The organism is Mucilaginibacter lappiensis (assembly GCF_900155965.1).
GTDB lineage: Bacteria > Bacteroidota > Bacteroidia > Sphingobacteriales > Sphingobacteriaceae > Mucilaginibacter > Mucilaginibacter lappiensis.
Genome location: NZ_FTMG01000013.1, coordinates 115344 through 173014 on the forward strand (window position 1 = coordinate 115344; position 57671 = coordinate 173014).

General features: G+C 41.4%; 45 protein-coding genes (1 of these 45 only partly in view). 24 read left to right on the top strand and 21 right to left on the bottom strand.

Features of this window, described 5'->3' with window-relative positions; translation table 11 throughout:
- Positions 1-151 precede the first annotated feature (151 nt).
- Positions 152-337, top strand: a complete 186-nt coding sequence (locus BW976_RS29115; protein WP_139332375.1) for a hypothetical protein — start codon at positions 152-154, stop codon at positions 335-337.
- 493 nt (positions 338-830) lie between these two features.
- Positions 831-1625 (top strand): LytR/AlgR family response regulator transcription factor, encoded by a 795-nt coding sequence (locus BW976_RS21305; protein WP_076376272.1) that lies wholly within the window; start codon positions 831-833, stop codon positions 1623-1625.
- Positions 1626-1858: 233 nt separating this feature from the next.
- Here the strand turns inward: BW976_RS21305 and BW976_RS21310 are convergent, their stop codons facing one another.
- Both BW976_RS21310 and BW976_RS21315 read right to left on the bottom strand, forming a co-directional pair.
- Positions 1859-4303, bottom strand: coding sequence for a TonB-dependent receptor (locus tag BW976_RS21310; RefSeq protein ID WP_076376274.1), 2445 nt, complete (start codon positions 4301-4303; stop codon positions 1859-1861).
- Between the two features lie 480 nt (positions 4304-4783).
- The gene (locus BW976_RS21315) at positions 4784-5395 is read right to left on the bottom strand and encodes an FMN-dependent NADH-azoreductase (RefSeq protein WP_076376276.1); all 612 of its coding nucleotides are present in this window, start codon (positions 5393-5395) and stop codon (positions 4784-4786) included.
- A 213-nt stretch (positions 5396-5608) separates the two neighbouring features.
- Here BW976_RS21315 and BW976_RS21320 point away from each other — a divergent pair, with 213 nt between their 5' ends.
- From BW976_RS21320 to BW976_RS28920, 12 genes are all read left to right on the top strand, one after another.
- Positions 5609-6154 (top strand): GNAT family N-acetyltransferase, encoded by a 546-nt coding sequence (locus BW976_RS21320; protein ID WP_076376278.1) that lies wholly within the window; start codon positions 5609-5611, stop codon positions 6152-6154.
- Between the two features lie 704 nt (positions 6155-6858).
- On the top strand, positions 6859-7293 hold the full coding sequence (locus tag BW976_RS21325) for a hypothetical protein (RefSeq protein ID WP_076376280.1): 435 nt from the start codon (positions 6859-6861) through the stop codon (positions 7291-7293).
- Between the two features lie 49 nt (positions 7294-7342).
- Positions 7343-7936, top strand: a complete 594-nt coding sequence (locus tag BW976_RS21330; RefSeq protein ID WP_076376282.1) for a penicillin-binding protein activator LpoB — start codon at positions 7343-7345, stop codon at positions 7934-7936.
- Between the two features lie 106 nt (positions 7937-8042).
- The gene (locus tag BW976_RS21335) at positions 8043-9473 is read left to right on the top strand and encodes a COG3014 family protein (protein WP_076376284.1); all 1431 of its coding nucleotides are present in this window, start codon (positions 8043-8045) and stop codon (positions 9471-9473) included.
- A 551-nt stretch (positions 9474-10024) separates the two neighbouring features.
- Positions 10025-10453 carry a DUF1801 domain-containing protein gene (locus BW976_RS21340; RefSeq protein ID WP_076376286.1) on the top strand — a complete coding sequence of 143 codons (429 nt, stop codon included), beginning with the start codon at positions 10025-10027 and terminating at the stop codon, positions 10451-10453.
- 291 nt (positions 10454-10744) lie between these two features.
- Positions 10745-11284 carry an RNA polymerase sigma factor gene (locus BW976_RS21345; RefSeq protein ID WP_076376288.1) on the top strand — a complete coding sequence of 180 codons (540 nt, stop codon included), beginning with the start codon at positions 10745-10747 and terminating at the stop codon, positions 11282-11284.
- An 86-nt stretch (positions 11285-11370) separates the two neighbouring features.
- Positions 11371-12411, top strand: coding sequence for a FecR family protein (locus tag BW976_RS21350; RefSeq protein WP_076376290.1), 1041 nt, complete (start codon positions 11371-11373; stop codon positions 12409-12411).
- A 136-nt stretch (positions 12412-12547) separates the two neighbouring features.
- Complete coding sequence (locus BW976_RS21355) at positions 12548-15745, top strand: TonB-dependent receptor (RefSeq protein ID WP_084192296.1); 3198 nt, start codon at positions 12548-12550, stop codon at positions 15743-15745.
- Between the two features lie 22 nt (positions 15746-15767).
- Complete coding sequence (locus tag BW976_RS21360; protein WP_076376292.1) at positions 15768-17348, top strand: RagB/SusD family nutrient uptake outer membrane protein; 1581 nt, start codon at positions 15768-15770, stop codon at positions 17346-17348.
- 130 nt (positions 17349-17478) lie between these two features.
- Positions 17479-17883, top strand: coding sequence for an HYC_CC_PP family protein (locus BW976_RS21365; RefSeq protein WP_076376294.1), 405 nt, complete (start codon positions 17479-17481; stop codon positions 17881-17883).
- Between the two features lie 131 nt (positions 17884-18014).
- Complete coding sequence (locus BW976_RS21370) at positions 18015-18530, top strand: DUF3347 domain-containing protein (protein WP_076376296.1); 516 nt, start codon at positions 18015-18017, stop codon at positions 18528-18530.
- A 15-nt stretch (positions 18531-18545) separates the two neighbouring features.
- Positions 18546-20876, top strand: a complete 2331-nt coding sequence (locus BW976_RS28920; RefSeq protein ID WP_217696289.1) for a multicopper oxidase domain-containing protein — start codon at positions 18546-18548, stop codon at positions 20874-20876.
- 298 nt (positions 20877-21174) lie between these two features.
- Here BW976_RS28920 and BW976_RS21390 read toward each other — a convergent pair whose 3' ends face one another.
- The 5 genes from BW976_RS21390 to BW976_RS21410 all read right to left on the bottom strand — a co-directional run bounded on the left by BW976_RS21390 (position 21175) and on the right by BW976_RS21410 (position 29446).
- Positions 21175-22404: a multiheme c-type cytochrome gene (locus BW976_RS21390; protein ID WP_076376298.1), complete on the bottom strand. Its 1230-nt coding sequence runs from the start codon at positions 22402-22404 to the stop codon at positions 21175-21177.
- Positions 22405-22566: 162 nt separating this feature from the next.
- Entirely contained in the window at positions 22567-24066 is a 1500-nt protein-coding gene (locus BW976_RS21395) for a RagB/SusD family nutrient uptake outer membrane protein (protein WP_076376300.1), read from the bottom strand.
- A 21-nt stretch (positions 24067-24087) separates the two neighbouring features.
- Positions 24088-27543 (bottom strand): TonB-dependent receptor, encoded by a 3456-nt coding sequence (locus BW976_RS21400; RefSeq protein ID WP_217696290.1) that lies wholly within the window; start codon positions 27541-27543, stop codon positions 24088-24090.
- A 210-nt stretch (positions 27544-27753) separates the two neighbouring features.
- Positions 27754-28776 carry a FecR family protein gene (locus BW976_RS21405; protein ID WP_076376304.1) on the bottom strand — a complete coding sequence of 341 codons (1023 nt, stop codon included), beginning with the start codon at positions 28774-28776 and terminating at the stop codon, positions 27754-27756.
- An 85-nt stretch (positions 28777-28861) separates the two neighbouring features.
- Complete coding sequence (locus BW976_RS21410) at positions 28862-29446, bottom strand: RNA polymerase sigma factor (protein ID WP_076376306.1); 585 nt, start codon at positions 29444-29446, stop codon at positions 28862-28864.
- A 285-nt stretch (positions 29447-29731) separates the two neighbouring features.
- Here BW976_RS21410 and BW976_RS21415 point away from each other — a divergent pair, with 285 nt between their 5' ends.
- On the top strand, positions 29732-30709 hold the full coding sequence (locus BW976_RS21415; protein WP_076376308.1) for a CobW family GTP-binding protein: 978 nt from the start codon (positions 29732-29734) through the stop codon (positions 30707-30709).
- Positions 30688-31551, top strand: a complete 864-nt coding sequence (gene lgt / locus BW976_RS21420) for a prolipoprotein diacylglyceryl transferase (RefSeq protein ID WP_076376310.1) — start codon at positions 30688-30690, stop codon at positions 31549-31551. The genes BW976_RS21415 and lgt overlap by 22 nt, the downstream gene beginning before the upstream one ends.
- Positions 31552-31610: 59 nt before the next feature.
- On the opposite strand, the gene BW976_RS21425 is transcribed toward lgt, so the two are convergent.
- From BW976_RS21425 to BW976_RS21445, 5 genes are all read right to left on the bottom strand, one after another.
- Positions 31611-33779, bottom strand: coding sequence for a S46 family peptidase (locus BW976_RS21425; RefSeq protein ID WP_076376312.1), 2169 nt, complete (start codon positions 33777-33779; stop codon positions 31611-31613).
- Positions 33780-33797: 18 nt separating this feature from the next.
- Positions 33798-34727, bottom strand: a complete 930-nt coding sequence (locus BW976_RS21430; protein ID WP_245834762.1) for an NAD(P)/FAD-dependent oxidoreductase — start codon at positions 34725-34727, stop codon at positions 33798-33800.
- 135 nt (positions 34728-34862) lie between these two features.
- Positions 34863-37457, bottom strand: coding sequence for a TonB-dependent receptor (locus tag BW976_RS21435; protein WP_076376314.1), 2595 nt, complete (start codon positions 37455-37457; stop codon positions 34863-34865).
- Positions 37458-37768: 311 nt separating this feature from the next.
- Positions 37769-39217 (bottom strand): sugar porter family MFS transporter, encoded by a 1449-nt coding sequence (locus BW976_RS21440; protein WP_076376316.1) that lies wholly within the window; start codon positions 39215-39217, stop codon positions 37769-37771.
- Entirely contained in the window at positions 39214-41019 is a 1806-nt protein-coding gene (locus BW976_RS21445; RefSeq protein WP_076376318.1) for a class I mannose-6-phosphate isomerase, read from the bottom strand. Before BW976_RS21445 ends, BW976_RS21440 begins: the two co-directional genes overlap by 4 nt.
- A gap of 269 nt (positions 41020-41288) precedes the next feature.
- Here BW976_RS21445 and BW976_RS21450 point away from each other — a divergent pair, with 269 nt between their 5' ends.
- Entirely contained in the window at positions 41289-42017 is a 729-nt protein-coding gene (locus BW976_RS21450) for a GntR family transcriptional regulator (protein ID WP_076376320.1), read from the top strand.
- Positions 42018-42122: 105 nt separating this feature from the next.
- On the opposite strand, the gene BW976_RS21455 is transcribed toward BW976_RS21450, so the two are convergent.
- Positions 42123-42452 carry a hypothetical protein gene (locus tag BW976_RS21455; RefSeq protein WP_076376322.1) on the bottom strand — a complete coding sequence of 110 codons (330 nt, stop codon included), beginning with the start codon at positions 42450-42452 and terminating at the stop codon, positions 42123-42125.
- Positions 42453-43089: 637 nt separating this feature from the next.
- Between BW976_RS21455 and BW976_RS21460 the strand changes: the two genes are divergently transcribed.
- Positions 43090-44574: an aldehyde dehydrogenase (NADP(+)) gene (locus tag BW976_RS21460; protein WP_076376324.1), complete on the top strand. Its 1485-nt coding sequence runs from the start codon at positions 43090-43092 to the stop codon at positions 44572-44574.
- Between the two features lie 1030 nt (positions 44575-45604).
- Here BW976_RS21460 and BW976_RS21470 read toward each other — a convergent pair.
- Entirely contained in the window at positions 45605-46501 is an 897-nt protein-coding gene (locus BW976_RS21470) for a LysR family transcriptional regulator (protein WP_076376328.1), read from the bottom strand.
- A 101-nt stretch (positions 46502-46602) separates the two neighbouring features.
- On the opposite strand from BW976_RS21470, the gene BW976_RS21475 reads away from it, so the two are divergent.
- The 3 genes from BW976_RS21475 to BW976_RS21485 are packed head-to-tail and all read left to right on the top strand — an operon-like array spanning position 46603 to position 48510.
- Positions 46603-47241 carry an NAD(P)H-dependent oxidoreductase gene (locus tag BW976_RS21475; RefSeq protein WP_076376330.1) on the top strand — a complete coding sequence of 213 codons (639 nt, stop codon included), beginning with the start codon at positions 46603-46605 and terminating at the stop codon, positions 47239-47241.
- Positions 47213-47500, top strand: coding sequence for a putative quinol monooxygenase (locus BW976_RS21480; RefSeq protein WP_076376332.1), 288 nt, complete (start codon positions 47213-47215; stop codon positions 47498-47500). The genes BW976_RS21475 and BW976_RS21480 overlap by 29 nt, the downstream gene beginning before the upstream one ends.
- A gap of 17 nt (positions 47501-47517) precedes the next feature.
- Positions 47518-48510: an aldo/keto reductase gene (locus BW976_RS21485; RefSeq protein WP_076376334.1), complete on the top strand. Its 993-nt coding sequence runs from the start codon at positions 47518-47520 to the stop codon at positions 48508-48510.
- Positions 48511-48605: 95 nt separating this feature from the next.
- Here the strand turns inward: BW976_RS21485 and BW976_RS21490 are convergent, their stop codons facing one another.
- Entirely contained in the window at positions 48606-48980 is a 375-nt protein-coding gene (locus tag BW976_RS21490) for a winged helix-turn-helix transcriptional regulator (protein ID WP_076376336.1), read from the bottom strand.
- A 96-nt stretch (positions 48981-49076) separates the two neighbouring features.
- Here BW976_RS21490 and BW976_RS21495 point away from each other — a divergent pair, with 96 nt between their 5' ends.
- On the top strand, positions 49077-49835 hold the full coding sequence (locus tag BW976_RS21495; RefSeq protein WP_076376338.1) for an MBL fold metallo-hydrolase: 759 nt from the start codon (positions 49077-49079) through the stop codon (positions 49833-49835).
- A 9-nt stretch (positions 49836-49844) separates the two neighbouring features.
- Here BW976_RS21495 and BW976_RS21500 read toward each other — a convergent pair whose 3' ends face one another.
- Positions 49845-50660, bottom strand: a complete 816-nt coding sequence (locus BW976_RS21500) for a DUF3108 domain-containing protein (protein WP_076376340.1) — start codon at positions 50658-50660, stop codon at positions 49845-49847.
- A gap of 221 nt (positions 50661-50881) precedes the next feature.
- On the opposite strand from BW976_RS21500, the gene BW976_RS21505 reads away from it, so the two are divergent.
- Positions 50882-51910: a sensor histidine kinase gene (locus tag BW976_RS21505; RefSeq protein WP_084192297.1), complete on the top strand. Its 1029-nt coding sequence runs from the start codon at positions 50882-50884 to the stop codon at positions 51908-51910.
- Positions 51907-52626: a LytR/AlgR family response regulator transcription factor gene (locus BW976_RS21510; RefSeq protein WP_076376344.1), complete on the top strand. Its 720-nt coding sequence runs from the start codon at positions 51907-51909 to the stop codon at positions 52624-52626. Before BW976_RS21505 ends, BW976_RS21510 begins: the two co-directional genes overlap by 4 nt.
- A gap of 187 nt (positions 52627-52813) precedes the next feature.
- Here BW976_RS21510 and BW976_RS21515 read toward each other — a convergent pair whose 3' ends face one another.
- The 5 genes in view from BW976_RS21515 to BW976_RS21535 are tightly spaced (at most 59 nt apart) and all read right to left on the bottom strand, a layout consistent with a single transcriptional unit that may run on beyond the window.
- A complete protein-coding gene (locus BW976_RS21515; RefSeq protein WP_076376346.1) occupies positions 52814-53836 on the bottom strand; it encodes an asparaginase in 1023 nt (340 codons plus the stop codon).
- Between the two features lie 42 nt (positions 53837-53878).
- Positions 53879-54646 carry a TatD family hydrolase gene (locus BW976_RS21520; RefSeq protein ID WP_076376348.1) on the bottom strand — a complete coding sequence of 256 codons (768 nt, stop codon included), beginning with the start codon at positions 54644-54646 and terminating at the stop codon, positions 53879-53881.
- A 48-nt stretch (positions 54647-54694) separates the two neighbouring features.
- Positions 54695-55681 (bottom strand): FKBP-type peptidyl-prolyl cis-trans isomerase, encoded by a 987-nt coding sequence (locus tag BW976_RS21525; RefSeq protein ID WP_076376350.1) that lies wholly within the window; start codon positions 55679-55681, stop codon positions 54695-54697.
- A 59-nt stretch (positions 55682-55740) separates the two neighbouring features.
- Positions 55741-56706 (bottom strand): FKBP-type peptidyl-prolyl cis-trans isomerase, encoded by a 966-nt coding sequence (locus BW976_RS21530; RefSeq protein WP_076376352.1) that lies wholly within the window; start codon positions 56704-56706, stop codon positions 55741-55743.
- 10 nt (positions 56707-56716) lie between these two features.
- Positions 56717-57671, bottom strand: the 3' portion of a protein-coding gene (locus tag BW976_RS21535; protein ID WP_076376354.1) for a DHH family phosphoesterase. 56 nt of this gene lie beyond the right edge of the window; only the last 955 of its 1011 coding nucleotides appear in the window; its start codon lies beyond the right edge, outside the window; it ends in the stop codon at positions 56717-56719.

The following is a 57671-nucleotide window of genomic DNA, read 5'->3' on the forward strand; positions in this document are numbered from 1 at the left end:
TGAGCTCCAAAAAACCAAGTGCCAAAAAACGTGAATACCATGGGTGTTATTCACCATGCGTTTAAAGTTGTTTACCATCCATTTAAATCTGTTTGCACAATAAATTTCATATTATTTACACTTTACTCTAAATTAAATAAAAAAAGCACCTATGAAAAAGTCCCAGACCTTAAAAGCAATCTTTGAAATTGAAACAGTTTTCAAATTTCAATCAGATTCCAAGACCCTACATCTAAACGTAACCCAAACCGAAACAACAACAACGTCGTCAACAGCCACGATAACATCTTTTCAAACTATTGGTTTCCATAAGGTACCCAATGGTTTAAGAATATAAGTTACTACCGATCAATGATTTATTAAACCGCTTAGAATAAAAGGAAAAGAACGATATATGGTTAATTCATACTAACTAATAATACAGCAATTAATGTTAATGAAGATCTGAACAGATTGATGGTTGTTAAAACTATCTGTCTGGTATCGGTTATTCATTGCTTGGGCTTATACAATATATTATTAAGTTAATTAAAGGGGTATTTAAATAATGGACCGCTTTTAATGCGTTGATATAAATATATATTTTTTATCACTAAATGCTAGCAGAAATTATTAAAAAAAGCTTACAGCTAACCTGCATTATTTAATGGGGCCAAAACAAATATATCAATCATAAATTGAAATTATAATTTACAGATTAATATCTCCATAAATTATAAGAAATTATTGTATCTAAGAAAAAATAAGATAGAGCTAAAAGTTTTATTTAAATAAATATCAGCCGTTAATTTTAGCAATTATTAATTATTTGATATCATAATACTTGGATTATGAATAATTCTTGTCAACTATCTGTTATTATTGTTGAAAATGACCAGACAGATGCGTCTACGTTAAAACAGTATATTTCCCGTATCCCGTTCCTTCATCTGTTGACGATTTGCCGAACAGCTATTGAGGCATTGGATATGATTTATATCAAAAAACCGGATATTATTATAGTTGATGTAAACCTTCCGATGATGTCAGGCCTGGAACTGATCAGCGGGTTAACATCGCAAAAGCCCCAGATTATCCTTACCTCTGCTCACCAGCAATATGCCTTTAACGGTTTTGAACTCGATGTAACCGACTTTTTGCTAAAGCCGTTTGATTTTCAACGTTTCATTAAAGCCATATGTAAAGTTAAACAAAGGCACTATAATTTAAACAGCGAAATAAATGTGAAGGAACTGATGCCTAAACGTGATAATCTGCTCGAGGACCTCAATACCAGAGCAACAGCAACTACAACGAAGAGTTTATCAAAGGAAGAACGCTTTATATGGGTTAAGGTTGACAAGAAAATGATGAACCTGAATACCTCCGAAATTGTATACGTTGAAGGGTTGAGGGATTATGTAAAAATACATCTGGCTAAAATTAACTACGTAGTTAACTTAACCATGACCAAAACCCAAGAGCTCCTGGGTAACAGTAGCTTTATAAGGGTAAACAGATCTTTTATCATTAATAAATCTTTTATCATTTGTGTTAAAGGCAATACCATCGAAACCAGCCTGAATAATTCTTTACCTATAGGGGTAAACTATAAAGATGCTGTGAAACAGTTGCTGTTTAACTAAACTTCTCCCGTTTTTATCGCCTACATGGAGAAATAAGCGGAGAAGATTTACTACGCCCCAATCAAAACCTACTTTATAAAAGATGCCCCTGGTACTTTGTACCAGGGGCACTTCTGTTTTAATAATCTTATTTAGGCCTATTTCTTTTAGGGTATCAGTTATTTTATGTGTAACTCTATCTAAATAGGAAATTCTTCAGATAAATTTCCTTCTGGTCATTAAGTAGAGAAAAGCTATTGATTCAAACCATTCTTAACGCGGTCACCTTCTTCAGTGGCTTTGGGTTCATTTTTCAGGTTACCGTTAATGGATTGGTTTCCGAACGAATAGGTAAGCCTGAAATTAAAGTATCGGGTATTGGTAAATTGCGATAAGGAGTTATGCAGGTTTAAATAGTTTACCGTTAAAACATCTTTACGGCCGCGATAAACATCGTAATAGTTCACATCTATAGTAAGCTTCTTTTTCAGTAGCTCCTTTTTTAACCCAAAATCAAGCGAACTGAGGGCATTAACCTGGTAAAAGTTAAATACCGATGGTGAGGTATAAAAGAAAGCCGTGTTAAAATAAAAACCCGGACTAATAGTAAACGTGCTCACAAAGTTATTGGTAAAGTTTATTTTATTACGTGTAAATGCCCCACCGGCCAGCTGCGATTCATAATGATCATGCAATACGGTGCTGGAGTTTTCGAGGGTCCACCAGTTGGCCACTTTTAACGGAAAATTCAGATCGAATGAAATGTTTCTTTTTTTATCCAGGTTAAGCGGCGAGTAGGTTAAAATATTGGTTTCAGAATTTAAAACCGGTAATTGCGTAATAATGTTTTTCTGGGTTCGGTAGCTCAATGACATATTAACGGAATGAATGGAGTACTCTACTTTAAAATTATTGTAAGTACTTGGATTTAAAAATGGATTACCGCTTACATAGGTATAGGGGTCAATAATAAATACAAAGGGGTTCAGGTCGCGATAGCTGGGCCGGCTTATTTTTTTGGCATATGAAAGGGTGAGAGTTTGGCCTGAGCCCCATTTTTTATACAACTGAGCACCCGGCAAAACATTGGTATAGTTTTTTGTAAAGCTTTGCGACGCTATAGCGGCGATACCTGTTGAGCGCGTATCCTCTATCCTGGTGCCAACCTCCAGCGTGGCAAAACCAAAGTCATAATCTAAATTAAAGTAGTAGGCGTAAATTTTTTCTTCGTACTTAAAGTTGTTGGTTTGGCCTGCGGCATTAATAACTGCATTATTTTTTACAGAGTCGCTTACCAGGCCATCTTTGGTTGTACTGTTATTAAATTTACCACCTATTTGCAGGGTAATGGCCTTTGAAAACGCCGTTTGAAAATCGGCATTAATGTTAAAAAGATCAATGGTAGATTTGGCATCATTGATGATCCCTGATGTGTTGGTGGGCGTATTTACATTGGAACTGATGGTATTTTGATTCTGGGTAAGGTCATAACTCCCCAGGTTTGACTCTAAGCTGAATTTGGTGCCTTTTTTATGAAAAGCATGTTCATAATTAACCGTATAGGTAGCGTTTGTAGCGTCGGTTTTGGTTAAGCCCGTGGTATTAATCAGGCTAACCAGTTGGCTATCATCTGCAGTGTTACCCAAAAATGTTTTTGAAACGCTATTGGGCTCCTGGCTAATTTTAGTATTAGTGCCCCTGTAATATACACCAAAGGTATTGGCTGTATCTATATAGTACTCCAGGCCCGCATTATAATACAGCAACGTGGGTTTATTTTTGATGAACGATTTGGTGTTGAGCAAATAGTTCTGCCCATCCTGTTCATAATAACGGTTACCGGTAATGTCCGTAAAAGCAGGGGTCCATATCCTCCCGGCCGATGCGGTGATGGTGTATTTTTTCTGCTTAAAGCTAAAGTCGCCGCCAAAGTTAAACTGGTTGTACTTGTTACGGGCATATTCTGTGTACAGCGATGTGTTATAGCCGGTTTCTTTCACTTTGTTTTTCAGCACAATATTGATGATCGCTTTTCTATCCCCCTCATATGAGGAGTTAGGGTTGCTGATGATCTCAATTTTTTCAATGTTATCATACGGGATAGATTTTAACTCCTCCATGCTTAAAGGTGTTCTGCGGCCGTTCAATAAAATATCGGGCTCCACATTACCGTTTATTTTGAACGATCCGTTGAGCAAAGCCACTCCCGGCGCTTTTTGCAAAACATCAAACGCTGTATTTGACGACGCGAAGATCTTGCTTTGGGCATTGATCTCCATTTTTCCGGGCTTATTGGAAACCAGCTGCTTTTCGGCCTTTACCTGTACCTCACCCAATTGATTTAAATTAGGGATAAGTTTTAATATACCTATATTATATACCGGTGTGGCGCCTGTAAGCTCAATGCCGGCCTTATCCAGCATTTTATAGCCCAGGTAGGATACATTAATGCTGTATATCCCTTTCTTAAGGCCTTTAATGGTGAATTTACCGGCCGAATCTGTTTGGAGTGATTTTATATTATTAGGATCTTCGGTGCTAATCAGTTTTACGGTTGCCAGTTCAACGGGGGTGTTATTAGAGTTATCAACAACGGAGCCGGTTAATGTTAAATTACCCTGGGCTTTCAGGGTTAGCGAAGTAAACTCAAATAGTGCAATAAATAATAAGGTGAGCAACCTGATTAGCCGTTTGTTCATAAGTAGCTTTGTTATGATATTCTAAACTTTTTTGTAAAGTCTCATTTCTTCCTAATTTAGTTTAAAGAAAACCGACCGTTTAATTTTTTCGATGAACTAAGCCATAGTTTCGATATATCTCCTATTTGTTTATGACGAGTTTAATCGGAAATTAAGAACGGCCGAATGTTAAAATAGATGGATAGTTAATCAGGCAATAATTGATAAGCTCAATGCTGCCATTTCCAATACTTACACCGTTGCTTAAAGAATAATCAGTTGCGGGCAGCCATTTACCCAAACGGCGCACCCCGGTAAAAGCCCGGACTCGTGTGATTCCTTCCCTTGGGAAGAGAGGGGTAAATAAAAAATCCCTGAGCTTGTCGAAGAGTAGCGTGCAGAGGCCTGCTCACCATGCTTCGACAAGCTCAGCATGACACCTACCAAAAAACGTTGAGCTTATGGTTGCTGTTATCACCTCATCACTCCAAGAGCTTGCAGCTAATAAGCATACTCTTCAACAATACCCAAAGCTTTGGGCAAAGCGGTTTCTTTGGTTTCGGCTCTAAAATGTCCTTCTACCCTGAAAACGGTTATATCCGTAAGACCAATTAAACCAAGGGCAGTTCTCAGGTACGATTCTGTAAAATCATAGCTTTTCAAGGGTCCTTCAGAAAATACCCCGCCTGAGGCGATAGCCAGGTAAACTTTTTTGTTTTTTACCAGCCCTTCCGGTAAACCACCTTCTTGATAAATAAAAGTAACACCACCTCTAACAATGTGGTCTATCCATGATTTTAATGTGGATGGGATACCAAAATTGTACATCGGCACACCAATTACAATATTGTCGGCATCCATCAATTCGCTTATCGCCTCATCGGAGTTTTTGATGGCCTCGCGGTGCTCGGCCGTACGCGCTTCATCGGGCGTATAAAACGCGGTAAAATGTGATTCTTCCAAATGCGGAAATGGATTTTTAGTCAGATCACGTGTTTGTACGGTACTACCGGGATAAGCCGAAGATAGTTTCTCCAATATAGCTCCGGATAGTTTGTTACTGAAGGACTCCTTCCCTTTAACACTCGAAATGATATTTAGTATCTTTTTCATTATTTTTATTTTTTATTTGGTCAAAGGTATTTACTATAGATATACAAAAGATAGTACTATACTAAAGGATACTAGTATCCTTTAGTATAGTAACATACATATCAATGCATAGGAAATCAGGAGGAAATGGTTTAGCCGCCATTTAAAACGGCTTACTGCCAACTAATTTTTTTGGCAGATAGGCATTTATGCGCTATTTTTATTACTCAGTTTATGATCAATCATTTAACAAAAAACGGAATATCCTACTGCATCAGGCAAGTAGATGAAAACGACGCGGAACAGCTCATTGCATATTCAAAAAATGTATTCGCCTCAACCAATCAGTTACTTACTACACCCGAGGAATATAATATCTCTGTAGCCGACGAAAAAGTATGGATCAATAATATCCGTAAAAGCAAAAATTCAGAATTATTAATTGCCACACTGGATCATCAGGTAATAGGGTTCCTGTTTTTTATAGGGCAGCAAAAAGCCAAGAATGCCCATGTTGGCGAATTGGGCATTAATGTTCATCCCGGCTACCAGGCCATGGGTATAGGTCGTGCGTTGATGGAAACCCTGATAAAATGGGTTAACAATCATAACGTGATTGAAAAAATTGTACTCGAGGTATTTGCAACAAACCATAACGCTATTAAATTATATTATTCCCTGGGCTTTAAGGAAGAAGGAAGATTTGTTAAAGCCATTAAACAAAAAAACGGGGAATATGTAGATGTTATTCAAATGTATTTATTTGGTGCGAAAGGCTGAAAATATGCTTTCCACGAGTTGAAAATCCGCAGGAGTAAAAGAAAAATAATATCGAATAACGAATTTTGAATATCGAACGCCGAGCCTTAACTTCATTATTTAACATTCGACATTCAGTGTTCGATATTTGAAAAACTGGAGCTTTCACCCTGTTGAAGGGTAGAGCGGGGAGGCCTGCCCACCACGCTCTGACGGAACCCGGCATGACATCCGACCAAAGCCAAAGCCTGTGCAATTTCTTCCCTCGGGAAGGGTAGGAAGGGGTTTCATCGCTTGATAATTTTGCCGCTTGTATAAACCCCTCCCTGCCACTACACAAAATAGCATAGAGTATAATCGACTCACCCGGTCTACGCTTCGCTGGACCACCCTCTCTTCGCCTACGGCGGAAAGAGGGTAAAGAAAAAATAAAAATCCCCTCTATGTGCGAAGCGGAGAGAGGGGTGACGAGCGCAGCGATGTCGGGGTGAGCTGATACAATAGCCCTTCAAACATAATTTTATTTACAAACCCCATTAATCCATTCCCCAAAATTCAAGTCTGATAGAAAATAGCTTACCCTTCCAAGATAGCAGGTCAGCTTTTTTATTTGTTTATATATGATCGTTATAGTTAAAAAACGTTAAATAAATGACTGTACGTCAACTTTCTGTAGGTACATACGATTTGTTTTTACTTATTTTTGCTACATCAAATTTAAAGTCATGCAAAGGAAATTAATTATCATTGCCAGCTTACTGATAGGTAGTTTTTACAGCGGCGTAGTACACGCCCAGCAAACAACCGCTTTAGAACCAGATCAAAACCCAAGATATTTGGAAAGCCAGTATAAATATATGCGTGGGGCCGATAGCTTGAACAGCCTGCACGGCACTACGGTTCAAAACACGTATAAAGCTTACGACTGGTACGAGGCCAAACTGGAACGCCGCAGGCAAAACCGCGAATGGCGCCATGAGGAACGTATGAATGGTTATGATTATAGCCCATCATGGAGTGTCTATGGCGGCTACTCATACCCTTACAGCAATTGGGGTTGGAACAGTGGCTGGGGCGGTGGCTATGGAAACCGTTGGGGTGGTGGCTACGGCGGCCGCTGGGGCGGACGTACCAGTGTTGGTATAGGCTTTGGCTGGTAACAATTTACTCAAAATACAATCTTATTATATAAAACCCCGAACAATACACATGAAATTCAACAAAATTATAGCAGTTGCTGCCCTTGCAGTTTCAGGAATGTTAGTAGCCTCATGCTCCAGACAAGTAACACGTGTTAGTACAGACGAAACCATCGATATCAGCGGAAACTGGAACAACAGCGATTCGAGATTAGTAGCAGCCGACCTTACCGATAAAATATTGAACGCCGCCTGGATAAACACCCACCAGGAAGAACATCAGGGTAAAAGGCCTGTAGTTATTGTTGGCTTTGTTCAAAACAAAAGCCATGAACATATTGATGCCGAAACATTTGTAAAAGATGTTGAAAGCGCGTTTATACAAACCCAAAAAGTACGTTTGGTACAAGGCGGCAAAAAACGTGACGAATTACGTGCCGAAAAAGAAGATCAGCAAACCAACGCTACCGTTTCAAGCATGAAAAAATTCGGTTTGGAAAACGGAGCCGATTACATACTGCAAGGTTCTATCAACTCCATTGTTGATGCCCACAAACGTCAAAAAGTGGTTTATTACCAGGTTAACCTGGAACTGACCAATATCCAAACCAACGAAGTAGTTTGGATAGGCGAAAAGAAAATAGCCAAATACGTAAAAAACTAAGCCTGTTATATAGGAAGAGTCAAGATACAAGAATCAAGAGTCAAGACAATACAAAATTGATCTTTCCTCTTGATTCTTGACTCTTGACTCTTGATTCTTCCCAATAATGATAAACCTCCGCAAGTATATTCTCCAGGCATCGTCTGTTATAGGATTGATGCTTTTTTTGTCAGGCTGCGCATCTTATAATGACCGTATTCTTCCGTATTATAAAAATGTTTCGGCCGGGAATTACAAAGCTGCCGAGACAGAGCTGGACAAAAACAGCCTGATCCAAAAACCCCGTAACAGGCTCCTTTACCTGATGGAAAAGGGAAGGATAAGCCAACTGAACGGAGAATATAAAAACAGCAACCAGTATTTTAACGATGCCGACTCGATGTTGGAGCATGGTATGACAAGTGCTGCGGATGAGGCCGTTGGTGCATTGGTAAACCCCATGACGCAGCGGTATAAAGGCGAGGATTTTGAGAAATTCATGATCCATTATTACAAGGCGCTCAACTATATGTATCTGCATAATACCGAAGATGCCATAGTGGAAGCCAGGCGTATTAGCCTGCAAGCCCAGGTACAGGGCGATAAATTTAACAATAAAGATAGCCGTTACTCCAACGACGCGTTTTCGCTCATGCTGCAGGGGATGCTGTATGAAAGCAACAACGATGTGAATAACGCATTCATATCTTACCGTAACGCGGCTGAGCTATATCTGAAAAATCCTGATAAAACCTATTACGGCACCACGATGCCACTGGGGCTTCAGCAGGATGTAATTCGTACAGCCATGCTGAATGGATTTACAACCGAGGCCGATGAATTTGAAAAAGCCTTCGGCATGAGCAATTACGTGCTGCCCAAACCAAGTGAGGGCGGCGAGCTGATCCTTTTTTGGGAAAACGGTCTGGCTCCGGTTAAAACCCAGGTCGATTTATTTTTTAGCCTGATCAGGAACAACAACGGCGACCTCTTTTTTACAGACGCGGCCGGCGGATTAGTACTTCCATTTAATTACAGTGGCGACCGGAATAAAGTAAACACCAAATCGGTAGAAAGCCTGCGGGTGGCCTGGCCAAAATATGTGGCGCAAACCCCTTATTATTCGGGCGCGGTGGTCACCAATAACCAGCAGCAAATACCGCTTGAAAAAGCCGAGGACATCAATGAACTGGCCTTTAGAACATTACAACAACGTACCTTAAACGAAATGGGCAAGGTACTTTCCAGGCTGGCCGTAAAAAAGATAGCCGAATATTCGGTACGTGCCGCCGCTAAAGATAACAATGGTAATACCAACTCCTTATTGGAAGGCATAGGTTATGGTATACAGTTGTACAGTCTGCTATCAGAAAAAGCCGATACCCGCAACTGGCAAACGCTGCCATCGTACATTTCATATGCGCGCATACCGCTGCAAAAAGGCGAAAATCAGATCAGCCTTACCCTAAAAAACAGCCACGGTGCCGATGAAACCAAAACCATCAAAGTAAACGGTACAGGCCGCCTCCAGTTTTATAATTATTCATCATTGCGGTAAAAGGTGTAAGATAATCCCTACGTTTAATTTGTCATCCTGAGCGGAGCGAAGGATCTATCAGCGAGTAGATTCTTCGCTCCGCTCAGAATGACCAGGATTATTTACTTCGCACCTCAATGACGTATTTCTTATTAAAGCTCCCTACGCCTACCGCTCCATCCCATTGAAAATCCCAAACATTTTTTGTATCTTTAGGTACATTCCAAACACAGCCCTGCTTACTTGAATATTGTAAGCAGGGCTGTTTAATTAAAGAGATAAAAAGCCTAAAAATTAGAACTATTTACACGTATACTATTAATAGTCAATAGTATAAATCTTTTTAAATCATTTAAATTGTATCAAAAATTTGTTAAAAAGTGTTAAAATAGATTGTTTTGAATGAGTTTAGAGCAGTTTTCTATTCGTTTTTAGTCGATTTTCGATAGAAAAAGTGTTAAAATAAAGGTTTAAAAAGTTTTTGATCAACAAGAGCTGTTTGAATTTTATAATTATCTTTAATAAAGTAGTAACCAGTTTCAGGAACCCATCACTTTCAACCTATCATACCCATGGCCGAAAATAAAACCAAAGAAACCACTGCCAGTGTAGCCGAATTTCTGAATGCGGTAGCGGATGAAACCAAACGCAAAGACAGTTTCCGACTGGTACAGATCATGGAGGAGCAAACCGGCCTGGAAGCCAAAATGTGGGGACCTGCCATTGTGGGTTTTGGCAGCTGCCATTATAAATATGAAAGCGGCCGCGAGGGCGATATGCCCATGGTTGCTTTCTCCCCGCGCAAAGCCGAAATTACCCTTTACCTGATGCAGGACCCTGTGGAGAAAGAAAAATTGCTTGCCAATTTTGGCAAATACAAAACAGGAAAAGGCTGTATCTATGTCAAAAAACTGCAGGATATTCATGAAGATGTACTGCGGGAAATGATTACCTCCGCCGTTGGCTATTTAAAAACCAAATACTGCGCATCAATATCTTAAATAATTAAGCGCTGATATTTGGAATTTCATTAATTTTATCTTCTTTTGAACAAAGGTTCAAGGAGTTATCCTGATTAAACCACCAGACCCTTTATGCAGATATGCATTGTATACCAACAATAAACCAATTTAGAATACCAATTTATAAGCACTATTGCTGAATTTATAAAACACCTTGAAGAGGTTGTTAGGTGTTGAGTGTTGAACTTTCAAAGCTTAACAATAACTTAACTTATAAAATTAAGCATAGTAATACCTTAGTTATATAATTGCCCCTATTGATTATTTATAATGGATGATATAGAATTACTGTCGCAGGTAACAGCAGATGACAGGGAAGCCTTCAATTCCTTATTTCTAAAATATTATCCGTTATTATCAGATTTTTGCCGTTTTTTAGGTATAAACAGCGATGACGGTGAGGATATCATTGCAGATGTTTTCCTGGATCTGTGGGTAAAACGGGAAAGATTACGCATACATACCTCCCTAAAATCGTACCTGTACGGCGCTGTAAAAAACAGGGTTTACACCTTAAAAGGCAAAAATCAAAAGATGCCGCTACTGCCCGAAGAGTATGCATCCGATAAAGCCATCAGTGATCACCTTCGGCCCGATGAAATGCTTTTCAGAAAGGATCGCCGCCTGATGATCGAACGGTTTGTTGATGAATTGCCCGAACAAGGTCGACTCATTTTTTTAATGAACTGGCAACATCAGCTTGACTACCAGGAAATTGCCGAAATTTTAGGTATCTCTCCCCATACAGTAAAGACACATATTTACCGATCCGTAAATTATTTCCGGAAACGCCTGCTTTTTGTTAAGTAATTGGCTCCAATGTTAACATTATATTAAATCGTAAAATCTTGTAATCGAATTATGCCTTTTTGGATACTTACTTCAAAATGGCATACATGGATGAACATCACTACCTGTTGATTATAGGTTACCTGGAGGGAAAAATAACCGAAGAGGAAACCCAGTATTTATTACAAAAAGTTCAAACAGATAAGGAATTTTCCGACGCTTTTGAGGATATCGCCGAGATCTGGTCGGCAAAAAAGGCTGTACCCAATAATAGCAGCAAAGCCAATGAGGTATTAGCCCGTTTAAATAAAAAGATAGACGATCTGGAAGCAGCGGTCCCTGTTTCCCAAAGCAGATCAGTAAAAGCTGACCACCAGAATACCATTATTCTAAAATTACGCCCTATTCTGGCCATAGCCGCGTCGGCACTGATCCTGGCGGGTGCCTTTTGGTTGTATAAGGCTAAACTCAATAACAAACCGGCCAATACTCTGGCTATAGTCGAAAAACATACCGCTCCCGGCGAAAAGAAAAAGATCAATCTGCCGGATGGTACCGCGGTTACCCTTAACGCATCAAGCAGCTTGCGTATCGCTAATAGCTTTGGCGATGATAAGCGCGAGGTTTACTTGGATGGAGAAGCTTTTTTTGATGTAAAAAGGAATCCGCAAAAACCATTTATTGTACATACCGGCAAGATAGCTACCCAAGTACTGGGTACGCATTTCAACGTTTCGGCCTACCAAAACGATAGCAATATTACCGTATCACTGGTACAGGGTAAAGTTCAGGTGGATATGAATAATGACCCATCCAAACGCATCATCCTTGACCCTGGTAAACAAATGACCTATTCCAAAACCGATCACCAGGCCCATGTTTCCGATTTTATGACCGAAGATATTACCGGCTGGAAAGAAAACAAACTGGTATTTAACTATGACAGTTGGCCAGATGCCGCTAAAAAACTAAGCAGATGGTATGGCGTACCCGTTCAGTTAAAAGACACCACCCTGTTACGCTGCAAGCTGAAGGGCACTTTTGATAATATCCCGCTTGCTAAAGTGATGGAACAGATCAGGATAGTGGCGGATGTATCATGGCAAATGCAGGGCAATAAGATGATCATCTCCGGTAAATGCAACTAAACTCAAGAAAGGTAAAGTTTAATGAAGTAAAAAACACAAAACAACAACAGGCAGCATGATCAGATCATACTACCTGCTCCGTAATCAGGTTCTCGCCAAAGGACCCAATTCATTTTAGTAAAACAATCTCAAAAATATGAAAAAATATATATTCTCGCTTCTTAGTGCTATTTATTTGATGTGCACGGTTATACAAGCCAGTGCAGCCAATGTAAACCGCACATCGGATTCTATCAATTGCACGATACAGGTCTCCGAAAAATCCATCAAGGAGGTGTTTTCTTTGATAGAAAAACAGACCGGTTTACGCTTTATACATAACGCAACCGAAGCCCAGCTCAGCAAAAAGATCAGTCTTTCTGAAAATAACCAGCCTATTGATGAGGTATTAAAGAAAATAGCCAAACAATCTGGTTTAACATTCAAAAGGGTAGATCAAACCATATATGTACAAACCACCGCCAGGCTTATGAGGGTTAGCGGTAAAGTTATCGATGCGCAAACAGGCGAAACCCTACCAGGTGTATCGGTAAAGCTCAAAGGCAGCACCGATGGAACCGTAACTGATATTACAGGTAGCTACCATATCGAGGCTGCCGAAAACAATATTCTGGTATTTTCATTCATCGGTTACTTATCACAGGAACTTCCGGTTTCTGGCGGTACTCTCAACATATCTTTGAAAGCAGATCAGGCTGCGCTGAAAGAGGTAGTAGTGGTAGGTTACGGTAAGCAATCACGCCAACTGCTCACCAGCTCCATTGTATCTGTTCAAAATAAAGATTTTAATAAAGGCGCGTTCAGCAACCCGGCGCAGCTACTGCAAGGTAAGGTGGCAGGTCTGAACATTACTCGTTCAGGTGACCCAAACGAAGCACCTTCTATTAGCTTGAGGGGACCATCAACATTGCGCACAACCGGTGGTGCACAGGAGCCTTTTTATGTAATTGATGGTGTAGCTGGTGCCGATTACCGACTGGTATCGCCAGATGATATTGAAACCATTGACGTATTAAAAGATGCATCAGCAACAGCTATATATGGTACCCGCGCTGCTAACGGTGTAATTATCATCACTACCAAAAAAGGAAAAACGGGGCAGTCTGTAGTTTCCTATAATGCGTACGCGGGTATTGAAAATATCGCCAACAGCATTAAAATGATGAATGCCAGTCAGCTCAATGACTACTTAACAAAAAATGGGCTGGCGCTTGATCCATCTGATCAAAAAGGGGCCAATACCGACTGGCAAAAAGAAGTAAGCCGTACCGGATCTTCACAAAATCATAACGTTGCGCTTAGCGGTGGTTTTAATCAAACTACTTATAGCGCCTCAGTCAATTATTTTGATGATAAAGGTATACTGAAGGGAAGTGAATTAAGCCGGTTAACCACTAAGGCAGCTATTGAACAAAAAGCCTTTAATGATCATTTAAAACTGGGCTTGTCTGTAAATAACTCTTCCAGCACTTCTGATATTATACCTAACCAAAACATTGTTTTATACAATATGCTGCGTTATTTGCCAACTGTACCGGTAAAGCAAAACGGAGTATATACCGAAAACCTGCAACGGATACAATATTATAACCCGGTAGCATTACTGGCTGATGCAAATCAGCAAAGCAAAAGCAAATTAAACTTAATAAGCGCTACTGCCGAGTTAAAGTTGCCTTTTGGTTTTACCTATAACATAAACCTGTCGACACAAAATGAACAAGTTAACGGCGGGTCTTATTATAACAGTCAATACACACTTGACCAGGGTGTAAATGGCGAAGCTTATCGTTCATCATATGAAAACACGCATAAAGTAGGCGAAACATTCCTGACCTATGATAAAATTACCGGCAAGCATAACATTAATGTGCTGGCAGGTTATAGCTTACAGCAGGATGTAAATGGTGATGGTTTCCAGGCCAACAACCGTAATTTCCCTACAGATGATATTGGTTATTTGAACATCGGCTTGGGCTCTCCTCCAAATGGTTTTAAAACTGACTGGGGAAGTAATCTCTATCAAAAGCTACGCTTAATATCTTATTACAGCAGGGCCAAATACAGTTTTGATAACAAGTACCTGGTACAGTTATCATTAAGGCGCGATGGCTCGTCTGCCTTTGGCGCAAACAATAAATGGGGAACTTTCCCTTCGGCTTCGCTTGGCTGGCGGATCATTGAGGAGTCGTTCATGAAAAAACAGACCCTGTTTAATGATTTAAAATTGCGGGCCAGCTATGGTATCACCGGTAACTCCCTGGGTTTCGATCCGCTGATTGCGCAGATCAAATATGGTAATGTAGGCGCATTTTATAACAATGGCACATTTACCAATGCTATTGGCCCAACTCAAAACCCCAACCCCGATTTGAAATGGGAAAAAACTGCCATGTATAACCTTGGCTTGGATTTCTCTTTACTCAAAGGCAGGGTTAGCGGAACATTGGAAGTTTATGACAAAAAAACCAGCGACCTGATTTATTTTTATCCGGTATCAACCACACAATATTTTGCAAATACACTTACCGCCAACGTTGGCGATATTTCAAACAAAGGCTACGAAATAACGATTAATGCGACTCCTGTTCAGACCAGCAAATTCAGATGGAACACCTCACTTAACGTGGCCCATAATAATAACAAGCTGGTATCATTATCAAACTCTGCCTTTAAGCTCGATTCTATTCCGGTAGCAGAACCAGGTGGTCAGGGCGAAACTGGTTATAAAGTACAGATCCTGAAAACAGGCTATCCTGTTGGCCAGTTCCTTTTATATAAATATGCGGGCAAAAATGCCGCCGGTGTATCACAGTTTTACAGCCGCAGCGGCGGGCTTACCACCACCCCTACCTCAAAAGATTATTATTATGCCGGTAATGCACAGCCTAAACTGTTATTTGGTTTTAATAACAGCTTTGCCTACGGTAATTTTGACCTGAACGTATTTATAAGGGGCTCATTAGGCGGTAAAATACTGAACGCTACCCTGGCCGATCTGAACCGTACCAGTGATGTACGAAGCTATAACCTACCGGTTTCCTCGGCAAATGAATCGCCTAAGGATGTTAATGCCTATATATACTCAGATCGTTATATTGAGAGTGGTTCTTATTTAAGACTGGATAATGCAACGCTGGGTTATACCTTCCCTAAGTTTACACCGGGTATACGTAACCTTCGTCTGTATGTATCTGGCAATAACCTGGCTACCATAACCGGGTATAAGGGTATTGATCCCGAAGTATCATTAGGGGGGCTTACACCTGGTATTGATAATAAAAATTACTACCCGCGTACCAGGGCCTTCTTATTCGGTTTAAGTGCATCATTTTAAATCATCTCATTAACAGATCAACATGAAAACTTCCATTCATAAATACTGCGCTATTTTTTTAGCTGCAATAACCATATCATCATGCACCAAGGTTGATGTGCCGGTTGAAAGCGAATTAACCCCTGGCAATTTCCCTGTAACCCCCGCTCAGTTTATACTGGCATCTGGGGCAGCTTACGTACAATTAAGGGGCAGCTTTGCACAATCATACTGGCAAATGCAGAGCTTAAGTACCGACGAAGCCATTATGCCCGCAAGAGCAGGCGGCTGGCGCGATGGTGGCCGTTATCAGCAACTGCACTATCATAGCTGGAATGCTGACCTACCCGAAGTTGCCGATGCCTGGAGCTGGGGATTTGGTACCATAAGTACCTGTAACCGTGTTATTGCCAGTTTTGCCACATCGCCTGATAACGCGGCCAAAGCCACATCAATTGCCGAATTAAAAACAACCAGAGCCTTAGCACTTTTCTTTATGATGGACTTGTATGGCAATATTCCTGTAGTAACCACTTTTGGTTCTGCCGATAAGCCTTCCACCACCGCCCGTAAAGATGTATTTGCTTTTATTGAAAAAGAACTGCTTGCCGTTATTCCCAACCTAAGCCAGGTAGTTGATCAAACCACTTACGGTCGCCCAACTCAATATACCGCGTACGCCATATTGGCCAAAATGTACCTGAATGCACAGGTTTATACCGGCACATCCCGTTATGACGATGCGGTTAAAATGTGCGACCTGATTACAGCCTCAGGTAAATTCAGTTTGGCCGACGATTATCTGAAAATGTTCTATCCAGACAATGGCCCACAGATGAAAGAATTTATTTTCGCTATTCCTTATGACCACGCACAGGCACAGGGCGAACAATTTACCTGGTATAACCTGCACCCGGCATTACAAGCTAAATATGGTTTACTGTACCGTTTGAGCAATCCATGCAGCACGATACCATCCTATTATGCTCAGTTTAATGACCCTAATGATGTCCGTACAAGCCTTTGGCTTATTGGTAAACAGTATGATTTTGCCGGCAATCCTATCATTATTAAAACCACTAAGATTGGATTGGATGCATCCTATAAAGGTTCTGACCCTACTACCCCGGTTGATTATCAGCTAACCTTTACCCCTGATCTGACCCTGGTTGATGTACCCACCTTTGAGGTTGGCGGCGACGAATTGGGTAAAGCCAAAGGTATCCGTAATAACAAATACTATCCGGATGTTACCGCTACAGATCGTAACCAAAGCAATGATGTGCCGGTATTCCGTTATGCCGACGTATTGCTAATGAAAGCCGAAGCCATTTTAAGAGGAGCCACCCCAACCAATGGAGATAGCCCTTTGTCACTGGTTAATCAGTTAAGGGCAAAACGTAAAGCCGCTACTTGGTCAAGCATCGACCTGCCAAACCTGTTACAGGAACGCGCCCGTGAGCTGAACTGGGAAACCTGGAGAAGAAACGACCTGATCCGTTTTGGCAAATACGAAGAGTCATGGGGGTATAAAACCGATAAAGACGTCAACAAGCGCCTTTTCCCAATTCCTTCGTCCGAAATTATCCTGAATTCAAAACTGCAGCAAAATCCAGGTTATTAATTAGTACCCCTAAACCTTATCACGGCCCTTAGCTTTTAGCTAAGGGCTTTTTTTATTGACCAAAATTTTATAAATAGCACATGTAATTTTATAAAACATATCCGTTATAATGCTTTAACTTTGTTGTTAGATGAAAAGAGCAGCCGTTTTAAGCATAGCAGCATTTTACCTGTTACTCACTACAGGGATGTTCGTGTGCCTGGTACATTGTACCGGTCAAAGCTTAATGGGCAACAAAATGGCTATGCACGCCATGAACCAAAAAGCCTCCCACCATCATCATAAACATAGTACAAAAAGCGATGATTGCGATTGCTGCAAAAGCCATGGTAACTATGTGATTAAAGAAAACATAAAACCAGCCGGTGTTGATGAACAATCACCGTTGATGGCCATTATTACCAGGCCATTTCAATCTATCCCTGCTGCAACTCATTATATCGTTTTAAATACAGTTAAGCTAAGTTATGGTAAGGCCCCACCGGGTTTATCGGGCAAAGCGATAGCTATACAACAACGTTCTCTCCAGATCTGATCTGATAAGTAATCCCTTTTTAAAGCGGGGTAGTATAATGCCTTGCATCTTGAATTATATGGCTATAACCCTGGTCATTTACCGGCTATAACTATCAACTAAAAATTAATTACTTTTAATCTTAAAAAATCATGAGAACGTTAAAAACCTTCATTATACTTTTCACCGCATTTATCACTTATTCAACCGCTAAAGCCCAGGATAAAACAGCTAATACCGCTGTAAACAATGTACTGAGCGCTTACCTGGATGTTAAGAATGCACTTACTGCCGATAACAACGCCCAAACCAAGGCTAAAGCGAAAGACCTGTTAGCCGCCATTGCCGCAGTACCTATGGATAAGTTAACTGCCGATCAGCATAAACTGTGGATGACCTACGCCGAAAAACTGGAGTTTGACAGCCGTCACATCAGCCAGAGCGATGCCATTGATCACCAGCGTGAACATTTCACCAGTTTATCTAAAAACATGTATGAGGTAACCAAAGGACTTAAACTGAACACCAACACAGTTTATGAACAATACTGCCCTATGAAAAAGGCTACCTGGTTGAGCGAAACGAATGCCATTAAAAACCCATACTACGGCAAGCAAATGCTGACCTGTGGTAAAACTACAGAAACGTTGGCTCCGGCTGCCAAATAACAAACAGGCTTTTTTATGAAGACTTACCTTTTAATATGGGTAAATCTGTTCCTGGCGGCTACTGCTTTCGGTCAGCATCATATGTCTATGAAAATGGATCAGGGTGCAGGCGGTAAGCGGGAGCCTTTCTATACCAAAATAGGCAACAGGGAGATTTACCATTTATATATAGGCGATACTACGGTAAATTATACCGGTAAAGCCAGGCCAGCAATGGCCATTAACGGATCGATACCGGCACCCACCCTTACCTTTACCGAGGGTGACACCGCCGAGATATACGTACATAATAACATGATGATGGAAACATCCATCCACTGGCATGGGCTGATACTGCCTAACCGGTACGATGGGGTATCCTATCTGACTACGTCGCCGGTAAAGGCCGGTGAAACGCACCTGTACAAATTTCCGTTGGTGCAGCATGGCACTTACTGGTATCATTCCCATACCATGACGCAGCAGCAAAGTGGGATGTATGGGGCTTTCATCATCCATGAAAAAGAACCATCGCCCATTAAAGATTATACCTTGCTGCTGAGCGACTGGACAGATGATAATCCCGAACAGGTACAACGCCTGCTGCATAACGCTACCGATTGGTACGCTATACGTAAAGGCAGTACCCAGAACTATGCCGAAGCCATCAAAGAAGGCCAGTTTAAAACCAAGCTGACCAACGAATGGAAGCGGATGACAGCTATGGATGTAAGCGATGTTTTTTACGACCGCTTTTTTAGCAATGGCAAACCAGAGAACACCGCTCCACAATTTAAAGCCGGCGACCAGGTAAGACTGCATGTGGTTAACGGTAGTTCGTCGACCTATTTTTGGCTCAATTATGCAGGTGGCAAGATCACCGTAGTAGCCAATGATGGCGAAGATGTAGAGCCCATAAAGGTTGACCGGATGATCATCGCCACTGCCGAAACTTATGATGTAGTGGTCACCATTCCCAAAGATGGTAGTTATGAATTTTTAGCTACGCCCGAGGATCGAACCAAATACACATCGCTTTGGCTGGGCTCAGGTACACAGCATAAAGCCACCCATCTGTCGCGCCTTAAATATTTTGAGGGCATGAAAATGATGAACGGGATGATGGACATGCAAGGCAACATGAAGGAGATGGAGGGCATGACCATGACCAATCAGGTGATGGATATGAACACCGTGATGTATCCTGAAATAACCGGGGAAGCGAAAAAAGCCGCTGATCAAAAGAATCAAAAAGCCGACAAAATGGGTGGCATGAACATGAGCGGTAAAAAGGCTGATGATAAGGATATGGGCAATATGAATATGGATGGTATGGATATGGGCAGTAACTCGTCCGATATTGTTACCCTAAACTATGGTATGCTACGATCAACCAAAGTCACTACGTTGCCCGAAGGGCCAACCAAACTGCTCCGGTTTGACCTTACCGGCAACATGAACCGTTACGTGTGGACGATCAACAACAAAACCGTTTCCGAATCAGACAAGATCCTGATCAAGAAGGGCGAGAATGTGCGCATCATCCTGTATAACAACACCATGATGCGGCACCCTATGCACTTGCATGGACATTACTTTAGAGTATTGAACGGACAGGGTGATCATTCTCCCTTAAAAAATACGCTGGATATAATGCCGATGGAAAGGGATACCATCGAATTTAGAGCCAGTGAAAGTGGCGACTGGTTTTTTCACTGCCATATCCTTTACCACATGATGAGCGGTATGGGGCGTATATTCAGCTATGAAAATTCACCACCCAACCCGGAGATCCCCGATCCTGCCGCGGCCATCAAAAAGATATATGCCGATGACCAGCATTTTTATGCATCGGCAAGAGTAGGATTGGAAAGTAATGGCAGCGATGGTACAGCCGCACTGGCCAGCACCCGTTGGAAGTTTACAACCCTTTGGCACCTTGGCCTGCATGACCGTGATGGCTACGAAAGCGAAACCATGCTGGGCCGGTATTTTGGTCGTATGCAATGGCTATATGCTTATGGTGGCTTTGATTATCATTATAAGAAAGAAAATGGCGAGCCCGAGAAGAACCTGTTTGGCCAGGTAAGCAATAAGGATAACCGTAAAACCGTAGTTGCCGGATTGGCTTATACCCTGCCCATGCTGGTAGTAGCAGATGCCCGTATTGATGGTAATGGCAAGCTCAGATTTCAGTTAAGCAGGGATGATATACCGATTACCAGTCGCTTGCGTTTCACCTTTATGGGTAATACGGACAGGGAATATGCAGCCGGATTCAGGTATATTTTCACCCGCAATTTTGCGCTGTCCACTCATTATGATAGCGACATGGGTTTGGGCGGAGGCTTAACGCTTACCTATTAAAACAAAAGAGGCTGTACCATCAATCAAATTAACCAGTCTTGGTGTTGTGTTACCTATGAATTGAAATTTAGCCGATAATATTTATGCAAAAAGTGGGTTTACACTTTTTTCCGAAAAAAATACATAATTTATTGATTATCAAGTATATAAATCAATATTAACCATAAAATGTGTAAACCATGTAAACCCACTTTTTTTAATAGAGTCAAGCCCAGATGACACATCGCTTAAGTATCTGAATAAATCAAAAAAAGAGGCTGATCCTGATTTATGATACAACCTCCTTTTTTCGTCCTGTTTATATTTTCTTTGTCTTTATAAAATCCAACACCTTTTGAGTTTCCTGCGGGTAAACCGCGATGTGGTGATTGCGTAACAGATACGGCGCACTGGTTTTACCCTGGGAGCCTCCACCAACCATGATCACGTGCGATGATTGCTGCGGCATGTGGCAGTTGATACAATAGTTATTAATAGCTGAACCTATTTGCGGAGCCATTTTGCAAAAATTGTGCTTGGCTTCGCTATGGCAGCTCAAACATTTCTGGGTAAACATTCCTATATTTCGTTCCTGATTAACGTGCGGATCATGACAGGTATTGCAATCCATCTTACTCATGATAAAACACTTGCTGGCAGGCAACAACGCGCTTTGGTTACCATGTACATCAGGGCTTGGATGACTAGGATCATCAGGCAAAAATGTCATTTCCTTAAATTTCGACAAGGTATCACCCATATGAAAACTGTATGATGTACGCAAGAAACCGCCCTTTGTACCAGAGTGACAAACCGCACAGGCATCCATCTTTTGCCCTCTTGTTAAAGAAGCATAAGTGGTAATATATTTAGGTTTTTTTTCATCCGGATAAGCGGTATGATAATTAACGTGATTAGCAGCCGGGCCATGGCATCGTTCACAATCAATACCATAAATCAACGACGTTTTATCAAACCCAACCTGCATATGCGCCTGAGGCAGATCGCTGATATAGGACGTATGGCACTCCAGGCATTTACGCAATATAGGTCGCTGAAAATTTACACGGGTAGCATCATATCCCGGACTATTGGCCCAGCCATGTAAAGCTGTAAAATAGGATACAGGTAATTCAAACAATTGATCATTTTTCCAATACAAATAGGTTTGGGCATTAACCAGGCCTACAGTTATCTCAAACTTTTCGGCCTCGGTTTGTTTCTTGTTCATATATCCAGCCTGGTAAAGACTATCGCCCCGTTTTTCCATAGCTACCTGCAGCCCATTACCATAATCTAATATGTTAAAACCTTTAGCAAAATTACCCTTAATATTATCGGCCGAGGCAGGCCGTGTAGTTTGAAAATGAGCGGTATGAGTGTAGGAATTATAAACATCACTATGGCATTTAACACAACTCTCAGAACCGGCAAATAACTGCCCCCGGGGATCATTTTCCGGAGCTCCGGCGTTGTAACACTGCGTTAAAATAAAGCTTAAGGGGATAAGGGAAATTAAAACAAAAAAGAAGGTCTTTTTTTTAAGCATGTCCTTAATTCACAAATTGGGATACAATGGTTTAAATCTGATTTTATTGGCCGGGGTACGCTTATAAAACCAACAACAATTTACCGCAATAATTATATAAAACAAATAAAAAAACAAAGGGCCGCCACATCACGCGGCAGCCCTTCTATATAAGCGGTTATATTAATTATAGCCTGGATTTTGTTTTACCTTGCTGCCATTAGTTGTTTCATTCAATGGGATAGGTAAAATTTCATTGAGACCTGCTTTAAAGCCCTTGAACGCTAACGCGGTAGGTGCCTGTCCCCAGCGTACCAGGTCAAACCAGCGATGACCTTCAGTAGCCAGCTCTAAACGACGCTCTATATAAATATTATCAAGCGTAGCCGGTACAGATGGTAAACCCACACGGCTACGTACTGCATCAAGCAAAGTTTGTGCACGTGCAGTACTGCCACCACCATTCAGATCAGCTTCTGCTTCCATTAGGTAAGTATCAGCTAAACGTATCTCGATATAATCATTAGGCCAGTTAAGCTCGGTGATACCAGTTGTTACTTTATTAGCATTTATAGGTGCATATTTCTGTATAAAGTAACCGGTGTTCTGATAGCTTGGTGAATAGCTTGTTTTAGTAGCTTTGGTTAAGCTGTCGATATTTACAACAGTATAACCATAACGGGGATCGCCTTTCATTGCGGTAGCCAATTGTGTAGTAACCGGGCTAAACCCATAACCTCCACTGTAATAAATTGGACCGGTATAGCTTCTTGGGCCAACCATTTGTACATACACGTTTGATTTAAACTGATCCCAGTTACTCCAGGTATAGCTTTGTGTACCAGAGTGTACCAATTCAAATATCGACTCACTGTTGAACTTGTTTTTGGTGCTGAATATATCACCATAATTAGGCAATAATTTATAGCTGTAGTTGGTATTTACATCATTTAACAAACGTGCAGCGTCCGACCATTTTTTCTCATATAAGTAAACTTTACCTAAAAGGGCCTTGGCAGCGCCTTGAGATACACGACCATTCTCGGCAGGGATTATAGTTACCGGTAAGCCATCAATAGCTGCTAAAAGGTCCTTTTCTATTTGAGCATATACAGCATCCGGCGTAGCTTGTGGCTGATCATAAACGTTAGTCAGATTTAATGTAGATAAAATCAGCGGTACGTTTTTAAATAACCGAACCAGGTCAAAATAATAGTGCGCACGCAGGAACTGGCCTTCGGCAGTATATCTTTTTAACAAATCGGCACTTAAACCCGGCACTGCAGGCAATTGCTCCAACAACACGTCGGCACGGTTTACACCCTGAAAGTTAATAGCCCAGAATTGATTTTGCGGGCCAACAGTTGGAGACAGGGTATAATTATTAATCGCCTGCCATGCAGGTACGTCTGACGAGCTACCGCCACCTGCAAAACAATCGTCCGATGCTGCATTCAATGCACCCAGTGGCGATGAATAGGTATTATCAATACCACCTGTTTCAGTAACCAAAGGATCATAAGCGGCCACTACAGCAGTAAGCGCCTGTGCGGGATTGGCATAATAGTTAGACTGAAGAAACTGCCCTTGTGGCGTTAATTCCAGGAATGATTTTTTACAGGAAGCTAAAGCACCTACGCCCAGTAAAATTGCCCCTGTATATATAATATATTTTGATTTCATGATCAATCTTGTTATTTGTTATTATAAAGTAATGTCTAAACCAGCCATAAATGTGCGGGCCTGCGGATAGATACCCATGTCAATACCACCACTTATTTCAGGATCATAGCCTTTGTAACCGGTAATGGTTACCAGGTTGTTACTGCTTAAAAACACCCTAACCTTTTTAACATCTGCCGACTTTAACCAGCTCTGTGGCAGATTATAACCTAACTGCAGGGTTTTAATACGGAAGTACGCACCATTTTGCAGGTAAAAGTTTGATGGGTTTTTAAAGTTATTATTTGGATCGGCATCTGTTAAACGTGGATAATTACTACCTGCATTATCGGGCGTCCAGGCGTTTACAGCCGCGATAGGGTAATTTGCTGAAGCGATATCTAACCTACGGTAAGCCTGATAAATTTTATTACCCCAAACACCCTGACCAAATATTTTAATGTCAAAGTTTTTGTAGCTGGCGTTAAAGTTTACACCATAAGTAAAGGTAGGCAGTGGATTGCCCAGGAATTTACGATCTGATGCGGTTATTTTACCATCGCCATCAATATCTGCCCATTTAAAATCACCTGGTTTAGCATTAGGCTGTATTTTTTGCCCGTTTTTAGTATACGCATCAATTTCGGCCTGTGAGTGGAACACACCCAGCTCCTGGAAGCCATAGAAAGCACCCACCGGCTGACCAACAGCGGTACGGCCAATTTCATAGGTTGAGCTTTGTACAGTACCTACAGTAAAATAGTTGATCTGGTTACCCAGGCTAGTTACCTCATTGTGGTTATAAGAGATATTACCACCTACGTTGTAATTAAAATCACCCACTTTGCCAGTATACCCCAGACTTAACTCCACACCTTTGTTTTCCATATCACCAACGTTGGCAAATGGTTGGCCATTAAAACCGGCATAAGTTGGTAATTGAATTTGTTGTAACATGCCTTTGGTCAGTTTCCTGTACACATCAAATGTCACGCTCAGGTTATTAAATAAAGTAGCGTCAAAACCAATGTCAGCTGTACGGGTTTCTTCCCATTTCAAACTCGGGTTAGCCGGAGCATTAGGACTATAACCAACAATCAGGTTATCATTACCAAATACATAATTACGACCACTGCCAATAGTTGCAGCATAAGCAAAATCGCCAACGGCCATCTCATTACCAACAATACCATATGAACCACGCAGCTTAATAAAATCAGCAAAAGTATTTTTCGGGAACCAATCTTCACGGCTGATCACATAACCAGCTTCAGCAGATGGGAACGTACCATAAGCATTGTTACTGCCAAATCTTGATGAACCATCGCGGCGGATGATACCGGTGAACAGGTATTTTTGATCATAATCATAAGTCACCCTACCAAAATAAGAGGCCAGTGTGTGTGGTTGAGCAATTATACCTGTGGCAATTCTATTGGCTGCGGGTAAAGCAAATCCTGTTGAGGCATCGGCAAATGAATTTACCGGTTCACCAATAAATGTACCTCCTAAGCCAGACGATGTTATTTTCTGTGCACTGGTACCTATTAAAGCAGATAAATTATGCTTACCGAATGAACGGGTATAGGTTGCTGTGTTATCCCAGTTCCATGACAAATTTCTGTCGTTTTCCTGATACTGTGAAGTGTTTGATAAATTGCTTGTGCTTGAGTTAAGATAGTAAAGCGGCGTAAAACCATCCTGACCATAGTATGATTGTTTAGCACCTATTTGTGTACGGATCTTTAAACCCTCAATCGGCTCAATCTCAGCAAAAGCATTACCCAAAAGATTGGTAGCATAGGTATAATTACCTACACGGGTTTGAGCGTATGCAAAAGGATTAGTGATTTCCTGTGATACATAGTTGGATATACCATATGGTAAACCCTGCGCATTTCTTACAATATAGTTAGCTTGATCTGTATAAACAGATGCGTTTGGTTGAGCACCGATATTACTTACTGTTACCGGAGTAAGTGGGTCAAGGTTTAAAGCAGAACTAAGCGGGCCGCCAAATACACTATTTGTATTACCTACACTCTTATTTCGGTTATAGGAATAAGTGAAGTTTTCACCAATGGTAAACCATTTTTTTACTTTATATGTGGTGTTTGTTGTAAAGTTGAATTTCTTATAATCAGAAATATCAGGCATTACGATACCTTTTTGATCAAGGTAGCCAAAAGAAGTATAATAAGTAGCTTTATCTGTAGCACCACTGATATTCAGGTTATGGTTCTGGATCAAAGCGTTATTGCTGAATATCTCATTCTGCCAGTTGGTACCTGTACCTAATGATCCCGGATTGGTGAATATAGGAGCTTTGCCATCGTTAACCTGTGCTTCATTCCTTAAAGTGGCATACTGTGACGCATTGGCCAATTTAATCTTGCTTACCGGCCCCTGAAAACCAACATAGCCGTTATAGCTAATTACCGCGTCGCCTTTTTTGCCTTTTTTGGTAGTGATAAGGATAACGCCATTTGATGAACGTGAACCGTAGATAGCCGCAGATGCATCTTTCAAAACCTCCGTCGATTCGACATCATTAGGATTCAATAATGATATGTCATCAACAACAACACCGTCAACAACATATAACGGATCGCTATTTATTCTTGACGTAACACCCCTTATGCGTATTTGCGGAGCAGCACCAGGCTGACCAGAACTTTGTACAACACTTACACCACTAACGCGACCTCTTAATGCATCATCAATGCGGGTTACCTGTTGATCTTGTATATCGGCCGCTTTAACACTGCTTATAGCACCGGTAACGGTAGCTTTCTTTTGTGTACCGTAACCTACTACTACAACTTCATTCAAGTTTTTTATATTCTCAACCAGTGTTATGGTAATGTTGGTTTGATTACCCACAGTTACTTCCTGGTTATTATAACCAATATAGGCAATTACCAGTACAGCATTTGGGCCGGATACATTCAGCTTAAAGTTACCATTCAGGTCAGTCGACACTCCATTGGTAGTTCCTTTTTCAAGGATGCTGGCACCAATAATAGGCTCACCCGTCTTGTCAACTACCTTACCGGTTATTGGTGTTGCAGCAACATCCGTCGCTGTATTTACCTTAGCAGCAACAGCAGCTGGAGTGGTTTCGTTAGCAGTAGTACCAGCCTTACCCAAGACAATTCTGTCCTGCAGTACCTCGTAGCTGATGCCTTTACTTTTTAATACCTCGTCAAGCACATTTTTAAGCGGCTCGTTTTCCATGTTAACAGAAACCTTCTGAGTGCCGTTGATAGCTGTGCTGCTGTATATAAATTTAACATTATCATTTTTTTGCAAATGAGTTAATACATCAACCAGGGTAGTATTGTTTAATGATATACTTACCTTTTTATCAAGTATACCCTGGGCATTCAAGGTGTTTGAATATGCCATACCGGTTAACATGGTTGATATCAGAATTTGAATAAATGTTATCCTCATGATTTGATACCAGGGAATAGGTGTTCGTAAACGAAATTTCATATATTTGTTATGTTTCTTTTTAAAAATGAGACAATTAACGCCCCTCCACCATTAAAAAATGGTGTCAATTGATTTGGGCTGATCTGAACTTAGGAGTGGTCGCAACACTTCTAAGTTTTTTTATTTATCCAGTTTTCTGGCTGGGTTATAACTGATTTTTAGGCTTTTGTTCTCTCTTTCATTCGATGACGGTTTTGGTTAATAGTTGGTTTATTTTAGTTCGATGGTGTTATTTTTTATCTCATAATCAATACTTAACGACTTATTTAGCGCCTCCAGGACATCGGGCAGATTAAAGCCCGTAAAATCAGCGTTAAGCATATAGTGGTTCAATTTTTCGTTGGCTACAACAATGTGAGTTTTATACCTGGCATTTAATGCAGGTATAATATCTCTCACGAGTTTGTTATCAAATAACAAATCCTCATGGTTCCATATTTTAAGCGGGCTTTCATCAGATTTGACGATAGGCTTTAGCGTATGATCATGTGCAGAGTATACTGCTTTCTGATGAGGATAAAGCATCACATCACCGTTTTCTATATTTAACCGAGTGTTACTTATACTCTGTTTGGTTTTAATGCTCACGGACACTTTACCCGTTACTACTGCCACATCAGCTTCGTTGCTTTGCTCATTGTCACGTACACGAAAACTCGTTCCCCATACCTTGGTAATAATAGAATGGCTGTTGATTATAAAAGGGCAATCCGGGTTTTTAGTAACCTCAAAAAAACATTCACCCGACATAAGAACCACACGTGATGATGCTGCGAATACTTTTGGGTATTTCAACTGCGAATTAGGGTTTAGCCAAACCGTACTGCCATCGGGAAGTTTTGATTTATAAATGCGATGCGAGTTATTGGTAATGGCGACCATATTCTGTTGGTCACCCGCTATTTCCTCTTTGTGTCTCCTGTTTGCCTGGCGGTATAAACCTATCATTAAGGCTATCAATAACATGGCCGCTACTGCACCTACCCATAACCAGGTAGTATTTCCTTTATGTATTGCGGGGATCTCCTGATTATTTACAACATCTATATTTTTGAGTATACTGTTATATATTTTTTCTTCCAACGCCTTCTGCTGAGAAGCATTTAAGGCCGAAGTATAATCAGCATCCTGTTCAAATGATTGGTACCATTGTTTTACAAGAGTGGCCTCATCATCTGTACATTCGCCATTAATATACCTTTCCAGTAATTCAATAGATAGATGTTCTTTCATGAAAAGAAAAAAATTCGGTTTATACAATGATTGACGTTTGAGAAAGACACATCCCTTAGTCGGCTGGTAACTTTTTTTTAAAAAATTATTTCAGCAGTAAAAACAGCATAAGGACAAGGTAGTGGGTAAGTGTAAGCCTTATTTGTTTTATAGCTTTAGTGAGATGCTGCTCTACCGTTTTTTCGGATATACCCAGGTAGCTGGCTATTTCCTTATTACTTTTATGTTCTTTCCGGCTCAGCTCAAATACAGAACGGCATTTATCAGGCAGGTGGCTTATTTCTTCGTCAATTGTATAAACCAGATCTTTCAACATGATAGAATCTTCGGTCGAATTATCAACCTCGGTATGTACAACTTTAAAAGCCTCTTTATAACGTGAACGCACCAGTTCCTTACGATAAATGTCAATAACCTGGTTGGCTATAGCCGAATACAGGTATGCACCTATGGTAGTGTTGATTTGCAGTACATGTCTTTTTGTCCAAAGCGTAGTAAAAAGCTCTTGCACAACCTCTTCAGCTAATTCCCTGTTCTTTAGCCGCCTATATGCCTCGTCAAATAATTTTTTCCAATGCCGGGAGTATATTTCACGGAACGCACCAAGCCTGTCTTGCTTCAGCAATCGTATCAGTTCCTCTTCAGACAGCTCTTCTGTGAAATCAATCATAACCTAGGTAACAGCAGGTTAATAACATATAATTAAAATATTAACCAATCGACAAAACTGAAAAAAAAATAACAATCAACCAAGTCCGGATTGTAATAGTTTCGTTGAATTTTTATTTTCCCTCGTAACATTTTAGCTATTAAAAACTTACAAAGTGTTATAAAAACACTTTGCTGTATAAAAACGGATCTGCAACTACATTATTATTTTCATAATTAACAATAATCAAAAGCAACAAAATTGCATTTAATAATTATATTTGTTCCAATTTAAATAAATTGAAAGATGAGCGTGACAGCAGCAAAGCCAGTTACTATAATCACTGGTTTTCTCGGTGCCGGTAAAACTACTTTTCTGAACGGGTTGATTGCTTACAAAAACACAGAGAAACTGGCCGTAATCGAAAATGAATTTGGCCTGGAAGGGATAGACGGACAACTGGTTATTTGTGCCGATGATAAGCTGTTTGAGCTCAGCAATGGCTGTTTGTGCTGTACGTTGAATGAAGATTTTTACTCACTGCTGGAAGTTTTATGGGAAGGCCGCGAAGGGTTTGATGAGCTCGTAATAGAAACCACCGGTATTGCCAATCCAGCTTCAGTAGCAGCCCCCTTTCTTACCAATGCCAACGTGCCTTACTACTATAAGCTCAAAAGAGTAATATGCCTGGTAGATGCCCGTAATATTGAACAACAACTGCGAGAAACTGACGAGGCGCGCAATCAGATCAGTTTCAGCGATATTTTACTCATCACTAAAACAGACATGGTAACTGCAGAACAACTAGCCTATATTGGAAAACTGTTGAAAGGCATTAATCCCCTGGCTGTTGTATTATCGGGCCATCGCGAATGCTATCCTTTTGCTGAAATTTACCAAACCTCACGCAACGCAATAGTTGAAGCTAAATCGCCCAAAGTAGCCAACCGGACTTTTACATTGCAACATCATCAACATGAAGATCTGGTCTCGTTAAGTTTTAATTTCAACGAGCCTTTTGATTTGCAGCTGCTATCGCACCGCTTAACTGTTTTTTTGAACTTTCAGGCTAAAGATGTTTATCGTGTAAAAGGTATTTTTAATATTCACGAGCAATCACAAAAAATCATCATACAATCTGTTATGCAAGATTTGGCTGTCGCCGCCGGCGATATCTGGGCTGAGGATACCGAAAGAAACAGCCGTATTGTATTTATTGGTAAAAATCTGAACCCGGCTGGGTTTGAAAAAATGTTAAGACAATGCTTTTATCGACACATTTAAACATCTACGGGTATATTACCTGGAATCCTAATCCTAACATTTTTGATCTTGGCTTTTACGCCTTGCGTTGGTATTCAGTTTTATTTTTAGGTGGCTTTGTATTGAGTTATCTCATCATCAAACAACGTTTTAAAAGTGCTCTTATTAACCCTTACCTGCTTGAAAAACTTACTATTTATATCATAGCTGGTACGCTGATTGGCGCCCGGTTGGGCCATTGCCTGTTTTACGATTGGGAGTATTATCATTCACATCTGATAGAAATAATTTTACCTTTTCAGTTTACTCCAAATTTAAAAGTCACTGGTTATCAAGGGCTGGCAAGTCATGGTGGTGGCATCGGTATATTTATAGCACTTTGGCTTTATCATCACAAATACCAAAAATATATAAACCTGCTGTGGGTTATGGATCAGCTGGCTTTAGTTGTTCCACTGGCTGGATGTTGCATTAGATTGGGCAACCTCATGAACTCTGAAATTATCGGTCGCCCGACGGAGAAGAACTGGGCATTTATTTTTGTTAGGGACGATGGTATTCCCCGGCATCCAGCTCAGCTTTATGAAGCTTTAACATATCTTAGTATTTTTATTATTCTAAATTTAGTAACCAAATACCGGTCATTAAAAAATGGTTTTCTGCTTGGTTTATTTCTGGCTTTAGTGTTTACCGCCAGATTCCTGCTGGAAGGTCTGAAGGAAGATCAGGCTGCCTTTGAAGCTCATATGTCACTAAATATGGGGCAGCTATTAAGCATTCCTTTTATTGTAGCAGGCATTATCCTAATGGTCATTAAAGGTGGCAAGAATACTGTAATGCCTGGTAAGATTGAAACCATATAAATAAAAGGGGGTAGCTTGTATATACAAGCTACCCCCTTTTATTATGAATAGGCAGATACTTAATTTTTATGTATCTCCAGTTCGCTGATCAGGTTATCGGCATGGCCCAACTTATCCATACACCATAACACGTAGCGGATATCCACGCAAATGGTTCTTTTATATTTTTTGTCGAAAGCGATATCCCCGCTCATAGCTTCCCAGTTACCATCAAACGCCAAACCAATCAATTCACCGTTACCATTTATAACCGGTGAACCGGAATTTCCGCCTGTAATATCATCATTAGTGATAAAACAAACCGGCACAGTTCCATCAACAGCATACTGACCAAAATCCTTTTTCTTATAAGCATCAATTAGTGAAGATGGCAGATCAAATTCACTATCACCAGGCTTATACTTTTTCATTACCTCATCCAAATTGGTGTTAATATTATAGTGCTTACCATCTTTCGAGGCATAATCCTGCACGTTGCCATAGCTTATACGCATAGTGGAGTTAGCATCCGGATACATTAACCGGCCCTGGTTTTTCTCGAGTAAGGCTTTCAGGTATATCTTATCCAATTTTTCCTTTTGTTCCTCAAAGTCGCTCACCTTTGAACCAAAGGCATTACGAGCATAAGCACGGGGGCTCACCTGCCTGGCATATTGACAAGCCGGATCGTTACCCAATACTTCGATAGAGGGGTTTTTCATAAATTCTTTAAATTTATCCGGGTTGATCACGATGCTCTTACTCCAAAGTTCATCAGCAAATTTTGTAAATGATTCTTCAACGGTAGCCCCATTGTATTTCTTAACAATATCTTCTATGAACTGTGGATGCTGATCTTTCGGAACACCTGCATAATAAGTAGCCATAATCTGCGCGAAGATCTTTTTATCGGCTATTTCGTTATAGTTATTTACATAACTATCATTCACCTCTTTCAAATCTTTCTTGAGTTCTTCTACTGCTTTGGCGTCGTCCTTACGAGCCGCAAGGCTCCTCAAAATATTATAAGTAACGAGTGTATTATAAACAAAACCAGGGGCCAGCAAACCCTCTTCTACAAAGGTGCGGTGAATGGCATAAGGTTCATAGGCGGCATACAGTTTCTTATAACTGTCCATTAAACCCGCATAAGCTGGCTTATCAGCTGCCCATTGCGTAAACTCAGCTTCCTCTTTCAGTTTTTGATCATAAATATCCAGCTGCTTTAGTTGCTCTGTTTGACCAATAAAATATTTCCAATAATTGGCTATCTCAGCATACTTTGATGACAGTTTGAGGCGGGTATCTATACTTTTGTTCATCTCCTCTTTCCAGGCTTTGAGGCGAATATCACGCAACTTCACGATTACCGGGTTGGTTTCTTCAGTAGCTAGCCTAACACCATTTGAAGTCAGAAACCTGTCTGTATGACCTGGGTATCCATACACCATAGCAAAATCACCATTTTTAACGCCTTTGATAGATACCGGCAGGAATTTTTTAGGTACCAGCGGCACATTATCAGCTGAGTAAGTGGCCGGTTTACCATCTTTGCCACTATAAATTCTGAAAATAGAAAAATCGCCGGTATGCCTTGGCCATTCCCAGTTGTCGGTATCACCTCCAAATTTACCAATGGATTGAGGGGGGGCGCCCACCAGGCGAACATCGTTATAGGTTTCATACAGGTACAGAAAATATTGATTGCCGTCAAAAAAATCTTTTACAGCACCCTCATAGCCCGTACTCTTGGTGGCATCAGCTATCAGCCGATTTTTAACCTCTTCCAGCTTTTCTCCACGGTTGGCTTCTGTAGCACCTTGTAAAGCGGCGGTTATCTGCGGAGTTACATCTTCCATTCTCACCAAAAACTGTACAAACAATCCTGGTATGGGTTTCTCCTCGGCATAACTTTTAGCATAAAAGCCATTGTCCAAAATATCATTCTGTGGGGTTGAATTAGCAGATATAGCTTCATAACCGCAATGGTGATTGGTAAAAACCAGACCTTTATTAGATACCACTTCACCCGTACAAAAACCGCCACCCAACGAAACAATGGCATCCTTAATACTGGCCTTATTAATATTATAAAGATCTTCTGGAGTTAGTTTAAAACCCTGCTTTTTCATCTGATCATAGTTTTTACCTATCAGCATAGGTATCCACATTCCCTCATCTGCCTTAGCTGCCTCCATAAAAATGAGTGGGAGCACCAACACGGCAACCATTAATTTAAGTTTATTCATACTATTGGTCTAAAATTTTCAAATATAGCTATTGTCTATTAAATCCTTATTGATAAACGCGCCTGCCGCTGTCCCCAATGCTACGGACATGGATACCGCACGCATAGGAGTAGTATTATCACCAGCCGCATAAACTCCTGGGATACTGGCACGACCGAAACCATCTACATTAATATAACCAGCATCTGTCAGCTCACATCCCAGTTTCTCGGGCAAGTCGCTATGCTGCACAAAAGCCGGCCGGTGATATAAAGCATTTATCAGATATATCTCATCATTTTCCAGTGATATACCTTTAAGTTGACCATTTTCATGAACAATTTCCCTGATCCTGTTTTCTTCAATATTAACATTGCGCGACTGAAGGTTTTTCACCTGCTCAACACTCAATGTTGATACTCCATTGGTAAAAAGTGTAAGATCTTTTGTCCAGTTGTTGATAAGTTTCACATACTCATATCCTACATCGCCGTTTCCTAAAATACCTGTTGGTTGCTGGCGCACTTCGTAGCCATGGCAATAAGGGCAATGTATTACAGAGATCCCCCAGCATTCGGCAAAACCTGATATATCAGGCATCACATCCTTTATACCGGTAGCAAAAAGCAGTTTTTTGGCAATATACTTTTTGCCCGACAGCGTTTGTATGCGAAAACCATCTTCTTTGGCAATAGCTTCTATTGCTGTATCAGCAATTAGCTTAACTGTGTCATACATCATGAGCTGTTCAAGAGCTATTTGGGTAATAGCTGCTGGCGTCTCGCCGTCGCGGGTTAAAAAATTATGCGAATGTGGGGTTTGCTGATTGCATGGTCTCCCTGAATCAATCACTAAAACCTTGCGTAAAGCGCGTCCCAAAGAGGTTGCAGCCGACAGTCCGGCATAACTGCCTCCAATAATTATTACCTCAAAATCTGTTTCGAAACTATTCATCACTTTCATCTTCATTATTGTGGGTTGAAAGTTAATGAAGAATAAATTAAAATGCAACTTAATTGCATTTAATGGCAATATTAAGAACTGATAATGAGTTGATAATCATAAAATCACCAACCCGTTATGGTTATTCTTTATAGTATATTTTTACTTAACGGCTAGCGTAAGTGTGGTATAATAAAACCCGCCGATAGCCGGACCTCCCAAAAATGAATTATAATATTTGTTGGTTAAGTTAGTAGCACCAATTTTGAGATTAAGTCCGGTTTTTAAAAAATCGTAATTCACCTGTGCATCTATAGTTCCATAATGATCAACATTGCCATTCACTAAAAATGATTGCCAGTAAAAACCGCTTTGCCATTTATAGCTGGCATTAAAACCAAAATTGCCAATAACCCGGTTACCGCCAAAAGAAAAATTGGTGATCCACTGCGGTGTATTAAAACCATCTTCCAACGCGTCCTCATTAGCGGTACGCTGTAGTTTGGCATAGGACACATTGCCTGTTAATACATAATTTTGAAATAATTTATAGGATAAGCCTAAACTGCCGCCAATGTTATATACCGTACTTTGGGAGTTTGTCCACGCACGGTAGCGGGCCTGTTTGTTTTTATCATTCAGGTAGTAAGGTATCGAGTCGGTTTTTTGAGTATTGGGGACATTGATCTCTACCTGGCCTATGAAATTATTATATTTATTGTAATAAAAATCGGCATCGACACTGAGCTGACCATCAAAAAGTATTGATTTATAACCCGCTTCAAAAGAGTTAATATGCTCGGGCTGCAAATAGGTATACTGGTTCTTTTTAAGCAAGCCCTTTTCTTTTTCAATTGCCGCATTGGTATTGATACCACTATTAAAGTCATTTTTCACAGCCGCTTGAAATGCGTCGATAGAGGTGCGCAGGTACGAATTTTCAAATATACCATTTGATACTACCCTTAAACCTCCTATACGCTTAACACCACCGCTATTTACATTAGAGAAAGCTTCGAAGATACTCGGAAAGCGATAACCACTCTGAAAAGATACCCGAAAGTTTTGCTCAACCACAGGCGAATAGACCGCGGTAAAACGAGGATTTAGCTTCAAGTCAAAATAATCATTTCTGTCTGCTCGCAACGTGGCCGATAGTTTCAATTCCCGATCAAAAAACTCTTTGGCTACTTGCACAAAGCCCCCAGTCTTACTATAATCAATGTTACTATATTCTTTACCTGGCACATAATTAATAAAGTAATTACCATCTGGGTGAATAATATATGTGCGGTGATCAAAACCAGCCAGGAGATCAAGTCCGGTCTCTTTTTGAAAAGTTGAAGATATGGCATTGGAGATATTTACTTGCCCCTCTACATGAAACAAATCATCCTTTACTTGTAGGGCTGCGCCAACATCCCAATTGTTGATATCGGCCAATTTATCCAGTGTGTTCTTAAATGCGGCTGTTCCGGGTTGGTATCTACCTGCATCAGCCAATTGCCGGGCTTGTTGCAAGGCCTGGGGAACGGTAGCTCCCGACGCCGTAGCCGAATTAAACCCTTTGGTAAAATCAGCATACCAGGTGTTATCATTTTTAAAGTTCCTGTCTATATTTTCACCGGCTGAGCGAAGGTTGTATGATTTCCCAGTGTTCTCGCTTGTCCAGTAACCGCGTACCTGGTAAATGTTATTTTTGATCTCTAAAGCGTGTTGCTGCAAAATATAACCCGACAGCCGGAACCGATTGGCGCGCTGGTAAATATTATCCAGATCAGCAAAGCGATAGGTATAGTTGATGCGGGTATTATCATTTAGTTTATAAGCTAAACCCACATCTACCTTAACATTATGCAGATTATAACTGGTCACATCTTTTTCGGCATAACCGGTACGAGCTATGGAATATTGCTTACCTCCTAAGGTAACCGTTTTACGGTCTGATGACTCATTACCATAACCGTTTACCGGATCGTACCCCGGATTATCGGGGCCTCCCCCTATTCCCAGTTTAGCGTTAGCAGCTGCATTTAAATCGGCTGTATTATCGGCTATCCAATCATAGCCAGTGGTATAGGTACCGTTCAATTTAAAAGCGAACTTTTTCGACAATGCTTTGGCTATCCGAAAACTGGTTTCGGAAAATAAATGCGCCGAGGTTTCTTTATCACCTACGTGGTTAACTCCTGTTTTTTGCTGGATGCTGACGCCCTGAGTAGTAAAAGGATCTTTCGTAATAAAATTGGCCAAACCATTAATGGCATTCAAACCATATAAGGCAGATGCTGTACCTGGGATGATCTCCACACTCTCAATATCCAGATCGCTCGGCCCTAAAGCATTACCAATAGGTGCCCCGATATGTGGCGCCTGATTATCCACACCATCAACTAATTGCGTAAAACGCACATTAGTAGTATTGGCAAAACCCCGCGTATTAATAATACGGAAACCCAGACTGGGTGTTATCAGCTGTACCCCTTTTACATTTTCCAACGCATCAAAAAATGACGGAGCTGCCGAACGCCGGAAGTCAGCCGCTGTTATTTTTTCAATACTTACGGGTGATCGTAAAATGCTTTCGCTGATACGCGAAGCCGAAACTACAACTTCATTAAGCTGTTGTTTTTTTATTTGCGTAGTGTCGTTTTTAATTGATGTGGTATCCCGTTTGAGTATTTTTTTACTGTTCTGAGCATAAAGCATGTTGCCAGAAAGCAACAATAGTGTTAGGGGTAAATACTTTTTGTGCATGGGTAGTTGTAAGGATATACTAATTTCGATATGTTTTTATTTATATAACGATATTCAAACAATAACCAATTCCTTTTATTGAATTGGTTATTGTTTTCCTGATAAATATATTATTATTATAAAGTTTAATATTATACTCAAAGAATAAATATTAAACTTTATAATAAATAATCACCTATTTACCGGCTTAGTCGTTTATAAATAGCAAACCTTACAAACTTTCTGATTTTTTTCAGGATAAAGGGCACTACCTGTCAAAACGGTAACAGAACATTGATTTCTATTATAATACCCGGAAGGAAGTGGGGGCTTTATTTACCAGAGCTTGGCTTTTGAGTATTTTGAATGTAGACTTGTTTCCAGTAAGCTTCGATATTTTCCAATGAACGGCCCTTGGTTTCGGGGATGAGTTTAAAAGTAAGCCACAATGCTGGCGAGCAGCAGAGTGCGAATAGCCAAAACGTCCAGGATGATCCCAGACCTTCCAGCATAACAGGTGTTAGCTGTCCTACTAAAAAATTACCTATCCACAATGACAACGTAGCCAAAGCCATGGCCTTTCCCCTAATAGCATTAGGAAATATTTCGCCTACAACCACCCAGCAAACCGGCCCGAAAGAGAATGCGAAACAAGATATAAAGGTGAGTATAAAGATCAATATCCATGGCCCGGTAGTTATTCCGAATGCGAACAAAACCCCGATGATAAGCAATGATATAACCGCACCACCAATGCCCGCAAATAATAAAGGCCTGCGTCCCCATATATCAATGGTAAAAATAGCTACGAAAGTAAATACTACGTTAACTAGGCCTATAGTTACCTGGCCGCCAAGTGCATTGTTAAGCGTGAAACCCGCCTGCTCCAAAATTCTGGGGCCATAATAAATAACCGCATTTATACCGCATACTTGCGACAGGAAGGGTAACAATAAGCCTATCCACAAAGCTTTACGGTAAACCGGGGTGAATAGCTCCTTAATGGAACCATCATCATTATCCCTATCCAGTGTTTTAAAGGCATCCATTTCCTTCTGTACAGCCTCAGCACCATCAATTTTAGTGAGTATCGTCTTTGCTTTTTGTTCCTGCCCTTTTAACAACAGCCACCGTGGCGATTCGGGCACTACAAAGAGGCAGATCAAAAATATAGCTGCAGGCAATGCGCCCAATCCCAGCATGCCCCGCCAAACCTCGGTTGAGAATATTTTGTTGATCCCAGCATTGTTAAACGTATCTGTTATATGGCTTGCCAAATAAGCGTTCGAAAAATAAGCCAGCACAATGCCAATAGTTAAAGCGAGTTGATATAATGATACCATCATTCCCCGGAAGCGTGAGGGCGAGAATTCAGAAATGTATAGCGGCGATACCATAGAGGCTACACCAATACCCAAACCGCCAATTAAGCGAAACACAATTAAAACAGTAAATGAGTTTGACAGCATACAGCCCAAAGCAGATACCAGGAAAAGCACAGCCGAAATGATCAACACGATTTTACGGCCGTATTTGTCACTCAGTTTGCCGGAAAGACTAACACCTATAATACAACCTAACAAAGCACAGCTTACAAACCAACCTTCGCTAACCGCATTTAAGCCAAAGTCATGTTTAACCAGGCTTACTGTCCCCGAAATTACGGCAGTATCAAAACCAAATAAAAATCCGCCGAGAGCAGCCACAAGACACACCAGGTAAAGATATATTCTGCTCGGTTTTGCGGTTGTATTATTTTCGGGAACGATTACTCTGCTCATTTTAAAAAGGCTTTGATCACTTTTGCACGGTTTTTACCCAGGTTGGTTAATGTATAAGATTCTGCCGCTGCTGGTACAACAAAAGTTTCGGCATAGGCAAAAGTTTGTTCGGTTCCATTAGCTATTTTTATGGTAATGGCCGATCCTTCAACCAACATCATTACGTGGCACTGATTATGGGTTTCAACCAAGATCTCTTTGTCAAACTCCATCCGGTGTACATCATAAAAATGTTCCTGGTGGGTTGGTACATGAATCAATTGCCAACCTTCGCCCTCTTGTATAACCTCTTGTTTTGAAATAAGCTCTGCATGAACTTTTTCACCCTTCCGATCAAAATTAAGGTTATTAAAGGCGTGCTCAATATTGATGGGACGGGGGTTACCATCAAGGTCGAGCCTTAACCAATCATACATTTTAAAGGTGAAAATATAAGGCGTGGCACTGATCTCGAGCACCAGGTTGTTAGCTCCCGCACTATGCACGGTACCATTCGGAATCAGGAACAAATCGTGTTTTTTAGCTACATGGGCCTGAACATAATTCGTGATCTCTACTTCTTTGTTATCACGCTGACTGGCCTCCAATACCAACCTAAATTCTTCGGGTTGAATATTTTCCTGGAAGCCAAGATAAACTTCTGCCTTATCCTTGCAATCCAGTATATAATAGGTTTCGTCCTGGGTTATGGTTTCACCAAAGTTATCCTGTATATATTCTAGCGAAGGATGACATTGGATAGATAAGTTGCCTCCATCATAAGTATCCAAAAAATCGAACCGGATAGGAAACTCGTCACCAAATCTTTGCGCATGAACACCCAGCACTTCCTGTTGATTATTAAACATCAGAAAATCAAAGGACACCTCTAGCAAATAACCACCGCTTTCAAACACCAACCCATTCTCAGGCACAATCAGCTCAAAAGACCAAGCGTAGTTAACCACATCTTTATTGATCTTTTCGATGTGTTCACGTATCCAATGTCCCCCCCATGCCCCTGGCTCAAACCAGGGTCTAACCCTGATAACCGATTGGCTAAGGTTATTCAGACCGTCCACAAGATCGGTTTTGTGCATCCAGTTAATATCATCGGGCCATTGTCCGTCGGCAATAATGCTTATTTGATCAAGTATTTGCTTTTTTTGGTTGTTTAATAAAACCCAATCAACAAAATAAAAGCGTTTATACATGTAAAACGCCTCATTAGCTTCGGCAGCACCCAAGTTGGTTATAGCTCCCGCCCGCATCCTGAATTGCAATTCATTTTTGGGCAGATCTATATAAATTATCGGTGCATCCCAGTCAATCAATGTCGCTCCTATACCCATCACTATATTAATGTCTACTGCCTCACTTGGAAATTGCTCCTTCAAGCTATTCAACTCATATAAATCGTGAAGAGAAAGGGTACATTTGGTTCCCCAAACAGCATCGCGGGTACCCATAAATGGCTCTACCAAAGTTTCCACTTCTTCCTCGGGCTTTAAATATGCTGAAGTTTTTACCCAGTTAACCGTTAATCCATCTGCTATAAAACACTCATTCAGTGATTCCTTGATTACATTCCACAAAACCCCGGCGTAGCCATCAATGATCACCGTTTTTTTTTCGATGATGTATTGAGCCAATGAATGATATCCGTTAAGAATCTTTCCTCCTCCTAATGAACATACTGGGTAAATATTATATCCATCTTGTTCTATATTATTATTTAATCTTACAGGCATTAAAAACTGCGAAGTTTTTCGAAACTGTTCGTAGCTGGTTTTGTTCAATTCAGAGGTTAGATTGGAGTTCATTTATTTGTAATAATGTATGTACATATTTATTTATGCAGATAAAAGTCCTGCAGGATATTTCTATAAATAAATATTCATAATTAATTGGCTTATTATTTATTATGTACAAACATATAAATAAATTCATGATACAAGTAATTTCTAATTAATTTATTTTTGTACTTAAAAACACTAATCATCAAATACTAAAAACTATTTCGGCACGTCTTTATGTAGCAACAAATAAACTTATTGAATAAAATGGTTATTATTGTAATTCACATTAATAAATGAAATACGTTATAGATCATAAAAGCCCTATTCCTTTACACGTACAGGCCGAAGCCCTATTAAGAACGTTGATAGCAGAGGAAGAGTACCAGGAAGGCAAACTTTTGCCCAATGAGGTTGATCTTGCCAAAAAACTGGCTATATCACGTACCACTCTAAGGCAAGCTATCAACAAACTGGTTTTTGAAGGGCTACTGGTGCGCAAAAAAAGGTTTGGCACCAAGGTTGCTCAGGCAGCGGTTAGCTCAAAATCAAACAACTGGTTAAGTTTTTCGCAGGAAATGGCATTAAGGGGCATTCCCATTAAAAATTTCGAACTGCATGTTACCTGGGTGTTCCCGGATGAAGCGCTTGCCAAATTCTTTGAAATAAAAACTGATCGCAAAATATTAAAAATGGAACGGGTAAGGGGCCGTACCGATGAGCCATTTGTTTATTTTGCGTCTTATTTTCATCCCCGTGTTGGCCTTACAGGCGATGAAGATTTTAAAAGACCGCTATACGAAATGTTAGAACAAGATCACTCTGTTATCGCCACCTTGTCAAAAGAAGAAATCAGCGCAAAATCAGCCAATACCTCTATTGCCGAGAAACTGCGGATAGCCGTTGGCAGCCCCGTACTGTTTAGAAAAAGATTTGTTTTTGACCAGGGCGAACGACCAATTGAATACAACCTGGGTTACTACAAGGCAGATAGCTTTGTATATACAGTAGAGAGTACGCGGTAAATATCTGAACTATCATTATATTTAATTTGATGCCTGACTCATCAAATTAAATTTCCAGATTACTTCTTCCTTTACTTCTTAAAATTCATGTATCAGTACTTTATATTAAGTACGAGGCCGCTTAGGATTAAATGCTACCAAATAAGTTAATTCCTCATTCAAAGCAGTACGCCCTCCTTCTTTACGATTTTCCTGGTAATCTGATTGATTGAGTCTTGATTTAATTGTGTGAAAAACCTGTAATAATATCTCAGGGAATATCCTGGCAGCAATGGTTGGATAATAATCTTTTTGAATTTTTATCCGTTCAATATCCGTAGCCATACTTAACTCCCAGTTATCTTCTCCTTTAAAGCCGTGTTCTTTGGCTGTATTCAACAAATCGAACATATACATACGGGTTTGTTTTTCTATTGCTTGCTTGTCTACTATCATTGTTTATTTGCTTTACTTGTTTACAACAGCTCAGCAATTCATGATACAATAACATTGTTCTTAACAATAAGATAAACAATTGCATTGCTCATTTTGGCGCTGATGTTGGTATTGTTTTATTAGCTAAAACTTAATTATCACCGTGTCAGAAAATGGCAATGCCTAAGAATTTATTCGGTGGTAGGAAAGGAATTGTTTAAAGGTAAGCATATTTTATGGCATCAGCGGTTTTAATTTAGCCGGTGAGATAAAAACAAAATGCGCTCCGGGTTTTACCCCGGAACACACTTGCTTTCCAAAAACTATAACCGCTTATAGTGGAAGTCTTTAACCGACCCAATGAGTTATAATTACGTCGGCACCAGCTAAATGGTTTTTACAGGTGTAAAATTAACACGTATTCGGTCATAATCAGTATCTTTTTTAAAAAATTACTGCAAGTTGTACTAGTGGCACATCTTGTTTTGCCTTATAACGGATTGTCTGGGGCAAACAAACTCGCGCTTTTCTGCAAAAAGCCAAAATCATAACATTAAAGGATAGTTTCGGCGAATTTTATTGAACCTTGTTTAAATATCTTTGTTAAAATATTTGCGGCTTTAGCCGTTGTTATTATCATCTATTATAAACATCTGTTATGGCCAACCCATTCAAAGAAGCGAGTGTCGACGAAATAAACCAGGTAATGAAGCGCTCGTACGCTGCGTTCGGTATCTACAGAAAAAAAAGCATCGAAGAAAAGAGCATTTTTCTGGATACCATAGCCCAGGAAATTGAAGCATTGGGCGATGTATTGCTGCAAAAAGCATCCGAAGAAACCAATCTGCCCATCGCACGCCTCGCCGGCGAACGCGCCCGCACTACGGGGCAGCTGCGTATGTTTGCCACCATGCTACGCGAAGGTAGCTGGATAGAGGCCACCATTGATACGGCACAGCCCGAACGCGCTCCTCTGCCCAAACCCGATCTGCGTAAAATGCTGATCCCCCTGGGGCCGGTGGTTGTTTTTGGAGCCAGTAATTTCCCCTTCGCATATTCCACCGCCGGGGGCGATACTTCAAGCGCACTGGCTGCGGGCTGTCCGGTAGTAGTAAAAGCCCATCCGGCCCATGCCGAAACTTCCGAAATGGTATATGGCGCTATAAAAAAAGCCATAGCTGCCTGCCATATGCCTGCCCATGTTTTTCAGCATGTACATGGCACCTCGTTCGAGAGTGGCAAGGCCCTGGTACAGGCCGAGCATACCGCAGCGGTAGGTTTTACCGGCTCAACCGCGGGCGGCAAAGCCCTGTTTGAGTACTCGGCACAAAGGGAAAACCCAATACCTGTTTTCTCCGAAATGGGCAGTATTAACCCGGTGATCTTTTTACCGGACACCCTGCAAAAAAACACGGCCGACTTAGCCACGCAATATGCAGGCTCCATTACCTTAGGTATGGGGCAATTTTGTACTAACCCCGGCTTAATGCTCGCGGTAGACAGCCCGGCCCTGCATGATTTCCTGGAACATTTAAGCACCGGCATCAAAGCGGTACAACCCGCCAAAATGCTGCATGCCGGTATCCATACTGCTTATCAGAAGAAAAGCACCGCGGCTCTTAAGCAGGATGGCGTAACCCTGGTTCAACAGGCTGAAGCAACAGCGCATGATATAGAGGCATTGCCCATTATTGCCCAAGTAAGCGGCGAAACCTTTTTGCAGAATCCGCTGCTGCACGAGGAAGTTTTTGGCCCTTACTCGCTCCTGGTTAGCTGCCGCGATGAGCAGGAACTGATTGCCGTTTTAAAATCGGTATCGGGTCAACTCACTACCACCATAATGGGTACCGAAAAAGACCTGACCGATCATCCGGAGTTGATTGATCTACTACCATCCATTGCTGGTCGTATACTATTTAATGGTGTACCTACCGGGGTTGAGGTTTGCGCCAGTATGGTACATGGCGGCCCTTCGCCTGCTACTACCGATAGCCGCTTTACCGCTGTAGGTATTAACGCGGTAAAACGTTGGGTTCGCCCGGTATGTTATCAAAACTGGCCCGACAGCCAACTGCCACTGGCTCTGCAGAATGCCAACCCGCTGAATATATGGCGTATGGTTGATAATGCGTGGAAGAGGTAACCTCCATGTATAAACATGTCATTGCGAGCGCAGCGTGGCAATCTCCTCGCGTTTCTCATGGATAGGAATAGCTACGAGATTGCTTCGTCGTTCCTCGCAATGACATAAAAGAGTTACTTGCGCCATTTCTCTCAGGACCCTAGCAACTGCAAAGGTGGCCCATTTTGTTAAAAAGTGGGTTTACATGGTTTACACTTTTTATGGTTTACATTTATATATATAATTGAAAATCAATCAACTAATAAATTTTAGCGCAATTATTGGTGTTTTAGTGTAAACCATGATTACTTGGGTTTACATTAATCAGCTTTATAGTCTTTTGGTATTTTGTCCACTCAGGGTCTCGCAGAGGACTCTGAGTTTATAGTCAGGACATAAACCTCAGGGTCCCTTTCAGGAGACCCTGAGGGGACGAAAAAGCAAAAATTAAAGTAATCACACCAGGCCCCTACCAAGGGGCTTTTTTATTGAATATATAGCTTAACTTTATAATTAAATCACTTGAGTAATGCGACTTTTTAACCCACCATTAAGTTTTAACCCTAAGATTTTATTCGTTACAAAGAACGACCATATCAGCTATACGATTTCAACAGATAATGGTAGTATAGGTTGGCTTATAACACGAAATGGGATTGATATAGATATTCAGCCAAATGGTAAACAGAATATAACGGAATCAGATAGGGATTATATTATAAATGAATTTTTGAAATTCAATAGAAAATAAACCTTTTGTCCACTCAGGGTCTCTCGCAGAGGACCCTGAGTTTATACGCAGGACAGAAACCTCAGGGTCCCTTTCAGGAGACCCTGAGGGGACGAAATCGGCTTCATAGCATTTTGGTCTTCCCAGCATTTGTGGTTTGCAATGAGTACGCGGGTGAAGAGTGTCAATTAATATCCCCTCTTGAGAGGGGGAGCGTTGGGAAGTGTGGTGGCGGGGTGTGTTTCTTCACGCAGATAACACACCCCTTCCCCCTCTCAAGAGGGGAGTCGCACACCCTCCCGCTCCTGCTGCTGATTAGCTTCACGTCATTTCCTTTATAAAAATCTCTTTGATGCTTTCTATTTCCCTGGCATAGATAGTTTTCTTGCGCATGGAAAAATAGAGGGTATTCTCTACCTTTTTCCGGCCTTCCCATATCAGTTTTACATCCCCGGCTTCTATCTCCCGTTTACATAAAAAATCGGGGATCACCGCCAGGCCCGTACCACTGCTCAGACAGCGTACTATCGAATTTAAATTCGGCACAATAAAATTGGGTTTAAAGTTGGGTCTACGGTTAAAGTTGTTATACCAAAAACGGAGCCAGTGCTCCATATCGCCGGTAGTGCCATACCAGCGTTGCGCTGTAAGCCATTGTTCTGCACCAATCATATCATCCTGTGCCAACAGTTTATCCAATTCGGCACAGTCAATATTTTTTCCGGCAACCAGCACAATCGTTTCTTTGGAAAAAGGGGTGTATTCGATGCTTTTATTACTGCCTTTTTCTGGCGTGATGATCAGGTCGAGAATGCCATTGTCCAGGTCGGCCAGCATTTGCGGGTATTCGCCAAACTTAATGATCACGTTAAAAGGCAGCGTAGCCAGGTAAGGCTCCAGCGTGATCTGGAAGGTCTCGAAACACATCCCTATACTAATAGTGGGTGTATCCTTTTCGGTACTGCGGTGGAAATGTTTTTCGGCCAATTCCAGCTTTTGCAGTGCTTCCTGGATATAGTTATACAAGATCTTGCCGCGCTCGGTCGAAACCATTTTGCGGGAGGTACGATCAAACAGTTTATAACCTACATACGCCTCTAACGAGCCCAGGTGTAAACTCACGCCGGGCTGAGATACATAAAGGGATTCGGCCGCACCGGTAAGCGTACCTGTTTCATATATCGCTTTGAAAGTTCGGTACCATTCTAAATTTACCATGATCTTTACTATTATAATTCTGATACAAATGTATGATTTAAATTATTTTAATAGTAGATGAATCCGACATAATTTTGTGTCATCAAAATTGAAATAAGAAAATGAAAAAAATATTTGTAATAAACGGAGGACAAAAATTTGGTCACTCCGGTGGAAAGTTTAACAAAACCATAAGCGATGCCAGTGTTGAATTTTTCAGCAATCAGCCTGACTATGAGGTAAAATATACCGATGTGAATGATAACTATGATCCTGCCGAAGAAGTTGAAAAATACGTTTGGGCCGATGTGGTGATCTATCACATCCCTATCTGGTGGTTCCAGGTGCCCTATGCGCTAAAACAATATATCGACCTGGTGTTTACCGAAGGCCACGCCAAAGGCATTTACCACAGTGATGGCCGTTCATCAGCCAACCCGGCTATCAATTATGGCACAGGCGGTATGCTGCATGGCAGGCAGTATATGTTAACCTCATCATGGAACGCCCCGCGCGAAGCTTTTACGCTGCCCAATGAATTTTTTAAAGAAACCAGTGTAGATGATGGCGTGCTGTTCGGTTTTCACCGCATGAATGCCTTTACAGGGATGACGCCTTTAAAAAGTCTGCATTTTCATGATGTAGAAAAAAACGCCGACATTGAGCGCGACCTGCCCATTTATATTGATCATCTCACCGAAAATTTCATCACCAATCCACAAACACAACAACATGAGCATTTACTTAACTGCAATAATTAAAAGCATCCCCGGCGAGGCCGAATCTTTAAAAACCCATTTACTGGAACTGGTAAGCCATTCTACCAAAGAAACCGCCTGCCTGCAATATGATCTGCATCAAGCGGATGATAAGAACACCTTCATCTTTCATGAAGAATGGAGCGATGCCGCCGGTTTGGAATTGCACAACGGCCAGCCACACATCCAGCGTTTTATTAGCAACACCACCCATCTGCGCGATGGCGATATTTTGATTTACAAAACACAGCCGGTAAAATAATTGCCGGCAACACAAAAATGGAATACAGAAAATTAGGAAATACAAAGCTGCAGTTATCGGCCATTACTTACGGCGCATTTGCCATTGGCGGTAATATGTGGGGCGGGAACGAGGAACAAGAATCGATCAAAGCCGTACAGGCATCTATCGACCATGGTGTTAGCACTATTGACACCGCGCCATTTTATGGCTTTGGTTTAAGTGAAGAATTAATAGGCAAAGCTGTGGCCGGGTATGATCGCAGTAAAATACAACTGCTTACCAAATTTGGCTTGGTATGGGATCAAAGCAATCAGGGCAAAGGCGAGTTCTTTTTTGACGCTGCCGATAATGATGGGAACAAACTGCCTGTTTATAAATATGCGGCTAAAGAGAGCATTATCCGCGAAGTAGAAGCGAGCTTAAAACGCCTGGGTACCGACTACATCGACCTGCTGCAAATTCACTGGCCCGATGCCACCACCCCCATAGCCGAAACTATGGAGACACTGGAACTGCTGATCAAGCAAGGCAAGATCAGGGCAGCTGGTGTAAGTAATTACAGCCTGCAGCAAATGCAAACCTCGCAGCAAAGCATCCAGCTGGCGTCAAACCAGGTACCTTACAGCATGCTTAACCGCGCTATTGAACAGGATGTGGTGCCTTATGCCCAGCAAAACCATATCGGCATTATCGCTTATAGTCCGCTGGAGCGTGGCCTGCTCACCGGCAAATACAAACCCGATTTTAAGCTAAGTGATGATGATCACCGCAATGGTTATTTCAACCAGTTTTCGATAGGTAAAGTAAACCTGTTTTTAGAAGCTATCCGTCCGCTGGCACAGGAAAAGAAGGCAAGCTTATCGCAATTGGTATTACGCTGGACAACCCAGAAGCCCGGCATTACCGTGGTACTGGCAGGTGCCCGCAACGCAGCCCAGGCCATTGATAACGCCAAAGCGGTTGACTTTAGCCTTTCGGCAGAGGAGCTGGCTTTTATTGGGCAGACGTTTGAGGGGGTGTTTGGGTAAGACCTCACCCAAGCCCTCTCCAAAGTAGAGGGAGCTAAAAACAAATTGAAATAAATAAAATACAAGGTAAGATTATTACATGAGGGCTCCGCCGTTTAGGAGAGGTGTTGCCGCAACTTCCCCACAGTTGTCTTCTTAAACTCCGCCACTTCATCGGCAGCATATTCATTGGCCCAGGTTTCCAGCGCTGATAGTGCGGGACCCAGGGCCTTGCCTTTTTCGGATACCCGGTAGCTTACCTCCGGTGGGAACCCCTGTTTTTCTTCACGTATGATCAGTCCGTCGGCTTCCATTTGTTTGAGATGATCAAGCAGTACCTTTTTGGCTACCTTGGGGATAATACGCCAAAGCTCGGTAAAACGCATTTCGGCATTGTGAAACAAATGGTACAAGATAATGGGTTTCCACTTGCCCGAAAGCATGGTGAGGGTAACATTAAGACCGCAATGTTTAAACTGGTTGTAATTCATGGTTACCAAATAGTGAACGGGTTACAAAAAAGTAACCTTCTTGAGGTTACCAAATGATAACATCATCTTTGAAGCATCAAATTTAAATGCTTTACCATGAACTTACAATTATTGCGCAACGCAACCCAGATATTATCCGCCAACGGCAAAACTATTCTCATCGACCCTATGCTTGCTCCCAAAGGCAGTTATGACCCTTTTCAAAATACCCGTAATAATTTGAGGAACCCGCTGGTTGATTTGCCTATCACCGAAGATGAGTTGCATACGCTGATAGCCAAAACCGACGTCGTATTACTTACACACCTACACCTTGACCATTGGGATGCTACCGCCCGCGAACTATTGCCTAAAGATATTACACTATTTTGCCAGCCTGCCAATACCGAAGCGATACGTGAAGCGGGTTTTACAAACGTTATCCCTGTTCATGATGAATTAGTTTGGGACGATATCCGCATCAGTCGCACCGGCGGCCACCATGGGACAGGCGAAATAGGCGAACGCATGGGCATTGTTTCGGGATATGTGATAGCTTATGGGAACGATAGCATCTATATTACCGGCGATACCATTTGGTGCACCGAAGTACAGGATGCGCTGGACAAGTATCATCCTGCTCATGTCGTACTCAATGGTGGTGCTGCCCGTTTTATAACCGGCGACCCGATTGTGATGGATATAAACGATATCATAACCGTTTGTAACTATGCGCCCAAAGCCAATGTTCATGTAGTACACCTGGAAACCGCCAATCATGGTACCGAAAGCCGTGCCGATATTAAAGCAGCCTTATTGGCGCATAACCTCACTGAGCGCTGCCATGTACCTAATGATGGCGAGTGGTTTATATAACACAAGATTTTACTTTACGAACCTTTTCATCAGGTCGGGAGTCATTTGGGGGAGTTTAATTTTGTAGCGGTAGCCACCTTCAAAAGCATCCTCCTCCTTTAAAAACTCGTGACCTTTTTTGCTTATCCAGTAGGTTTCGGTATAATGCTTACCCTGATATTCGCTTTCGGTAAAGAGCTTCCAGCAATCTACCTTGTCGTTATTCGTAGTGGCTATTACCTCGCTGCCTGTCACTTTATAGGTCACATAAGCAGGTGGATCTAAACCTGCATCATAAAAATTAATGGCAAAGGTTTTACCCGCGGCCAACGGCAGCATCTCAAAAGTTTCGATATCCAGGTTCCAATTAAAATTGGGTCGCTTAAACGCCAGCGAAAAATCTTTAGCGGTATTATCCTTTACACTATCGGCTCCGGTAATTTTATCTGCGCCCCAGTTATATGCTTTTATTTTACCGTTAATGGTTTCGGCATGGTAAAGCGGTGCAAAATCAGCAGTTCTGTTAACCGAATATACAGACCGGTATGCAAGCGTATCGCTGCCAAACCAATGCTGGTTTATGGTAAATACCTTTTCGTCGTTTCGGTTTTCGATGGAGGTATTACGTATCCAGTACCAGAAACGTAAATTCTTTTTATTCTTCAGCATCTGAAAATACACCAGGTATTGGCGGTTGCCTGTTTGCAGCACCTGTGTCATGAGTCGTTTATCCTGCAGGCGTATGGTATCTGCTTGTGCCCACACCGGTTTCAAATTACCCATTAACGCCCATAGCAAGGCCAATGTGGCGATAATAAATTTAAAGATGGAGCAGTCAGTTCTCATGATAGTTAATTGTTATTTACTATGAATGATCAAAACTGTAGTTTATCAATCGTCACCAAAAATCAATTCAATTACTATCGCCCTATTTTTAACCACGCTGGCTATACTTTCAACCAAGCAGGTACAAACCTTTAGTTGAAGCCAAAGCCCGTCCGATTGAATAAACCGCCATAAGCATTGAAAAAAGACCAAAACACCAGAAAACCTTTGTAATTTTAGACATGATGCAAGTGTTTAAGGGTAAGGCTACTATTACCCAACTCCAATGGCTGGTTTGGATTTTTGTATATATTATCCTCTTCCTGTCCTTTACGTCTATGGATGGCCTTAAAGAAGGGATTTTCTACACCAACCTGTATGTGGTATATTATGTTATGATCATATACGGCAACATCCGTTTTTTGTACCCTCGTTTTTATGAAACCCGCAGATATATTTTGTACGGGTTACTGGCGCTGCTGTTGTTGTTGTTTACAGGGGTAGGCCGGGGTTATGTGAGCACCATTGTTTATAATACCTATTTTGCCAAGCCCGGACAGGCCGAACCTATAACACTCTTAAACCTATTAAAATTTGTTTTGGGTGGAGGGTTGATATTCGCGCTGAGCTTTATATTCCGCATTGCTATCGCTTACTTTAAATTAAAACAGCAAACGGAGGAGATCATGGTGCAAAAAAGCCAGGCCGAGCTCAACCTGCTCAAATCGCAGGTACAGCCGCATTTTTTGTTCAATACCCTTAACAATATTTATTACGAAGCCTATCGCGAAGCACCCAGAACAGCGGCCCTGATAGAGCGCCTCTCAGACATTATGCGCTATTTTTTGGATGAAAGTCCCATGGATGAGGTACCCATTAATACCGAAGTTAAATTTTTGGAGAATTACCTGGAGCTGGAAAAGATCCGCATTCGTCATGAAGTGCAACTCACTTTCACAAAACAATTTAACCCCGACCTTCGTATCCCACCCATGCTGCTGATGACTTTTGTGGAGAATATTTTTAAGCATGGCATCGATAAATCAAGTCTGGATAATTGTGTCAAGATTTCACTGGTTCAGGAGGATAATTACCTGATGTTTGAAACGGTTAACCGCATCTATGACAGGCCAAAACAAAATGGCAGCAGTGGTTTTGGTATCACTAATTTGCGCAAAAGACTTACCTTGCTTTATCAAAACAATTTTGAACTGGATACTCATAAAAACGAACAATCATTTACCGCTTTTTTAAAGATCCCATTAGCGTGAATTTAAGTTGTATTATTATTGACGATGAGCCCAATGCGGTAAAACTGCTGGAAATGCTGATAGGCCAAACTACGCAATGGCAGCTTTTAACCAAATGCTACAACGGCCTGGAAGCACTCGCTTTTTTAAAGGAGAATAAGCATAAGGTTGATTTTATTTTTTTAGACATTAACATGCCCCACCTGAGCGGGATGGAGCTTGCCGGTCTATTACCATCCGATACAAAAATTGTTTTTACTACCGCCTACTCTGAATTTGCTGCCGAGAGCTATACTTTTAAAACTATCGACTATCTGCTGAAACCAATTACCCTAAAACGTTTCCTGGCGGCACAGCAAAAAATAGAGTTTTACTTTGGCAAGACCCCGGCAGCGGTCGCAATGCCTGTACAATCATCAGACCAGGAGTACTTTTTTGTAAAATCGGGCAAGGTACTGCGCAAGATCCTGCTGGAACATATCCTGTACTTTGAGGGCGAAAAAGAATATGTGCGGGTAGTTACCCATACCGATCAGCTGTTGATTTATCGCCGCTTAAAGGATATTGAGGAGCAGCTTACTGTACCGTTCGTACGGGTACACAATTCCTATATCGTCAATACCAAACAGCTCAATAAGATCCAGGATAACCACATCTACATTGGCGACAAACACATCCCCGTAAGCGAAAAATTTAAGGATGGTTTTATGGCGGTTATCAATCAAAGGATATTTTGAGGGGATAGGTATAAAACAATGTTGTCATCCTGAGTGAAGCGAAGGATCTGACTCACATGTCATTGCGAGGAGGAACGACGAAGCAATCTAATCGCGTTCAATATACAAGCGAGGAGATTGCCAAGCTACGCTCGCAATGACATATTTTTTATAAATGATGGAGTTTTAAGAACAGATCACTCAAAACTCACGATACCGTGATCTCACCCCTTAAATCAAATTCCATATAATATTTCACCTGAGCCGGATCATCAAACATCCCCAGCAGATACATCATTTTGGTTACGGCCGATTCAAAGGTCATATCGTAGCCATTAGCCACGCCGATATCTTTTAACTGACGGCTGGTATCGTACCTGCCCAGTTCAACCGTACCTACTTTGCATTGCGAAATATCCACGATAACCTTACCGTTGTCAATAGCGCCTTTCAGCAAATCAATAAACCAGCTATCTGTAGTTGTATTGCCCGCACCAAATGTTTCCATTACAATGCCCCTCACATCAGAGTTTAGGATGGTTTCCACTACCTTGGTACCAATGCCCGGATACAATTTTAATACAGCCACATCACTCACCAGGTTGTTGTGGATAATAAGCTCTGTACCCTCCTGCGGATGCCTGATATCATTGGCGCTAAAACGCAGGTGGACACCAGACTCGGCCAGTATAGGATAATTAGGCGAACGGAATGCTTCGAATTTGGAAGAGTTATATTTAAATGCCCGGTTACCACGGAACAGTTTATAATCAAAATAGATACAAACTTCAGGTACACGTGCACGATCGCCTTTTTTTGATTTGGCAATTTCAATAGCCGTCATCAGGTTTTCCTTGGCATCGGTACGTATGGCGCTTATGGGCAGCTGCGAGCCGGTAAATATGATAGGTTTGCCCAGGTTCTCCAGCATAAAGCTTAAGGCCGATGCGGTATAAGCCATGGTATCGGAGCCGTGCAATATTACAAAGCCATCGTTATCATGATAGTTTGACAGGATAATACCGGCCAGCTCGCTCCAGATAGCCGGATTCATATTTGACGAGTCAATAATCTCATCAAAAGAATGAACCTTAATTTTACAATTTAATTTTTCAAGTTCCGGAACATTATCCATGATATGCTCAAAGTCGATAGGTTTTAAAACTTTGGTCACAGGATCGGTCATCATTCCAATTGTCCCTCCGGTATAGATGATCAGTATCTGGCTCATGAAATAGGTTGTATGCTGTATAAATTCAATAAATAAATGTTGTTAAATACCAAACAGCTTTTTTGAATTTTCGGTAGTTATATCAGCCGCCGTATCCAAATCTATTTGGTGCAGCTCCGCCACTTTTTGTGCAATGTAGATCAGGTACGAACTTTCATTAGGCTTGCCGCGGAACGGAACGGGCGTAAGGTACGGAGAATCTGTTTCTAAAACTATATGTTTTAGGTCAATTTCGGCTACAACTTTATCTAAACCCGAATTTTTGTAGGTAACCACCCCGCCTATACCCAGGTAAAAGCCCAGATCCGTTACTTTTTGGGCCTGATCCAGCGTACCGGTAAAGCAATGGAACACACCGCGCAGGTTCTCGTCCTGTTCTTGTAGTAGTACCTCGTATACTTCATTAAAGGCATCACGACAGTGAATAACAATGGGCAGTTTTAAACTTTTTGCCCAATTGATCTGTTGGCGAAAGGCCTCTATCTGCTCATTTAATGTGGTTTTATCCCAATATAAGTCGATACCGATCTCGCCTATGGCTACAATTTTTTGCTGCTGATGCGCATCGCGAATATCTTTCAGTTCCTGCTGCCAATTCTCTTTTACCGAGCAGGGGTGTAAACCCAGCATCGCGAAACATTGGTCGGGATAAGCCTGCACCAGGTCAAACACCAAAGGCACGGATTCTCTATCAACATTAGGCAAAAATAGCCGGCTGATGTTGTTGTCCAGGCAGCGTTCTATGAGCGCCTTGCGCTTATCGGCAATGGTTTCGTAGTATAGGTGGGTATGTGTGTCGGTTAGTACCATAGTGCAAAAATAAAAAAGCCTTCTGGTTTTTGGCAGAAGGCTTTTATGCTAATTTGTTTTTTTAGTGAGCGGCTTTTTATAAACCCGTTTCTTAGCGGGACTAACTACACCCGCTTTAGCAGGGGCGTGTTTACCTGGTTTAACTTGCACCAGTTCCACATCAAATATCAGCGTACAGTACGGCGGTATATCCTGACCAGCACCTTTATCGCCATAAGCCAGGCTCGATGGGATGATCAGTTTAGCTTTTGAACCTTCGTTCAGTAGTAACAAACCTTCGTCCCAGCCGGGTATCACCTGCTGCTGACCAAGTACTACACTTATCGGCTTATATTCACGACCAGGCTGATCTAAACCTGCGCTTTTAGCTTCTGAAGCGACGCTGGAATCAAAAACTTTACCGTTCAATATACGACCAGTATAATTTACCAATACGGTATCGCCGGCCAATGGCTTGCGTTTTATTGATGGCTTGGTAATTAAATATCTTAATCCAGATCCGGTTGATATCGCATTTATCTTATTGTCGGCCAAATACTTTGCAGCTTCGGTCAATTCTTTATCCTTTAGTTTCTGACCTTCGGCATTATGCTCCTCAATAGCCTCGTTTAACGACTGAATCTTTTCTATTTTGATAACAAAGGTTAAATAACTGCCCTTCGGAAAAAATGGAGGACGGGCCTCTTCATGTCCTTTAAAAACAGAGTCGGTAGGTACTTTAACCAGGGCGCTGTCTTTAACAGTCAGCAAAGGGAACACTTCCATCAGATCGCCTACGTTTTGTGAGGCCTGTACTTGTGCCTGTACCGGTTTACCGGATTTGTAGGTGCTGAACAATAGGGAATCTTTATCCGTAGTTTGGGTAAAGTTAAAAGTGATTACATCGTTCTGTTTTGCTTTGGGGCCGGTATTATTGGTAAATATTTTATACAAAGCGCCGTTGGCGGTCTTTTTCAGATCGGTTGCTTGCTGGGCTTTTACACTGATGGTAAATAAGGTAATCAGGGCCAAGGTGAAATAAATAGTACGTTTCATATTAACAAAAAAAAGCCTTTCTGCCCGTAGGCAAAAAGGCTGTGTTCAATTTCTTTTAATTATTTAGCTGGTGGCGGCGTTAATTGCGGCACAACCGGTTTTGGAGCGTTAGGGTTTGGTTTAACCACATCAACCATTTCCATTTCAAAAACCAATGGAGAGTATGGGCCAATTGGGCCAATTCCCTGATCTTTATAAGCAATGTCAGATGGGATGATGAATATCGCTTTAGCACCTTTGTTTAACAATTGCAAGCCTTCGTCCCAACCTGGTATTACTTTACCCTGGCCAACAGGGATACGGATAGGCGCAAACTGACGCATAGGATCAACCGGTATTTTTGCTTTGGTAGCTTCTGCTTTAATGCTGGTATCAAATACTTTACCGCTAACCATTTTACCGGTGTAATTTACTACTGCGGTGTCGCCAACTGCAGGTTTTGCACCTGTGCCGGGAGTGGTAATCACATACTGCAATCCTGAAGCTGTTTTTTCAAGTTTCAAGTGATTGTCATCAATATATTTTTTGATTTTAGCTGGTTCCTGTGCTTTTAAAGCGTCGCCTTGTGATTTGATATAATCCATTACACGGCCACGGAACACCTGCTCATTCAAGTTACCTTTAGCTATTACTTTTTCAACCTTAACTACAAATACCAGGTATTTGCTTTTAAAGCCTGGAGGACGTTGCTGACCACCTTTAAATATCGAGTCAGACGCTATTTTAAAAGTAGCACTGTCACCTTCACCCAGTAAACCAATACCCGCAACCACATCCCCTTTGGCTTGTGGTTTTGGCATAGCCATTCTTGTAGGCTGGCCGCTTTCATAAGTACTGTTCAGCACAGAGTCGCCATCGGTTTTTACCACCATGTTAAGGCTTATAAAATCGCCTTCTTTAATTTTGGCACCACCTTTAGAAGTGTGAATATTATAAAGCAAGCCACCATCGCCCTGCTTAAATCCACCGTTGCAACTTGCTAAACCTATAGCCGCAAGAGACAAGAACATCAATTTTCTTTTCATTTTTACTGTTTTACTGTATTAATAGTTTTTTATATTCTGGTAATATTAGTTTAAACTGTTGTATAACCTGCTCAAGGCTGTCTTCAGAATGACCGCCGGCCGCATTACGGTGACCGCCACCACTAAAGTATTTTTTAACGATCTCATTAGCCGGAAACTCTCCTTTGGAGCGCAGCGAAAGTTTTACCTTGTCGCGGCGTTCAACAATAAATGCCGCCAGGCGTATGTTGCCCATGGATAAAGCATAATTCACAATGCCCTCCGTATCGCCGGTATCTACATCGTATTTTTCCAGGTCGGCTTTGTTTACCGCAATAATAGCGGTATTATATTCAGGTAATACTTCAAGGCAATTAGCCAGGCAATGCCCTAAAAATCTTAATCTACCCTCAGATGCGCTATTGTAAACCAGCTCATGTATACGCCAGTTAACCGCGCCTGCATCAATCAGGTCGGCAACTATACGGTGTACGGTGGAGGTGGTATTAGGTAAGCGAAATGATGCCGAATCGGTCATGATGCCGGTATACAGGCAGGTAGCTACATCCTTATTAACTAATTCGGGATGATGCAGTTCATTTACAATAAAATCATAAATAAGCTGGGCAGTAGCGCAGGCGTTGATATTCCAGTGCCGGTAATCATCAAAATCTTCGGGCTCCAGGTGATGATCGATCATGATCTTGTAAGCGCTGCTTGCACCAACCAGCTCACCCATTTGATTGATCCTGCCTAACGCGTTAAAATCAAGACAGAAAACGATATCGGCATCAGCAATGAGCGCTGCCGACCGTTCTTGCTGTTCGGTATAAATAATAACCTCTTCGTTACCAGGCATCCAGCTCAAAAAATCAGGATAATCTGTAGGAGTGATCACCTTGGCATGATGGCCCTGCTGTATCAGATAATTATATAACCCTAAGGACGAGCCCATCGCATCACCATCAGGTTTATGATGGGTAGTG

Bases quoted from the DNA above. Each gene is read 5' to 3' on its own strand.
- BW976_RS21325 (WP_076376280.1), top strand. From the start codon at position 6,859: ATGCAAAGGAAATTAATTATCATTGCCAGCTTACTGATAGGTAGTTTT.
- BW976_RS21455 (WP_076376322.1), bottom strand. From the start codon at position 42,452: ATGATAGTAGACAAGCAAGCAATAGAAAAACAAACCCGTATGTATATG.
- BW976_RS28920 (WP_217696289.1), top strand. From the start codon at position 18,546: ATGAAGACTTACCTTTTAATATGGGTAAATCTGTTCCTGGCGGCTACT.
- BW976_RS21340 (WP_076376286.1), top strand. From the start codon at position 10,025: ATGGCCGAAAATAAAACCAAAGAAACCACTGCCAGTGTAGCCGAATTT.
- BW976_RS21350 (WP_076376290.1), top strand. From the start codon at position 11,371: ATGGATGAACATCACTACCTGTTGATTATAGGTTACCTGGAGGGAAAA.
- BW976_RS21305 (WP_076376272.1), top strand. From the start codon at position 831: ATGAATAATTCTTGTCAACTATCTGTTATTATTGTTGAAAATGACCAG.
- BW976_RS21435 (WP_076376314.1), bottom strand. From the start codon at position 37,457: ATGCACAAAAAGTATTTACCCCTAACACTATTGTTGCTTTCTGGCAAC.
- BW976_RS21530 (WP_076376352.1), bottom strand. From the start codon at position 56,706: ATGAAAAGAAAATTGATGTTCTTGTCTCTTGCGGCTATAGGTTTAGCA.
- BW976_RS21450 (WP_076376320.1), top strand. From the start codon at position 41,289: ATGAAATACGTTATAGATCATAAAAGCCCTATTCCTTTACACGTACAG.
- BW976_RS21505 (WP_084192297.1), top strand. From the start codon at position 50,882: ATGATGCAAGTGTTTAAGGGTAAGGCTACTATTACCCAACTCCAATGG.
- BW976_RS21370 (WP_076376296.1), top strand. From the start codon at position 18,015: ATGAGAACGTTAAAAACCTTCATTATACTTTTCACCGCATTTATCACT.
- BW976_RS21335 (WP_076376284.1), top strand. From the start codon at position 8,043: ATGATAAACCTCCGCAAGTATATTCTCCAGGCATCGTCTGTTATAGGA.
- BW976_RS21400 (WP_217696290.1), bottom strand. From the start codon at position 27,543: ATGAAATTTCGTTTACGAACACCTATTCCCTGGTATCAAATCATGAGG.
- lgt (WP_076376310.1), top strand. From the start codon at position 30,688: ATGCTTTTATCGACACATTTAAACATCTACGGGTATATTACCTGGAAT.
- BW976_RS21330 (WP_076376282.1), top strand. From the start codon at position 7,343: ATGAAATTCAACAAAATTATAGCAGTTGCTGCCCTTGCAGTTTCAGGA.
- BW976_RS21405 (WP_076376304.1), bottom strand. From the start codon at position 28,776: ATGAAAGAACATCTATCTATTGAATTACTGGAAAGGTATATTAATGGC.
- BW976_RS21355 (WP_084192296.1), top strand. From the start codon at position 12,548: ATGAAAAAATATATATTCTCGCTTCTTAGTGCTATTTATTTGATGTGC.
- BW976_RS21525 (WP_076376350.1), bottom strand. From the start codon at position 55,681: ATGAAACGTACTATTTATTTCACCTTGGCCCTGATTACCTTATTTACC.
- BW976_RS21390 (WP_076376298.1), bottom strand. From the start codon at position 22,404: ATGCTTAAAAAAAAGACCTTCTTTTTTGTTTTAATTTCCCTTATCCCC.
- BW976_RS21445 (WP_076376318.1), bottom strand. From the start codon at position 41,019: ATGAACTCCAATCTAACCTCTGAATTGAACAAAACCAGCTACGAACAG.
- BW976_RS21315 (WP_076376276.1), bottom strand. From the start codon at position 5,395: ATGAAAAAGATACTAAATATCATTTCGAGTGTTAAAGGGAAGGAGTCC.
- BW976_RS21430 (WP_245834762.1), bottom strand. From the start codon at position 34,727: ATGAAGATGAAAGTGATGAATAGTTTCGAAACAGATTTTGAGGTAATA.
- BW976_RS21490 (WP_076376336.1), bottom strand. From the start codon at position 48,980: ATGAATTACAACCAGTTTAAACATTGCGGTCTTAATGTTACCCTCACC.
- BW976_RS21395 (WP_076376300.1), bottom strand. From the start codon at position 24,066: ATGAAATCAAAATATATTATATATACAGGGGCAATTTTACTGGGCGTA.
- BW976_RS21440 (WP_076376316.1), bottom strand. From the start codon at position 39,217: ATGAGCAGAGTAATCGTTCCCGAAAATAATACAACCGCAAAACCGAGC.
- BW976_RS21460 (WP_076376324.1), top strand. From the start codon at position 43,090: ATGGCCAACCCATTCAAAGAAGCGAGTGTCGACGAAATAAACCAGGTA.
- BW976_RS21360 (WP_076376292.1), top strand. From the start codon at position 15,768: ATGAAAACTTCCATTCATAAATACTGCGCTATTTTTTTAGCTGCAATA.
- BW976_RS21345 (WP_076376288.1), top strand. From the start codon at position 10,745: ATGGATGATATAGAATTACTGTCGCAGGTAACAGCAGATGACAGGGAA.
- BW976_RS21425 (WP_076376312.1), bottom strand. From the start codon at position 33,779: ATGAATAAACTTAAATTAATGGTTGCCGTGTTGGTGCTCCCACTCATT.
- BW976_RS21310 (WP_076376274.1), bottom strand. From the start codon at position 4,303: ATGAACAAACGGCTAATCAGGTTGCTCACCTTATTATTTATTGCACTA.
- BW976_RS21495 (WP_076376338.1), top strand. From the start codon at position 49,077: ATGAACTTACAATTATTGCGCAACGCAACCCAGATATTATCCGCCAAC.
- BW976_RS21365 (WP_076376294.1), top strand. From the start codon at position 17,479: ATGAAAAGAGCAGCCGTTTTAAGCATAGCAGCATTTTACCTGTTACTC.
- BW976_RS21485 (WP_076376334.1), top strand. From the start codon at position 47,518: ATGGAATACAGAAAATTAGGAAATACAAAGCTGCAGTTATCGGCCATT.
- BW976_RS21410 (WP_076376306.1), bottom strand. From the start codon at position 29,446: ATGATTGATTTCACAGAAGAGCTGTCTGAAGAGGAACTGATACGATTG.
- BW976_RS21475 (WP_076376330.1), top strand. From the start codon at position 46,603: ATGAAAAAAATATTTGTAATAAACGGAGGACAAAAATTTGGTCACTCC.
- BW976_RS21500 (WP_076376340.1), bottom strand. From the start codon at position 50,660: ATGAGAACTGACTGCTCCATCTTTAAATTTATTATCGCCACATTGGCC.
- BW976_RS21415 (WP_076376308.1), top strand. From the start codon at position 29,732: ATGAGCGTGACAGCAGCAAAGCCAGTTACTATAATCACTGGTTTTCTC.
- BW976_RS21470 (WP_076376328.1), bottom strand. From the start codon at position 46,501: ATGGTAAATTTAGAATGGTACCGAACTTTCAAAGCGATATATGAAACA.
- BW976_RS29115 (WP_139332375.1), top strand. From the start codon at position 152: ATGAAAAAGTCCCAGACCTTAAAAGCAATCTTTGAAATTGAAACAGTT.
- BW976_RS21480 (WP_076376332.1), top strand. From the start codon at position 47,213: ATGAGCATTTACTTAACTGCAATAATTAAAAGCATCCCCGGCGAGGCC.
- BW976_RS21515 (WP_076376346.1), bottom strand. From the start codon at position 53,836: ATGAGCCAGATACTGATCATCTATACCGGAGGGACAATTGGAATGATG.
- BW976_RS21520 (WP_076376348.1), bottom strand. From the start codon at position 54,646: ATGGTACTAACCGACACACATACCCACCTATACTACGAAACCATTGCC.
- BW976_RS21320 (WP_076376278.1), top strand. From the start codon at position 5,609: ATGATCAATCATTTAACAAAAAACGGAATATCCTACTGCATCAGGCAA.